The 47,952-nt window shown below is 64.4% G+C and carries 48 protein-coding genes and 1 tRNA gene (1 of these 49 cut by a window edge); 32 read left to right on the top strand and 17 right to left on the bottom strand.

The genetic code is table 11. The features are described 5' to 3' along the window. Positions 1-461 precede the first annotated feature (461 nt). The 20 genes from OIN59_RS21870 to OIN59_RS21775 all read left to right on the top strand — a co-directional run bounded on the left by OIN59_RS21870 (position 462) and on the right by OIN59_RS21775 (position 19,192). Entirely contained in the window at positions 462-929 is a 468-nt protein-coding gene (locus OIN59_RS21870; RefSeq protein ID WP_274113837.1) for a Spy/CpxP family protein refolding chaperone, read from the top strand. A gap of 17 nt (positions 930-946) precedes the next feature. Then, a complete protein-coding gene (locus OIN59_RS21865) occupies positions 947-1,273 on the top strand; it encodes a hypothetical protein (RefSeq protein WP_274113835.1) in 327 nt (108 codons plus the stop codon). A 17-nt stretch (positions 1,274-1,290) separates the two neighbouring features. Then, positions 1,291-1,977: a response regulator transcription factor gene (locus OIN59_RS21860; protein ID WP_274113833.1), complete on the top strand. Its 687-nt coding sequence runs from the start codon at positions 1,291-1,293 to the stop codon at positions 1,975-1,977. Beyond that, complete coding sequence (locus tag OIN59_RS21855) at positions 1,974-3,356, top strand: sensor histidine kinase (RefSeq protein ID WP_274113831.1); 1,383 nt, start codon at positions 1,974-1,976, stop codon at positions 3,354-3,356. Before OIN59_RS21860 ends, OIN59_RS21855 begins: the two co-directional genes overlap by 4 nt. A 405-nt stretch (positions 3,357-3,761) precedes the next feature. Then, complete coding sequence (locus OIN59_RS21850) at positions 3,762-4,727, top strand: ABC transporter substrate-binding protein (protein ID WP_274113829.1); 966 nt, start codon at positions 3,762-3,764, stop codon at positions 4,725-4,727. Between the two features lie 23 nt (positions 4,728-4,750). After that, positions 4,751-5,587 carry an ABC transporter permease gene (locus OIN59_RS21845; protein ID WP_274113827.1) on the top strand — a complete coding sequence of 279 codons (837 nt, stop codon included), beginning with the start codon at positions 4,751-4,753 and terminating at the stop codon, positions 5,585-5,587. Next, on the top strand, positions 5,584-6,363 hold the full coding sequence (locus OIN59_RS21840) for an ABC transporter ATP-binding protein (RefSeq protein WP_274113825.1): 780 nt from the start codon (positions 5,584-5,586) through the stop codon (positions 6,361-6,363). Before OIN59_RS21845 ends, OIN59_RS21840 begins: the two co-directional genes overlap by 4 nt. Before the next feature lie 22 nt (positions 6,364-6,385). Beyond that, entirely contained in the window at positions 6,386-7,201 is an 816-nt protein-coding gene (gene hutC / locus OIN59_RS21835; RefSeq protein ID WP_274113823.1) for a histidine utilization repressor, read from the top strand. 65 nt (positions 7,202-7,266) lie between these two features. Next, positions 7,267-8,808 (top strand): histidine ammonia-lyase, encoded by a 1,542-nt coding sequence (hutH, locus tag OIN59_RS21830; RefSeq protein WP_274113821.1) that lies wholly within the window; start codon positions 7,267-7,269, stop codon positions 8,806-8,808. Positions 8,809-8,848: 40 nt separating this feature from the next. After that, positions 8,849-10,579 carry a urocanate hydratase gene (gene hutU, locus OIN59_RS21825; RefSeq protein ID WP_274113819.1) on the top strand — a complete coding sequence of 577 codons (1,731 nt, stop codon included), beginning with the start codon at positions 8,849-8,851 and terminating at the stop codon, positions 10,577-10,579. Positions 10,580-10,688: 109 nt separating this feature from the next. Next, positions 10,689-11,435 carry an IclR family transcriptional regulator gene (locus tag OIN59_RS21820; protein WP_274113817.1) on the top strand — a complete coding sequence of 249 codons (747 nt, stop codon included), beginning with the start codon at positions 10,689-10,691 and terminating at the stop codon, positions 11,433-11,435. Positions 11,436-11,466: 31 nt separating this feature from the next. Next, the gene (locus OIN59_RS21815; RefSeq protein WP_274113815.1) at positions 11,467-12,216 is read left to right on the top strand and encodes a transporter substrate-binding domain-containing protein; all 750 of its coding nucleotides are present in this window, start codon (positions 11,467-11,469) and stop codon (positions 12,214-12,216) included. Between the two features lie 34 nt (positions 12,217-12,250). Beyond that, on the top strand, positions 12,251-12,919 hold the full coding sequence (locus OIN59_RS21810; RefSeq protein ID WP_010465675.1) for an amino acid ABC transporter permease: 669 nt from the start codon (positions 12,251-12,253) through the stop codon (positions 12,917-12,919). Then, complete coding sequence (locus OIN59_RS21805; RefSeq protein ID WP_274113810.1) at positions 12,916-13,710, top strand: amino acid ABC transporter ATP-binding protein; 795 nt, start codon at positions 12,916-12,918, stop codon at positions 13,708-13,710. Before OIN59_RS21810 ends, OIN59_RS21805 begins: the two co-directional genes overlap by 4 nt. A gap of 58 nt (positions 13,711-13,768) precedes the next feature. Then, positions 13,769-14,662 (top strand): phytanoyl-CoA dioxygenase family protein, encoded by an 894-nt coding sequence (locus OIN59_RS21800; RefSeq protein ID WP_274113808.1) that lies wholly within the window; start codon positions 13,769-13,771, stop codon positions 14,660-14,662. Then, complete coding sequence (locus tag OIN59_RS21795) at positions 14,662-15,288, top strand: HutD/Ves family protein (protein ID WP_274113806.1); 627 nt, start codon at positions 14,662-14,664, stop codon at positions 15,286-15,288. The genes OIN59_RS21800 and OIN59_RS21795 overlap by 1 nt, the downstream gene beginning before the upstream one ends. A gap of 72 nt (positions 15,289-15,360) precedes the next feature. After that, positions 15,361-16,647 (top strand): imidazolonepropionase, encoded by a 1,287-nt coding sequence (gene hutI, locus OIN59_RS21790; RefSeq protein ID WP_274113804.1) that lies wholly within the window; start codon positions 15,361-15,363, stop codon positions 16,645-16,647. Continuing rightward, positions 16,644-18,029: a formimidoylglutamate deiminase gene (locus tag OIN59_RS21785; protein WP_274113802.1), complete on the top strand. Its 1,386-nt coding sequence runs from the start codon at positions 16,644-16,646 to the stop codon at positions 18,027-18,029. Before hutI ends, OIN59_RS21785 begins: the two co-directional genes overlap by 4 nt. 21 nt (positions 18,030-18,050) lie before the next feature. Beyond that, positions 18,051-18,866 carry an N-formylglutamate deformylase gene (gene hutG / locus OIN59_RS21780; RefSeq protein ID WP_274113800.1) on the top strand — a complete coding sequence of 272 codons (816 nt, stop codon included), beginning with the start codon at positions 18,051-18,053 and terminating at the stop codon, positions 18,864-18,866. A gap of 116 nt (positions 18,867-18,982) precedes the next feature. Beyond that, the gene (locus OIN59_RS21775; RefSeq protein WP_274113798.1) at positions 18,983-19,192 is read left to right on the top strand and encodes a hypothetical protein; all 210 of its coding nucleotides are present in this window, start codon (positions 18,983-18,985) and stop codon (positions 19,190-19,192) included. Positions 19,193-19,237: 45 nt separating this feature from the next. On the opposite strand, the gene asd is transcribed toward OIN59_RS21775, so the two are convergent. The 6 genes from asd to OIN59_RS21745 form a co-directional block, all read right to left on the bottom strand. Then, positions 19,238-20,089 carry an archaetidylserine decarboxylase gene (gene asd / locus OIN59_RS21770; RefSeq protein ID WP_274113796.1) on the bottom strand — a complete coding sequence of 284 codons (852 nt, stop codon included), beginning with the start codon at positions 20,087-20,089 and terminating at the stop codon, positions 19,238-19,240. Positions 20,090-20,152: 63 nt separating this feature from the next. Further along, the gene (locus tag OIN59_RS21765) at positions 20,153-20,866 is read right to left on the bottom strand and encodes an ABC transporter ATP-binding protein (RefSeq protein WP_274113794.1); all 714 of its coding nucleotides are present in this window, start codon (positions 20,864-20,866) and stop codon (positions 20,153-20,155) included. 1 nt (position 20,867) lies between these two features. Beyond that, on the bottom strand, positions 20,868-21,641 hold the full coding sequence (locus tag OIN59_RS21760) for an ABC transporter ATP-binding protein (RefSeq protein WP_274113792.1): 774 nt from the start codon (positions 21,639-21,641) through the stop codon (positions 20,868-20,870). Continuing rightward, entirely contained in the window at positions 21,634-22,638 is a 1,005-nt protein-coding gene (locus OIN59_RS21755; RefSeq protein WP_274113790.1) for a branched-chain amino acid ABC transporter permease, read from the bottom strand. Before OIN59_RS21755 ends, OIN59_RS21760 begins: the two co-directional genes overlap by 8 nt. A gap of 85 nt (positions 22,639-22,723) precedes the next feature. Beyond that, a complete protein-coding gene (locus OIN59_RS21750) occupies positions 22,724-23,587 on the bottom strand; it encodes a branched-chain amino acid ABC transporter permease (protein WP_274113789.1) in 864 nt (287 codons plus the stop codon). A gap of 213 nt (positions 23,588-23,800) precedes the next feature. Continuing rightward, complete coding sequence (locus tag OIN59_RS21745) at positions 23,801-24,988, bottom strand: ABC transporter substrate-binding protein (RefSeq protein WP_274113787.1); 1,188 nt, start codon at positions 24,986-24,988, stop codon at positions 23,801-23,803. A gap of 539 nt (positions 24,989-25,527) precedes the next feature. On the opposite strand from OIN59_RS21745, the gene OIN59_RS21740 reads away from it, so the two are divergent. The 4 genes from OIN59_RS21740 to OIN59_RS21725 all read left to right on the top strand — a co-directional run bounded on the left by OIN59_RS21740 (position 25,528) and on the right by OIN59_RS21725 (position 28,524). After that, complete coding sequence (locus OIN59_RS21740) at positions 25,528-26,697, top strand: HPP family protein (protein WP_274113785.1); 1,170 nt, start codon at positions 25,528-25,530, stop codon at positions 26,695-26,697. A 304-nt stretch (positions 26,698-27,001) separates the two neighbouring features. Continuing rightward, complete coding sequence (gene infA / locus OIN59_RS21735) at positions 27,002-27,250, top strand: translation initiation factor IF-1 (RefSeq protein WP_063460522.1); 249 nt, start codon at positions 27,002-27,004, stop codon at positions 27,248-27,250. A gap of 190 nt (positions 27,251-27,440) precedes the next feature. Continuing rightward, positions 27,441-27,517: transfer RNA gene (locus OIN59_RS21730), tRNA-Pro, on the top strand. A gap of 191 nt (positions 27,518-27,708) precedes the next feature. Then, the gene (locus OIN59_RS21725) at positions 27,709-28,524 is read left to right on the top strand and encodes a DUF1624 domain-containing protein (protein WP_274113781.1); all 816 of its coding nucleotides are present in this window, start codon (positions 27,709-27,711) and stop codon (positions 28,522-28,524) included. Positions 28,525-28,634: 110 nt separating this feature from the next. Here OIN59_RS21725 and OIN59_RS21720 read toward each other — a convergent pair whose 3' ends face one another. From OIN59_RS21720 to OIN59_RS21695, 6 genes are all read right to left on the bottom strand, one after another. Continuing rightward, positions 28,635-29,420 carry a peptidylprolyl isomerase gene (locus OIN59_RS21720; protein ID WP_274113780.1) on the bottom strand — a complete coding sequence of 262 codons (786 nt, stop codon included), beginning with the start codon at positions 29,418-29,420 and terminating at the stop codon, positions 28,635-28,637. A 67-nt stretch (positions 29,421-29,487) separates the two neighbouring features. Further along, a complete protein-coding gene (locus tag OIN59_RS21715) occupies positions 29,488-29,748 on the bottom strand; it encodes a BolA family protein (RefSeq protein ID WP_274113848.1) in 261 nt (86 codons plus the stop codon). Between the two features lie 15 nt (positions 29,749-29,763). Then, positions 29,764-30,303, bottom strand: a complete 540-nt coding sequence (locus OIN59_RS21710) for a septation protein A (RefSeq protein ID WP_056645317.1) — start codon at positions 30,301-30,303, stop codon at positions 29,764-29,766. Positions 30,304-30,327: 24 nt separating this feature from the next. Beyond that, the gene (gene msrB / locus OIN59_RS21705) at positions 30,328-30,741 is read right to left on the bottom strand and encodes a peptide-methionine (R)-S-oxide reductase MsrB (RefSeq protein ID WP_274113776.1); all 414 of its coding nucleotides are present in this window, start codon (positions 30,739-30,741) and stop codon (positions 30,328-30,330) included. Beyond that, positions 30,738-32,219, bottom strand: coding sequence for a protein adenylyltransferase SelO (locus OIN59_RS21700; RefSeq protein ID WP_274113774.1), 1,482 nt, complete (start codon positions 32,217-32,219; stop codon positions 30,738-30,740). Before OIN59_RS21700 ends, msrB begins: the two co-directional genes overlap by 4 nt. A gap of 78 nt (positions 32,220-32,297) precedes the next feature. Continuing rightward, positions 32,298-33,356, bottom strand: coding sequence for an AraC family transcriptional regulator (locus OIN59_RS21695; RefSeq protein ID WP_274113771.1), 1,059 nt, complete (start codon positions 33,354-33,356; stop codon positions 32,298-32,300). A 185-nt stretch (positions 33,357-33,541) separates the two neighbouring features. Between OIN59_RS21695 and OIN59_RS21690 the strand changes: the two genes are divergently transcribed. Then, positions 33,542-35,266: a carboxylesterase/lipase family protein gene (locus OIN59_RS21690; protein ID WP_407655130.1), complete on the top strand. Its 1,725-nt coding sequence runs from the start codon at positions 33,542-33,544 to the stop codon at positions 35,264-35,266. Positions 35,267-35,312: 46 nt separating this feature from the next. On the opposite strand, the gene OIN59_RS21685 is transcribed toward OIN59_RS21690, so the two are convergent. After that, the gene (locus OIN59_RS21685; RefSeq protein ID WP_274113769.1) at positions 35,313-35,999 is read right to left on the bottom strand and encodes a Crp/Fnr family transcriptional regulator; all 687 of its coding nucleotides are present in this window, start codon (positions 35,997-35,999) and stop codon (positions 35,313-35,315) included. Between the two features lie 293 nt (positions 36,000-36,292). Here OIN59_RS21685 and OIN59_RS21680 point away from each other — a divergent pair, with 293 nt between their 5' ends. The 6 genes from OIN59_RS21680 (at position 36,293) to OIN59_RS21655 (ending at position 43,217) form a co-directional block, all read left to right on the top strand. Beyond that, positions 36,293-37,936, top strand: coding sequence for a 3-(methylthio)propionyl-CoA ligase (locus OIN59_RS21680; protein WP_274113767.1), 1,644 nt, complete (start codon positions 36,293-36,295; stop codon positions 37,934-37,936). 187 nt (positions 37,937-38,123) lie between these two features. Further along, positions 38,124-39,356, top strand: a complete 1,233-nt coding sequence (locus OIN59_RS21675; protein WP_274113765.1) for a branched-chain amino acid ABC transporter substrate-binding protein — start codon at positions 38,124-38,126, stop codon at positions 39,354-39,356. A 95-nt stretch (positions 39,357-39,451) separates the two neighbouring features. Beyond that, entirely contained in the window at positions 39,452-40,405 is a 954-nt protein-coding gene (locus OIN59_RS21670) for a branched-chain amino acid ABC transporter permease (RefSeq protein ID WP_274113763.1), read from the top strand. A gap of 4 nt (positions 40,406-40,409) precedes the next feature. Continuing rightward, entirely contained in the window at positions 40,410-41,732 is a 1,323-nt protein-coding gene (locus tag OIN59_RS21665) for a branched-chain amino acid ABC transporter permease (protein WP_274113761.1), read from the top strand. A gap of 2 nt (positions 41,733-41,734) precedes the next feature. Beyond that, complete coding sequence (locus OIN59_RS21660; RefSeq protein ID WP_274113759.1) at positions 41,735-42,520, top strand: ABC transporter ATP-binding protein; 786 nt, start codon at positions 41,735-41,737, stop codon at positions 42,518-42,520. 1 nt (position 42,521) lies between these two features. Continuing rightward, positions 42,522-43,217, top strand: coding sequence for an ABC transporter ATP-binding protein (locus OIN59_RS21655; protein ID WP_274113757.1), 696 nt, complete (start codon positions 42,522-42,524; stop codon positions 43,215-43,217). 61 nt (positions 43,218-43,278) lie between these two features. Here OIN59_RS21655 and OIN59_RS21650 read toward each other — a convergent pair whose 3' ends face one another. From OIN59_RS21650 to OIN59_RS21635, 4 genes are read right to left on the bottom strand one after another with little or no spacing between them, the layout of a single operon-like run. Beyond that, complete coding sequence (locus OIN59_RS21650) at positions 43,279-44,541, bottom strand: hypothetical protein (protein WP_274113755.1); 1,263 nt, start codon at positions 44,539-44,541, stop codon at positions 43,279-43,281. Next, a complete protein-coding gene (locus OIN59_RS21645; protein ID WP_274113753.1) occupies positions 44,541-45,320 on the bottom strand; it encodes an outer membrane lipoprotein-sorting protein in 780 nt (259 codons plus the stop codon). The genes OIN59_RS21650 and OIN59_RS21645 overlap by 1 nt, the downstream gene beginning before the upstream one ends. Positions 45,321-45,347: 27 nt before the next feature. Then, a complete protein-coding gene (locus OIN59_RS21640) occupies positions 45,348-46,745 on the bottom strand; it encodes an ABC transporter permease (RefSeq protein WP_274113752.1) in 1,398 nt (465 codons plus the stop codon). Beyond that, positions 46,742-47,449 carry an ABC transporter ATP-binding protein gene (locus OIN59_RS21635; RefSeq protein WP_274113750.1) on the bottom strand — a complete coding sequence of 236 codons (708 nt, stop codon included), beginning with the start codon at positions 47,447-47,449 and terminating at the stop codon, positions 46,742-46,744. Before OIN59_RS21635 ends, OIN59_RS21640 begins: the two co-directional genes overlap by 4 nt. Positions 47,450-47,591: 142 nt before the next feature. On the opposite strand from OIN59_RS21635, the gene OIN59_RS21630 reads away from it, so the two are divergent. Next, positions 47,592-47,952, top strand: partial view of a helix-turn-helix domain-containing protein gene (locus OIN59_RS21630; RefSeq protein ID WP_274113748.1) — the beginning only. 527 nt of this gene lie beyond the right edge of the window; 361 of the gene's 888 nt are visible here — the first part of the coding sequence; its start codon is at positions 47,592-47,594; the stop codon falls past the right edge of the window.

Raw genomic sequence — 47,952 nt, 5'->3', positions numbered from 1 at the left:
AAAAAAGGAGGACCTACCGAAGCATCCAACCTATAGTTATCCACAGCTGGCTTCTAATGGAACCAGCTCCAGCCCCTGGTCAATGTTCGACTGGCACTGCTGCTCACGTTTGCACTGGCACTAACAAGCCTTGGGCTTCTGATAGTCCTCGCGGATGAACCTGCCGCAGGTGCGCACACCATTTCGACATCCCCGTGCTCCAGCGGCTGGGCGACATGCCAATGGTTTTGGCCGACCGTGAGCAGGGTGGATGCGCAGGTGTGCCGGACCTGATATGGGTTGCGACATTCAGCATCACTACGCTCTCGCGCCAATATCTCATTCAAAGACGCGTCAGTCCATCCCGCCTGGATCACCAAGAAACAAAATGAAATAAACCGAAACTGGGTCGAGACGACGTCCTAGGCCCCAGCGGGCACCATCAGGTTCATGTTCCATACCGTCTTTGAAAGGACTGCATCATGAAACCCTGGATCAAGAAAACGCTGATGGGCATTTTTGGTGCGTCCATTGCGGTGGGGGGGCTGACGGCCTGCTCTAGCGGACACCACCAGCGTGGGCCGATGACCGCAGAAAAAATGGCTGAAGTGCGCGGCAAGGTGGTGGATCGGGTGAGTAGCAAGCTGAATCTGAACGAGGTTCAGAAGACCAAGCTCAATGCACTGGCTGATCAACTGGAAGCCCAGCGTGCGGCGTTCATCGGCAAGACCGCAGACCCCCGTGCCGAGGTGCAGGCCATTGTGGCTGGCGACAAGTTTGATCGCGAACGGGCGCAGTCCCTGCTTGAAGACAAGACCCGTGCGGTGCAGGCCCACAGCCCCGCGGTGGTCAATGCGATGGCCGACTTTTATGACAGCCTGAACCCGGAGCAGCAGCAAAAAGTGCGCGAGCTGATGCAGCGACGCAAGGGCTGGATGGCCCGTGGGTGATGGGCGAGGAGCATCGCATGTCACCCACGCTGGAACCTATTCACCGCCTGGCCCAAGGCGTGCGTGCGCACGGGCCTGCGCTGCTGTCGGGTATGCCGGAGCCCCACGATGAGCTGATGTCGCTCGTGTGGGGGCCACGCTTTGACCGCGAGCACGCAATGGGCCTGGTGGCCCGCCAGCCCTCTGTGGCGGCCCACACCTTGCCCGCTTTGCTGGCGGCGGCCGATCATTTTGATGCGCTCCATGCCGGTGCGCAGGGGCGTTTGCGCCGACTCATCGTGCGGCACCGTGCATTGTGTGCGGTGAGTGTTCCGGCCGAGGCGGCGCATGGAGAGCGCGCCTGACGGTGTGAGAATGGCTCATGCACCGCATATTGCTGATTGACGACGACGCGCAGCTGGGCGCACCCCTGGCTACATATTTCCAGCGCTTTGAGCTGGAGCTGGTCCACGCCCTTCGACCCAGCGACGGCTTGGCCCAACTGACGGGGGGTGGTTTTGACGCTGCCATCCTCGACGTGATGCTGCCTGAAATGGATGGGTTCGAGTTGTGCCGCACCATTCGCAAGCAGGGCGACCTGCCCATCGTGATGCTGACCGCTCGTGGCGAGGTGATGGATCGGGTGGTGGGGCTGGAGCTGGGGGCTGATGACTATCTGCCCAAGCCATTTGAGCCGCGTGAGCTGGTGGCACGCCTGCAGACAGTGCTGCGGCGCCGCAGGGCGCCAGGGCAGGGCGCTGTCGGGGGGGCGCTGGAGTTTGAGGGCCTCTCCATCGACGCAGCCCGCCGCAGTGTGCAGCGCCATGGCGTGGTGGTGGAGCTGACCGGTACCGAGTTCGACCTGTTGCACCTTTTGGCGCGCGAGCCCGGCAAAGTCTTCAGCCGCGATGACATCCTGAACCAGCTGCGCGGCCATGAGGCCGAGCTGTACACCCGCGCGGTGGACATCGTGGTAAGTCGATTGCGCAAGAAGCTGGAGCCGCTGGACTGCATCAAGACGCTGCGCAATGTTGGTTACTCCCTGGCCTTGCGCCGTGCTGCCCCATGAGGAAGATTTTTTCGCCTGCCCACGATCCGAACTGCCCCTGGCATCGCCGTGCGCGGCACGCGGTCGGGCATTCGCTGCGCATTCGGCTGGTGCTGGTGTTCATGGCGTTGGCGGTGGCTGTGGCGGTCACCTTCATGGGGGGCGTGCAAAAGGCCGTGTCCGTGGGCTGGCGCGAGGCGGCGCGGCCGCTGCTGATGGACTATGTGGATCGCCTGGCGGCCGAGATTGGCAGCCCGCCCAGCATTGAGCGCGCGCAGGCGATTGCCAACCGCCTGCCGCTGACCTTGCGCATCGACGGCCCGCAGATCCACTGGGCGTCGCACCCCGACCAGCAAAACCCCCACTGGATGAGCGACAAGGTCCGGCAGGAAGACCGCTGGACCGGGGACGAGAACGGGCACAGCCTGCTGCACCGCGCGACGGCAGATGGACACCACATCGAGTTCGGCCTGAACGCGTTGTCGTGGGACAAGCGCCCGCGCATTGCGTGGGGCACGCTCACGGTGCTGCTGCTGCTCACGGCGCTGGCCTATGTGTATGTGCGCCATCTGCTGCGGCCACTGGACGACATTCGCCAGGGGGCACAGCGTTTTGGCAACGGCAACTTTGCCCAGCCGATCCCCGTGCGGCATGCCCATCGGCCGGATGAGTTGGGCCAGTTGGCCGACACCATCAACACCATGGGGGACGACATCCACCAGATGCTGGAGGCCAAGCGCGCACTGTTGCTGGCGATGAGCCATGAGTTGCGCAGCCCGCTTACGCGGGCCCGCCTGAACACCGAGCTACTGCCCGAGACGGCTGATGTGCAGCCCCAACGCCTGGCGCTGATGCGCGACCTGGGCGAAATGGCGGGCCTCATCACCGACCTGTTGGAGAGCGAGCGCCTGGCGGGCCGCCATGCAGCGCTGCACCGTGAGCCCACTGATGTCGCAGAGTTGGCCCGCGAGGTGGTGTCCGATCTGTGCCCGCGCCATGCGGGGGCTGCCGACATTGCCCTGCATGTGGCTCCGGGCCTGCCTGCGGTGCGGCTCGACCGGTCCCGCCTGCGGCTGCTGCTGCGCAACTTGCTGGACAACAGTCTGCGCCACAGTGAGTCTGGTGCCACCCCGCCGGAGCTGCACCTGCGGCTGGTGGACGACGGGAGGGTGCTGGAGCTGGAGGTGCGTGACCATGGGCGCGGCGTGCCCCCTGAGCATCTGCCGCACTTGGCCCAGGCGTTCTACCGCCCCGACACCGCACGCCAGCGCGCCACCGGTGGTGTGGGACTGGGCTTGTACCTGTGCCGCCTGGTGGCGCAGGCGCATGATGGGCAGTTGCACATGCGCAATGCAGAGCCCGGCCTGTCGGTCACCGTGCGTTTGCCCGTGGTGGAATAGGTCGTCGGCCTGTGGCATAGACAGGTTCGCCCCTTTCGCGCCGGGTTGTGTTGCACCGACGGTGGTCGCCAGGCGCACAGCCCTGGTGCAGGGAGCGGGTAGTGCCCAAGGAGCCGCTGTGGGCCTCTGAGGGGAAACATAGTGCTATTTTGCCTCGTGGCGCTTATTGATATTGCCTTGGCAGCTATCAAAATAGGAGTGATTCGCGGGGGGCACAGGCTGTTGGTACAGTCACCGTCTCCCCTGGCCCTGTTCTTGCTGAAGATTGGCACCCCTCGCATGAGTCGGTTTATTCAGTGTTTACCCTGTATATACAGGTATGCTGAAACTGTCATCATGGCCGCCGGTACGCAGGCGCGTTCCGGTGGGCTGGGCCAAGGTACTTTCTTCAAATAGGAGCAGATGATGACTCGATCGGTTGTGAAATGGACGTCGCTGGCAGCGGCAACGGCATGCATGATGGCCCTGGCCGCACCGGCCCAGGCGCAGGACACCAAAATCGTGCTGGGCATGTCCGGCTGGACGGGCTTTGCGCCGCTCACCCTGGCCGACAAGGCAGGCATCTTCAAGAAGAATGGCTTGGATGTGGAGATCAAGATGATTCCGCAGAAGGACCGCCACCTGGCCCTGGCCTCCAAGTCCATCCAGTGCGCCGCCACCACGGTCGAGACGCATGTGGCCTGGAACGCCAACGGCGTGCCCATCGTGCAGATCTTCCAGATGGACAAGTCCTACGGCGCCGACGGCATCGCGGTGCGTGGCGACATCAAGGGCTTTGCCGACCTCAAGGGCAAGACCATTGGCGTGGATGCGCCCGGCACTGCCCCATATTTTGGCCTGGCCTGGATGCTCAGCAAGAACGGCATGAGCCTCAAGGACGTGAAGACCACCACGCTGTCGCCCCAGGCGGCTGCGCAGGCCTTCGTGGCAGGGCAGAACGACGCTGCCATGACGTACGAGCCTTACCTCTCCACCGTGCGCGACAACCCTGCTGCGGGCAAGATTTTGGCCACCACGCTCGACTATCCCATGGTGATGGACACCGTGGGCTGCGACCCCACCTGGCTCAAGGCCAACGGCAAGGCGGCTCAGGCACTGGCCAATTCGTACTTCCAAGCGCTGGACATGATCAAGGCCGACCCGACCAAGTCCAACGAAATTATGGGTGCGGCCGTCAAGCAGACGGGTGAGCAGTTCGCCAAGTCGTCGTCCTTCCTGCGCTGGCAGGACAAGGCCGCCAACCAGAAGTTCTTTGCGGGCGAGCTGTCCACCTTTATGAAGGATGCCACGGCCATCCTGCTGGAGGCCGGCATCATTCGCAAGGCGAATGAAGACCTGGCGGTGACGTTCGACGCGAGCTTCATCAAGTAAAAAAACTGGAAGAAGAACGCGCCATGTCTGCCGTGCAACCCCTGTCCGTTACCGAGCCAAAAGCCCCTGTGCGGCGGCGTTCACTGGCTCCGCTGGAGCCTGTGACCGCCCGCGCCCGTTGGCTGCTGGGCTTCGGTTTTTTTGTGTTGTTCGTGCTGGTATGGGCGTTCTTCACGCTGGGCGGCTTCGTGTCGCCCACCTTCCTGGCCAGCCCTGTCACCATGGCCAAGGAAGGCTGGCTGCTGTTCAGCGAATACGGCTTTCACAAGGACATCGGCATGACGGTGTGGCGCGTGTTCGGCGGCTTCATCCTGGCCGCCGTCATCGCCGTGCCGCTGGGTATTGCGATGGGTGCCTACAAGGGCATTGAGGCCTTCTTTGAGCCCTTCGTCTCGTTCTGCCGCTACCTGCCCGCGTCGGCCTTCATTCCGCTGCTCATCCTGTGGGCGGGCATTGGCGAGGCGCAGAAGATCCTTGTCATCTTCATCGGCTCGGTCTTCCAGATCACGCTGATGGTCGCCGTGACGGTGGGCGGCGCGCGGCGCGATCTGGTCGAGGCTGCCTACACGCTGGGCGCGGGCCACAAGGGCATCGTCACCCGCGTGCTCATCCCGGGCGCCGCCCCTGAGATTGCTGAGACCCTGCGCCTGGTGCTGGGCTGGGCCTGGACCTATGTCATCGTGGCCGAGCTGATCGGCTCGTCCAGTGGTATCGGTCACATGATCACCGACAGCCAGTCGTTGCTCAACACCGGCCAGATCATCTTCGGCATCATCATCATCGGCCTCATCGGGCTGGTGTCCGATTTCGCCTTCAAGGCGCTCAACCACCGTCTGTTTGCCTGGAGTTTTGTGCGATGAGCCGCGTATCCATTCAAGCCGTCTCGCGCGTGTTCGAGACCGCTAAAGGCCAGCGCACGCAGGCGCTGCAGCCGGTCGATTTTGAAGTGCGTGACAACGACTTCGTCACCATCCTGGGCCCTTCGGGTTGCGGCAAATCCACGCTGCTGCGCATCGTGGCGGGTCTGGACCACGCCACCAGTGGCCGTGTGTTGCTCGACGGCGCACCCGTCGAAGGCCCCGGCGCCGAGCGTGGCATGGTGTTCCAGAGCTACACGCTGTTCCCCTGGCTCACCATCGAGCAGAACATCCGCTTTGGCTTGCGCGAGCGCGGCATGCCCGAGGCGCAGCAAAAAGAGCGCGCCGCGTACTTCATCGCCAAGGTGGGCTTGCGCGGCTTCGAGCAGCACTTTCCCAAGCAGCTGTCGGGCGGCATGCAGCAGCGCACCGCCATTGCGCGCGCCCTGGCCAACGACCCCAAGATCTTGCTGATGGACGAGCCCTTCGGCGCGCTCGACAACCAGACCCGCGTGCTCATGCAAGAGCTGCTGCTCGGCATCTGGGAGGCCGAGCGCAAGACCGTGCTCTTCGTCACCCACGACATCGACGAAGCCATCTTCATGGCCAACCGCGTGGCTGTGTTCAGCGCCCGGCCCGGCCGCATCAAGACCGAGCTGGCTGTGGACTTGCCGCATCCGCGCCATTACACGATCAAGACCAGCCCCGAGTTCATGGACCTCAAGGCGCGTTTGACGGAAGAAATCCGCGCCGAATCCATGGCGGCTGACTTGCATTGAGCCTGACTGACTGCTTCCCCTTATGAGCGCCCGTCCTTCCCGCCGCACCATAGCCACTGCGCCCCGCAGTGCTCAGCCCACCAAGGCCGTGGCAGCGGTGGTGGCTGCGCCCGCACAAGCCATGGCGCTGTACGAGCAGATCAAGGACCATATCTCGCGCAAGATCCAGGAGGGCATCTGGCGCGCGGGCGACCGCCTGCCGTCCGAGAACGAGCTGGTCACCCAGTTCGGCATCTCGCGCATGACGGTGAACCGTGCACTGCGCGAGCTGGTGGAGCAGGGCCGCATCGTGCGGGTGGCCGGTGTGGGCAGCTTTGTGGCCGAAGACAAACCCCAGTCCACGCTGCTGCAGATCGCCAACCTGGCCAGCGAGATCCGCCAGCGCGGGCACGACTACCGCTGCGATGTGCTCACTGTGGAACGCACCTCCGCCACGCTGGAGGTGGCGGCCGCGCTGGACCTGCGCACGGGGGAGTCGGTGTTCCATTCGCTGTGTATCCACCGCGAAGACGGCCTGCCCGTGCAACTGGAAGACCGCCATGTGAACCCGCGCCAGGTGCCCCAGTTTGCTGTGCAGGACTTCACGCTGCTGCAGCCTTCCGAGTACCTGGTGCGCAACGTGCCGTTCGACCAGATCGAGCATGTAGTTGACGCCGTCATGCCCACCGCCGAGCAAGCTACGCTGCTGGAGATGTCTCCGCAAGAGCCGTGCTTGCTGCTCACCCGCCGCACCTGGTCGCGCGGGGTGCCGATTACCGTGGTGCGCTGTTTGCACCCCGCGACCCGATACCGTTTGGGCAGCCGCTTCCGAGCCGACGGCAACCCCGTCGCCGGTTGAAAGATTTTCGCCAAAAGCCCTGAATTTTTTCGCTTGTACCTACTTGTATATACAGGATCAACGCCATGACAAAAACCACCGCATCCTCCCTGACCTTGCACCCCGGCCGCGTCGCGCTGGCTGAACTGCGCAGCATCCACGCCGCGCCCGTGCAGCTGTCGCTGGACCCGTCGGCACGCGCCCTCATGCAGGCGTCGCTGGCCACGGTGCAGCGTATCGTCGATGAAGACCAGGTGGTCTATGGCATCAACACCGGCTTTGGCAAGCTGGCCAGCACCAAGATAGCCCACGAGCGCCTGGCCGAGCTGCAGCGCAACCTGGTGCTGTCGCACAGCGTGGGCACGGGCGATCCATTGCCGGACGACGTGGTGCGCCTCATCCTGGCCACCAAGGCCATCAGCCTCGCGCGTGGCCATTCGGGCATCCGTCCCGAGATCGTGGATGCGCTGTTGGCCATGGCCAATGCCAATGTGCTGCCCGTGATCCCGGCCAAGGGCTCGGTGGGGGCCTCCGGCGATCTGGCGCCGCTGGCGCACCTGGCCTGCGTGCTGATTGGTGAAGGGCAGGCCAAGGTGGATGGCACGGTGGTGTCGGGCGCCGAGGCCATGCGTTCCATCGGTTTGCAGCCGTTTGTGCTGGGCCCTAAGGAAGGGCTGGCGCTGCTCAACGGCACACAGGTGTCCACCTCGCTCGCGCTGGCCGGTTTGTTCGGGGCAGAGAGCGTGTTTGCTGCCGCACTGGTCGCAGGTTGTCTGTCGCTCGAAGCCATCAAGGGATCGGTCAAGCCGTTTGATGCGCGCATCCATGAGGCACGCGGCCAGGCCGGGCAGATCGCCGTGGCCGCCGCCGTGCGCGCGCTGCTGGACGGTAGCGCCATCGACCCCTCGCACCCGAACTGCGGCCGAGTGCAGGACCCATACTCCATCCGCTGCGTGCCGCAGGTGATGGGCGCGTGCCTCGATAACCTGCACCATGCCGCGCGCGTGCTGACCATCGAGGCGAATGCGGCGTCCGATAACCCCCTGGTCTTTGACAACGGCGACGTGATCTCTGGCGGCAACTTCCACGCCGAGCCCGTGGCCTTTGTGGCCGACATCATCGCGTTGGCCGTGGCCGAGATCGGGGCCATCTCCGAGCGCCGCCTGTCGTTGCTGCTCGACCCCGGCCTGTCGGGCCTACCTGCGTTCCTGATCCGCGACAGCGGCGTGAACTCCGGCTTCATGATCGCGCAGGTCACCGCCGCCGCGCTGGCTGCCGAGAACCAGTGCCTGGCCAACCCCAGCAGCGTGACCAGCCTGCCCACATCGGCCAACCAGGAAGACCATGTCTCCATGGCCACTTACGGTGCGCGGCGCCTGGGCGACATGGTGCGCAATGCAGCCGTGATGGTCGGCATTGAGGCCATGGCCGCAGCGCAGGGCATGGAGTTCGACCGTCACCTGAAATCCTCGCCACTCATCGAGAACCAGTTCGCCGCCATCCGCCAGCGCGTGGCCTATCTGGAGCAAGACCGCTTCCTCGCCACCGACATCGAAGCCATGCGCGAATGGGCCCAGCAGTCCGCATGGCCTGTAGCGCTCACGCAATGTCTGCCCAGCCACGCCTGATCCATCTAACTTCCCACCCATCGATTACCAGGAGCCCACCATGAACGCCAACGACGCCATCATCGCTGCCGCAGCTTCCTCCAACACCGACCCGCGCCACGACGCCAGCCGCGTGGTCCGCGCACCGCGCGGCAGCCAGCTCACCTGCAAAAACTGGCTCATCGAGGCCGCCTACCGCATGATCCAGAACAACCTGGACCCCGAGGTGGCCGAGCGCCCGCAGGACCTTGTGGTGTACGGCGGCATTGGCCGTGCCGCGCGCAACTGGGCGTGTTATGACCAGATCCTCGCCTCACTCAAAGACTTGAACGAGGACGAATCTCTGCTCATCCAGTCTGGCAAGCCCGTGGGCGTGTTCAAGACCCACGCCAACGCACCGCGCGTGCTGCTGGCCAACTCCAACCTGGTGCCCAAGTGGGCCAACTGGGAGCACTTCAGCGAGCTGGACCAGAAGGGCTTGTTCATGTACGGCCAGATGACTGCGGGCAGCTGGATCTACATCGGCACGCAGGGCATCGTGCAAGGCACCTACGAGACCTTTGCCGAAGCCGGGCGTCAGCACTACGGCGGCTCGCTGGCGGGCAAGTGGATTCTCACAGCCGGGCTGGGCGGCATGGGCGGTGCACAACCGCTGGCCGCCACGTTTGCGGGCGCGGTGTCGCTCAACATCGAGTGCCAGCAAAGCAGCATCGACTTTCGCCTGCGCACGCGCTATGTGGACAAGCAGGCGCGTGACATTGACCATGCGATCGAACTCATTCAGCAACACACGGCGGCCAAGGAGGCCATTTCCATCGCGCTGCTGGGCAACGCGGCCGATGTGCTGCCCGAACTGGTGAAGCGCGCCCAGGCGGGTGGGTTGAAGCCCGACCTGGTCACCGACCAGACCTCGGCCCACGATCTGGTCAACGGCTACTTGCCCAGCGGCTGGACGGTGGAGCAATGGCGCGCGGCGCAGCAGGATGTGGCGCAACACGAAGTCCTGAAGAAGGCCGCAGCCCGTTCCTGCGCCGTGCACGTGCAGGCCATGCTCGACTTCCAGGCCATGGGCATCCCCACAGTGGACTATGGCAACAACATCCGCCAAGTGGCGTTCGACGAAGGCGTGGCAAACGCGTTCGACTTCCCCGGCTTCGTGCCCGCCTACATCCGCCCGCTGTTCTGCGAAGGCAAGGGCCCGTTCCGCTGGGTGGCGCTCTCGGGCGATCCCGAGGACATCCGCAAGACCGACGCCAAGATCAAGGAGCTGTTCCCTGATAACCAGCACGTGCACCGCTGGCTCGACATGGCGGGCGAGCGCATCGCCTTCCAGGGCCTGCCCGCGCGCATCTGCTGGCTGGGCCTGGGCGAGCGCCACATCGCGGGCCTGGCCTTCAACGAGATGGTCAAGAGCGGCGAGCTGAAGGCACCCATCGTCATCGGCCGCGACCACCTGGACACCGGCAGCGTGGCCAGCCCCAATCGTGAGACCGAAGCCATGAAGGACGGCACCGACGCCGTCAGCGACTGGCCGCTGCTCAATGCGCTGCTCAACACCGCAGGCGGCGCAACCTGGGTCAGCGTGCACCACGGCGGCGGCGTGGGCATGGGCTACTCGCAGCACTCGGGCATGGTCATCGTGGCCGATGGCACTGATGCGGCGGCCGAGCGCCTGGCGCGCGTGCTGGTCAATGACTGCGGCAGCGGCGTGATGCGCCATGCCGATGCGGGGTATGAATTGGCCGTGGAAACGGCGAAGAAGCAGGGCCTGAAGCTGCCCATGGTGAAGTGAAACAGCGTCAGCAAGGAGGTGTGACAGGGATGTGAAAAAAGGGAACGGCATTCCCATTCGGTGGGAATGTTGGGTTTGAATGCAGCTGCAATCCTTTGATACTGAGTCCATGCCCACCCGTGGACCGACCTCCGTTGCCGCCGCCGACCGTGTTCTGCACGTGCTGGCGGTGCTGGCGCAGCATGGCCAGCCCATGTCGGCCGCCGAGCTGGTGGAGGCCACGGGCCTGGCGCGCAGCACGCTGTACCGGCAGCTCGCACGGCTCAAGCTGTGGGGCTTTGTGCTGGAGAGCAGCGGGCACTACGCGCCCGGGCCGCTGAGCCTGCAACTGGCCCTGGGCTTTGACATGGCGTCGCACCTGGTGCACCACGCGCGGCCGGACATGCAGGCCCTGGCCCGGCAGTCCCATGAAAGCGTGGGGCTGGTGGTGGCCGTGAACGACAGCGTGGTGTGCCTGGACATGGTGGACAGCACGCAGGCCCTGCGCTGCTCGTTTGAAAAAGGGCGCAGCGTGCCGCTGCGCGCTGGTGCTTCTGCCAAGTGCCTGCTCGCCCATGTGGCCCCGGTCACGCGCAATGCCATTCTGGACCTGCACTACGGCGCAGGCACCACCGAGCGCCAGGCGGCGCTGACCGAGCTGGAAGGCATTGCCAAGGCTGGCTACGCCGTCAGCACTGGTGAGGTGGATGCCGGTGTCTGGGGCGTCAGCGTGCCCGTGTTCGGCTCTCCCCGGCAGGCCGCCGGAGCCATCACCCTGATGGCCCCGATCTTGCGAGCCCAGGGGCAGGAGGCCGCGCTCACCGGCATGGCTGTCGTTGCCGCGGCGCGCATCTCCCGCCAGCTCACTTCTCCCTGATTTCCCTCACCCCTCCCCAGGAGCTTTCACCATGAACCTTCGTCGCAACCTTCTTCTGGCCAGCCTGGCCGCCGCAGCTTTTTGCACCGCGGGTGCACAGGCCCAAGACAACGTCTTGCGTGTGGGCACCGATGCCACGTTTCCGCCCATGGAGTTTGTCGAGAACGGCAAACGCACGGGCTTTGACGTCGAGCTGGTGGAAGCGATTGCCAAGACCATGGGCAAGCAGGTCGAATGGGTGGACATCGACTTCAAGGGCCTGATTCCCGGTCTGATCTCCAAGCGTTTTGACATGGCGGTATCGGCCATCTACATCACCGACGAGCGCAAGAAGGTGGTGGACTTCACCGACTCTTACTACGCCGGTGGCCTGGTGGTGATGGTGAAGGCCGACAACAAGGCCATCAACAAGCTGGCCGACCTGGATGGCAAGAAAGTCAGCGTGCAGGTGGGCACCAAGTCGGTGGCGTACCTGACCGAAAAATTCCCCAAGGTGCAGCGCGTCGAGGTCGAGAAGAACCAGGAAATGTTCAACCTGGTGGACATTGGCCGCGCCGATGCCGCCGTGACCGGTAAGCCAGCCGCGTTCCAGTACGTGCGTACCCGCCCCGGCCTGCGTGTGCTCGATGAGCAGCTCACCACCGAAGAGTACGGCATGGCACTGCGCAAAGACACGCCCGAGCTGACGAAGGCCGTCAACGGCGCCATCACCAAGCTCAAGGCCGACGGCACCTATGCGGCCATCGTCAAGAAGTGGTTTAGCAACAGCGCTGCCAAGTAAGCCCCTGACCCACTGACCGTTGCCGAACTGAGCCATGGAACTCGATTTTTCTCCTGTCTGGGCCGGGTTGCCCCAGTTGCTGGCGGGCGCGCTGGTCACTGTGGAAATCACGGCTGCCTCGCTGCTGCTGGGCTGTGTCATGGGCCTGCTGGTGGGCATTGGCCGCCTGAACCCCAAGCGCCGGGTGGTCTACGCCCTGTGCACCGCCTATGTGGCCGCGATTCGTGGCACGCCGCTGCTGGTGCAGCTGTTCATCCTGTTCTTTGGCCTGCCGCAGTTCGGCATTCTGTTGCCCGCCTTTGTGTGCGGCGTGATCGGCCTGGGCATCTACTCGGGCGCCTATGTGTCCGAGGTGGTGCGCGGCGCCATCCAGTCCATCGACAAGGGGCAGATGGAGGCAGCGCGCTCCATCGGCATGTCGTCGGGCCTGGCCATGCGCACCGTGGTGCTGCCGCAGGCCGTGGTGCGCATGATTCCGCCGCTGGGCAATGAATTCATCGCACTCATAAAAAACTCGGCACTGGTGTCGCTGCTCACCATCCATGACCTGATGCATGAGGGGCAGAAGATCATCAGTGTGTCGTACCGTTCGCTGGAGGTGTACCTGGCGATTGCGGTGGTGTATTTCATCCTCACGGGTGTCACTTCGTTGGTGCTGCGTCGCATGGAGTTGCGCCTTCGTGCCGGGGGGATGGTGCAATGAAGAAGTCGTCTGTCGTGAACGGAGCGGGCCCGGCCGCAGAGCCCATCGTGCGCATTCGCGGACTGCGCAAGTCGTTCGGCAACCATGTGGTGCTGAACGGCATCGACTTTGATGTGTTGCCGTCGCAAGTGGTGGTGGTCATCGGGCCCAGTGGCTCGGGCAAGAGCACCTTTTTGCGCTGCTGCAACGGCCTGGAGCAGCCCGAGGGCGGTTCGGTGGAGATCTGCGGCCGCACGCTGGTGCAGGACGGCCGCATGCTGCCGGACCATGACCTCAACGCCCTGCGCGAAGAAGTGGGCATGGTGTTCCAGTCGTTCAATCTGTTCCCACACCTGTCGGTGCTCGACAACGTCACGCTGGGCCCGCGCAAGCTGCGCGGCCTCTCGCGCAAGGAGGCCGAGGAGCGTGCCCAGGCCCTGCTGACCAAGGTGGGCCTGGCGCACAAGGCTGGGGCCATGCCCGCCAGCCTGTCGGGTGGGCAAAAGCAGCGTGTAGCCATTGCCCGCGCGCTGGCCATGGAACCGCGCGTGATGCTGTTCGACGAGCCCACGTCGGCGCTCGACCCCGAGCTGGTGGGCGAGGTGCTGCAGGTCATGAAGCTGCTGGCCAGCGAAGGCATGACCATGATGGTCGTGACGCACGAGATGGACTTTGCACGCGAGGTGGGCGACGTGGTGGTGGTGATGGACGGCGGCGGCATCATCGAGGCAGGCTTGCCCGCCACCATCTTCACCAACCCCACGCAGGAGCGCACGCGCTCCTTCCTGCAGGCCGTGCTGACCCGCGCCTGAGGCCGGGTGTGGCGTGGTGCACGACGAAGGTCAACAACACAACAGGAGACAAGCCCGCATGCCCTCGCTATCACCCGCCATGGACCCGCGCCTGCAAGAGCGCTTTCACCAGCGTTTGCAGGCACGCCTGACCGAAGACGACATTGCCCGCTTTGACCGTGACGGCGCCCTGTGCATCAAACAGCTGCTCACGCCCGAAGAGGTAGCGCTGCTGCGCGAAGGCATCGACGCCAACCTGGCCGCGCCCAGCCCGCGTGCCAAGGTGGCCAGCCGGCCCGACGACCCGGGCCGGTTCTTCGAGGACTTTTGCAACTGGCAGGACATCCCGCAGTTTGGCCGCTTCGTGCACGAAACCCCGCTGGCCCTGGCTGCCCAGCGGCTCATGCAGTCGCGCACCGTGCGGCTGTACCACGACCATGTGCTGGTGAAAGAGCCGGGCACGCGCCAGCGCACGCCGTGGCACCAGGACCAGCCGTACTACAACATCGACGGCCTGCAGAACATCAGCATGTGGATTCCGGTGGACCCGGTATCCCGTGCCGCCACGCTCGAATTCGTGGCCGGTTCGCACAAGGGGCCGTGGCTCATGCCGCGCACCTTCATGGACAACCAGGCGAAGTGGTTCCCTGAAGGCAGCCTGCAAGACCTGCCCGATGTCGAGGCCCGCCGCGACGCCTTTCCCATCGTGGGTTGGGAGATCGAGCCCGGCGACGTGGTGTGTTTTCACATGCTCACGCTGCATGCGTCAGGCGGGGTGGAGGGCACCAACCGGCGCCGCGTGTTCTCGGTGCGGTTTTTGGGCGACGACACACGCCACGCGCCCCGGCCTTGGAAGACCTCGCCCGAGTTTCCGGGCCTGGCCGATGAGCTGCCCGCAGGGGCCGCCATGGACCACCCGCTGTTCCCGCTGCTGGTGGACGGCAATGACAGGCTGAGGGGTGAACTGGCGTGATGCAGTTTCTGGACTTGGCCACCACGCCCCCAGTGCCGTGGAAGAACGGTGGCGGCAGCACGCGTGAGCTGGTGTGCTGGCCGCTGGGCGCGGGCATGGATCGTTTTGAATGGCGCGTGAGTGTGGCGACCATTGCGCGCTCTGGGCCGTTCTCGGCTTTTCCGGGGGTGGACCGGCAGATCATGCTGCTGGAGGGGGATGGTGTGCACCTGCAGGGCGCAGTCGGGCAGTGGCAGCATGCGCTGGCCCAGCGCTGGCAACCCTTGGCGTTCTCTGGCGAAGAGCCGGTGGACTGCCACATGCTGGGCGGTGTCTCCACCGACTTCAACCTCATGCTGCGTCGGGGTGCATGGCAAGGTGCGTTGCAGGTGGTGCGCGATGCGCTGCCGCCCGCAGCGGGTGCTGCTGCAGGCCTGTGCATGGTGCTGCAAGGCGCCTGGCGGTGGGAGGAGCCCGACGGCAAGGTACCGCAGGTGCTGACGGCGGGGCAGGGCGTGTGGTGGGTGGATGGGGGGGGCGAGGTGGCTCGGTCCATCACCCCTGTGCGCGGCGCAACCGGGGCCGCGTCCGCCGACGATGCGCCGGTGCTGGCCTGGGTGGCCCTGCACACGGCCACTGCAACATAATTTGAAAAAAATTGGCTGCTTGCGCTTGTGGAATATGCGCTTGTAGCTATATAAAAGATAGCAAATCAATCCATGAATACAGCAGCAAACGGCAACAGGCAGGGAGTGATCTCGACGCTCTCGTCAGCGCCCAGCGCCGACGGCGTGTGGCTGGGCCTGCGGCCCGTGGCCACGTTGTGGGTGGCGGATGTGCCGGTGCCCGAGGGCGCGCTGGCGTGTGTGGTGGTGCAGGGGGGCGTGGTGCAGTGGGTGGGGCCCCAAGCCCAGGTGCCAACGGCCTTTGCCGCTTTGCCCCGCTTTGACGGCCAGGGCGCTATCGCCACCCCCGGCCTGGTCGATTGCCACACCCATCTGGTGTACGGCGGGCAACGCGCCAACGAGTTTGCCATGCGACTGGCAGGCGCTACGTATGAAGAGGTGGCGAAGGCAGGCGGGGGCATCGTGTCGTCCGTCCGCGCCACGCGCGAGGCCACCGAGGACGAACTGTTCGCCCTGGCCGTGCCGCGCCTGCAGGCCTTGTTGGACGAAGGCGTGTGCGCCATCGAGATCAAGTCCGGCTACGGCTTGGCGCTGGAGCACGAACGCAAGCAGTTGCGTGTGGCCCGCCGTTTGGGCGAGGCGTTGGGGGTGACGGTGCGCACCACCTTCCTCGGCGCGCATGCGCTGCCGCCCGAGTATGCGGGGCGTAGCCAGGACTACATCGATCTGGTCTGCCACGAAATGCTGCCCGCGCTGGCGGCCGAGGGCTTGGTGGATGCGGTCGATGTGTTCTGCGAACGCATCGCCTTCACATTGGCCGAAACCGAGCAGGTGTTCCAGGCCGCGCAAAAGCTGGGCATCCCCGTCAAGCTGCATGCCGAGCAACTGTCAGACATGGGCGGCGCAGCGCTGGCAGCGCGCTACGGTGCGCTGTCGTGTGACCACATCGAACACCTGTCGGCCGACGGCATTGCTGCGATGAAAGCCGCAGGCACCGTGGCCGTTCTGCTGCCCGGCGCCTACTACACGCTGCGCGATACGCACTTGCCGCCCATCGCGCAGTTGCGCGATGCGGGCGTGCCCATGGCCGTCTCCACCGACCACAACCCCGGCACATCGCCAGCGCTTAGCCTGCTGCTCATGGCCAACATGGCCTGCACGTTGTTCCGCCTGACGGTGCCCGAGGCGCTGGCGGGCATCACCACCCATGCCGCACGTGCGCTGGGTTTGCAGCACACCCACGGCCTTATCGCCTCCGGCAGGCCCGCCAATTTTGTGCTGTGGCCTGTGGGCGAGGCGGCCGAACTGGCGTACTGGCTGGGGCACAAGCCCGCCTGCACCATCGTGCGGCAAGGGCGCATTCACGGAGTCTTGCCATGACGCACCAACTGTTTGCCACTGACGCACTGCTGCCCACCGGCTGGGCGCGCAATGTGTTGATCGAGTGGGATGGGGCAGGGCGTATCACCCAGGTCACCCCTGGCAGCATCGCCCCTGCGGGAGTGGCTCGGGCGCCTGGCCCGCTGCTGCCCGGCATGCCCAACCTGCACTCGCACGCCTTCCAGCGCGCGTTTGTGGGGCTCACCGAATACCGGGGCCAGGCAGAAGACAGCTTCTGGAGCTGGCGCAACCTGATGTACCGCTTTGCCGCGCGCATCACGCCGCAGGCGCTGGAGGCCATTGCCACCTGGCTGTACGTGGAGATGCTGGAGGCTGGCTACACCAGTGTGTGCGAGTTCCACTACGTGCACCACGACCAAGGCGGCACGCCCTATGCCGACGATGCCACGCTGTCGTTGGCACTGCTGCGCGCTGCGCAGAACGCAGGCATGGGCATCACGCTGCTGCCGGTGCTGTACCAGACCAGCGGTTTTGGCGCCAAGCCACCGCGTGCGGACCAGGCCCGATTCATCCGCAGCACGGACAACATGCTCTCATTATTGGAGCGCCTTGCGCCCGTGGCACAAGCGCAAAGGGCTGGTCTGGGCCTGGCTCCGCACTCGTTGCGTGCTGTGCCGCCCGACAGCCTGATGGCAGCGGCGCAGGGCCTCGCGGCGCTCAACCCCCAGGCCCCGATCCACATCCACATTGCCGAGCAGACGCAAGAGGTTCAGGACTGCGTCGCCTGGAGCGGCCAGCGCCCCGTGCAGTGGCTGCTCGACCACGCTCCGGTGGACGAGCGCTGGTGCCTGGTGCACGCCACACACATGACCCCGCAGGAATACGCCGACGCTGCCCGCACGGGCGCCGTGGCGGGCATCTGCCCCACGACGGAAGCCAACCTGGGCGATGGCATTTTTGACATGCCGCTGTGGCTGCAGCACGGCGGGTGCTGGGGCGTGGGCTCGGACAGCCATGCCTGCGTGAACGCAGCCGAGGAGCTGCTGATGCTCGAATACGGCCAGCGTCTGACGCTGCGCCAGCGCAATGTGCTGGCCACCCCGGCCCAACCCGAGGTGGCCACCGCCATGACGCTGCAGGCCTTGCAGGGTGGGGCTCAGGCCGCAGGCCGGGCCATTGCCGGGCTGGCCGTGGGCCAGCAGGCCGACCTGGTGGCGCTGGACGCGCAGCATGTGGCGCTGCGCGATCTGCCCGCACACAGCATGTTGTCGGCCCACGTGTTCGGCAGCCACCGCACGTCTGCCATCGACAGCGTGTGGGTGGCGGGCCAGCGGCGCATCGCCAGCGGCCGACATGCGCTGCATGATGCGGCGGCCGATGCGTTCGTGGCCGCGCGTTCGGCCACCGTAGCGCCAGATTGAATCCATACCCTTGAACCTGTGATGATCGATACCTCTCCACCACCTTTTGTCTTCTACCCCGGCACCGCGCCGCTGCTGGTGTCCATGCCCCATGCAGGCACCCATGTGCCTGCGGCGCTCGCGGCACGTTTTACGGACGAGGCCCGCCAGGTGCCCGATACCGACTGGCACATGGAACGGCTGTACGCGTTTGCCAAAGACATGGGGGCTTCCATCCTCGTGGCCACGCACTCGCGTTATGTGGTCGATCTGAACCGCCCGCCCGATGGCGCCAGCCTGTACCCGGGCCAGAGCGTCACCGGCCTGTGCCCGGTCGATACCTTTGATGACACGCCCATCTACGCCCATGGTGACGTGCCCGATGACGCCGAGGTGGCTGCGCGGCGCGATGCGGTTTGGGCGCCGTACCACGCGCAACTGCGCGCCGAACTCGACCGCATCCGTGCCCAGCATGGCGTGGCCGTGCTGTGGGATGCCCACTCGATCCGCTCGGTGCTGCCGCGCTTTTTTGAAGGCAAGCTGCCCGACCTGAACCTGGGCACGGCCAATGGCGAAAGCTGCGACCCGGCGCTGGCGCATGAACTGCTGTCCATTGCCAAAGAGGCCAAGGGTTACACCGCCGTGCTCAACGGTCGCTTCAAGGGCGGGCACATCACGCGCCACTATGGCCAGCCAGAGCAGAACATTCACGCGGTGCAGCTGGAGATGACGCAGTGCAGCTACATGCAGGAGGCCTTGCCGTTTGACTACCTGCCCGACGTGGCGGCAGGCGTGCAGCCGCACCTGCGCCGCATGCTGCAGGCCACGCTGGCCTTTGCGGCAGCGCAATCGGCTTGAAGGGTGCGTCCCTCCAGGGGTTATCGGTGCTAGTATGGGCCGGTCGGTCCGCCATGGACCGCCGTTCGGGCACGCGCTTACGCACCGGCCCGTTGTAGCGGGAGGAGCCGCACGCCATGGACCCCACCGCCTACTACTACATGCCCCTGTTCAAGCCCGGTGCCTTTGTGCAATGGAACCATCAGCGCGAAACCGTGAGCCACGTGGTGGTGCGCCGCAATGCGCTGATGATCTACCTGGTGGGCCACGAGGAGCCCGTGCACCCGGATTCCCTTGAGGTGACGCCTACGGCCTTTCATCTCACGCGCGTTCCAGACAGGTTCTAAGTCACTCCCCGCCGCGCAGCGGAGGGGTAAAAAAGAGTCAGCCGGTCAGCCCGCCGCGCGCGTCGCCATGGCCTCGCCCAGTTGGATGGGCCGTGTGGGGGCCCACTGTGGGTTGAATGGCAGCGGCCCTGCCGGGAACAGCATCACCACGGTGGATCCCAGCAAGAAGCGGCCCATCTCCTCACCCTGCTGCAGGCTGACCTGCCCCTTGGTGTAATCCCACTGCCGCAGCGTGCCCGTGCGTGGCGGGTTGACCTGGCCATGCCACACGGTGGCCATGCTGCCCACAATGGTGGCACCCACCAGCACCAGCACAAACGGCCCCTGGGCCGATTCAAAAAAGCACACCACACGCTCGTTGCGTGCAAACAGGCCCGGCACGCCGCGTGCCGTGGTGGGGTTCACTGAAAACAGATCACCCGGCACATGCACCATGCGCGTGAGCTCGCCTGCGCAGGGCATATGGATGCGGTGGTAGTCGCGCGGGCTCAGGTACAGCGTGGCGAAGTGGCCGTTGTCAAAGCGGGCTGCTGCGGCTGCATCGCCACCCACCAGTGCGGTGGTGGAGTAGGTGTGCCCCTTCGCCTGGAAGATCTGGTCTTTGGCGATGGGGCCAAACTGGCTGATGGCACCGTCCACGGGGCAGATCAGGTCGGCCTGGGCCAGCGGGCGGGCGCCGGGCTTCAACGCACGCGTGAAGAAGTCGTTGAACGATGCGTAGCTGGCAATGTCGGGGTTGGCCGCCTCGGCCATGTTGACGTTGTAGCGGGCGACAAAGCGACGGATCACCGCCGTGGTCAGGCCGCCCAGCCGGGCCGATGCAAACTTGCCAGCCAGTGTGGTCAGTGCCTGTTTGGGCAGGAGGTATTGCGGCAGAACTGCCAGGCGATCAGACACGGGCGAACCCCTCGAAGACGAAAGCGGACGATTCTATCGGCGGGGCAGCGCTGCCCGCACAGGTCATACCCCGAGGTACTGCTCCAGCAACAGCGGCTCCGCGTGCAGCGCGTCTGAGCTCCCGTCAAACACCACCTGGCCCTTGACGAGGATGACGTTGCGGTCGGTGATCTGCGTGACGTGTTTCCAGTTCTTGTCCACGATCACGCTGCTGATGCCGCTGTCTTTGATGAGGCTGCAGATGCGCCAGATTTCGCGGGCAATGAGTGGCGCCAGGCCCTCCGTGGCTTCGTCGAGGATGAGCACATCGGGGTTGGTCATCAGCGCGCGGCCGATGGTCAGCATCTGCTGCTCGCCGCCGCTGAGCTGCTGCCCGCCATGGCCCAGGCGCTCTTTCAAGCGCGGGAAGGTCTCCAGCACACGTTCGTAGGTCCAGTCGCGCTGGCCGCGTGTGCCTGCGCGGGCGGCCATCTGCAGGTTCTCGACCACGCTCAGGTTGCCGAAGATGCCTCGGCCTTCGGGCACGTAGGCAATGCCCAGGCGCGCGACCTCGTAGGGCGGTTTGCCCGTCATGTCGCGGCCCGCTACGGCCACGCTGCCTGCGCGGGGTTTGACCAGGCCCATCAGCGACTTGAGCAGGGTGCTCTTGCCCATGCCGTTGCGCCCCATCAGGCCGATGGTCTCGCCCTGGCCCACGGTGAAATCAATGCCGTGCAGGATGTGGCTGCTGCCGTAGAAGGTGTGGATGCCACAGGCGTCGATCCAGGGCGTGCTCATCTCAGTGGTCCTCCCCCAGGTAGGCGGCTTGTACTGTGGCATCGGCGCGCACCTCGGGCGGAGTGCCGTGCGCAATTACCTCGCCGTTGACCATGACCGTGAGACGGTCGGCCAGTGCGAACACGGCATCCATGTCGTGCTCCACCAGCATGATCGCGTGGGCGGGCTTGAGGCGCTGAAGCAGCTCGACCATGCGCTCGGCCTCTGCCACTCCCATGCCGGCCAGGGGTTCATCGAGCAGCAGCACCTGCGGCTCGGTGGCCAGGGTCATCGCAATTTCCAGCTGGCGTTGCTCGCCGTGGCTCATGGCTCCCGCAATCGCCGTACGCCGGTCTTTGAGGCCAGACAGCTCGATAGCGCTTTCCAGTCGTGCGCTGGTTGCTCTGTTTTTGATAGTGTCTGAGCGCGTGTCCGGCCACCAGCGCAGCGGGTTCCAGGGCTGCTGCGCATCGCGCGACTGGGCCGCCAGGCGCACGTTCTCGTGCACCGTGAGCGGTAAAAAGATGTTGGTCTTCTGGTAGCTGCGCCCCAGGCCCTGGCGCGAGATGCGCTCGGGCGCCCAGCCGGTCACATCGGTGGCGCCCAGCAGCACCTGGCCCGAGGTGGGGGGCAGGTCGCCCGAGAGCAGGTTGGTCAGCGTGGACTTGCCTGCACCATTCGGTCCGATCACCGCGTGGATCTTGCCCCGCCACAGGTCCACCGAGACACCGTTGACGGCAGCCAGGCCGCCAAAGCGCTTGGTCACCTTCTGTGCGGACAACAGGACTTCAGCCATGGAGCGAACCCTCCGGCGCGGCGGACTTGGCCGCACTGCGCTGCGCAAACATGCCCAGCAGCCCGCGCGGCGCGGCCACCACCACCAGCACGATGAAGCTGCCCATCAACAGTTGCCAGTGTTTGCTGATGTCCTTGAATACGTGCAGCAGGTACTCGAAGGCAAATGCACCCACGATGGCCCCCGCAAAGTTACCCATGCCGCCCAGGATGACCATCATGATCGCGTGTGCGCTCATGTGAAATCCCATCAGTTCGGGGTTCACATACCCGGTTTGCGCTCCCCACAGGTAACCTGCCAAGCCCGCCAGCGCACCTGCGATGGTGAAGGCCGTGAGTTTGTAGCCCCGGGTACCAAAGCCCATGGCGCGCATGCGGTGCTCGTTGATGCGGATGCCTGCCAGCGCACGGCCCAGCGGGCTCCACAGCAGGCGGCGCAGCAGCACGTAGACCAGCACCACCAGCGCCAGCGTGAAGTAGTAGAAGGTCTTGCGGCCTTCCAGGTCGAACGGCAGCCAGCCGAAAACGGAAGCATCAGGCCGGAAGTTGATGTACAGCCCGTCCGAGCCACCCAGCACCTTGTTGTCGAAGAAAAGGTAGAACACCATCTGCGCAAACGCCATCGTGACCATGATGAAGTAGATGCCGTGGGTGCGCACCACAAAGAAGCCGATCACCAGTGCCACGAGCCCGGATGCGGCAACTGCCAGCGGCAGCGACCACCACAGGCTGACCGGCATGTCGGCGGGGGTGAGGAAGGCGAGGGCGTAACCTGCCACGCCAAAGTAGGCGGCATGGCCCAGCGACACCAGTCCGGTCACGCCCTGCAGCAGATCCAGGCTCATCGCAAAGATGGCCATGATCATCATGCGGGTGACCATCTGCACATAAAAGTCGCTGCCCACCACCGGGAACAGCAGCAACGCAGCCAGCCCCAGCGCCAGGGCGAACTGCACGCTGCGCGGCAGCACTTCGATATTGGCGCGCGGGGTGCTCATGAGCCGCCGCCGGGCCGCCCCAAGGCGGCGAAGGCCCCCTTGGGGGGCAGCGAAATACACGAAGTGATGAGCTTGGGGGGCATTGTCATTGCTTAAAGAGGCCTTCGGGTTTCCACAGCAGCACGGCCGCCATCAGCATATAGACCAGCATGCCCGCCACTTGAGGCAGCAGCACCTTGCCAAACGTATCGACAAGGCCCACCAGCAGCGCCGCAATGAGTGCGCCGCGCACCGAGCCGATGCCGCCAATCACCACCACCACAAAACACATGATGAGCACCGACGAACCCATGTTGGGATACACGCTGGACACGGGCGCAGCCACCATTCCAGCGACGGCTGCCAGACCCACGCCCAAGGCGAAGACGATGGCATGGATGAGCTTGATGTTCACGCCCAGCGACTCGGCCATGTCGCGGTTGAAGGCCCCCGCGCGGATCTTCATGCCCAGACGGGTTTTGGAGATCAGCAGGTACAGGGCCACGGCCAGTGCGATGCACACGGCTGACATGAACAGTCGATAGACCGGGTAGGAGAGGGTGTCGGTCAGCGGAATCGACCAGTCCAGCATCTTGGGGATGGGCACGCCGTGCACATCGTCGCCCCACAGGATAGAGCGCAGTTCTTCAAAGATGTAGATGAGGCCAAAGGTCAGCAGCACCTGGTCCAGGTGGTCACGGTGGTAGAAGTGGCGAAACAGCAGCCATTCCAGCGCCAGGCCAAACATCACGGCCAGCGCGGCGCCACCCAGGATGGCCAGCGTCAGGCTGCCAAAGTGGCCCGACAGCGAATAGCCCAGATAGGCCCCCAGCATGTAGAAGCTGCCGTGCGCCAGGTTCACCACGCCCATGATCCCGAAGATCAGCGTGAGCCCGGCCGCCAGCATGAACAGCAGCAGGCCGTACTGCACGCTGTTGAGCAGCTGGATCAAGAAGGTGGCGAAGTCCATGAATGTGGTGATGTTGGCGGCCTGCCGATATGGCTGGTAGCCACTGGTGAAAGGGGCATTGTGCGGGGGATGTACCCGTGGAGCTGGTAACTGGCGCGGCCCCATTGAGGGCAGCCGAGCAAGGGCCGCCCCGCAGCGAGGGCTGCGTCCCCCTGCCCGCTGCGCGCAGCGCTGCGAGAGCGGGGGGAAGGCGCGCAGCGCCTCAGGGGGGTGTTATCCCATCCTGCAACCCGCGCCGCTGTCGGCCAGCGCCTTGGCCGCGACCCCGATCACCTTGTTTTCCTTGTTCTCAACCCGGCGCAGATAGATGTCTTGAACAGGGTTGTGGGCCTTGCTCATCGTCCACTTGCCACGCGGGCTGTCGATGGTGGCGCTTTCCATGGCCTTGATGACGGCAGTCTTGGCAGACAGATCTCCCTTGACGGCATTGGCCCCTTGCACCAGCAGCAGGCCGGTGTCGTAGCCTTGCACCGCATACACGTCGGGCTGGCTGCGGAAGGCCTTGGCGTACTCCAGGCGGAATTGCTTGTTGCGCGGCGTGTCCAGCGAGTCGCTGTAGTGCATGGTGGTGATGATGCCGTCGGCGGCAGGGCCCGCGGCGTCGAGCACGCCTTCGGTCAGGAAGCCCGAGCCATACAGCGGAATCTTGTCCTTGAGACCGGCGGCTGCGTAATCCTTGATGAACTTGGCCGCGCCACCACCAGCAAAGAAGCACGCTACGGCATCGGGCTTGAGCGCGGCAATCTCGGTCAGCAGCGCCTGGAATTCGACGTTGGGGAAGGGAAGGCCCAGCTCTTTGATGATGGTGCCACCCGCCTTGGTGTAGCTGTCCTTGAAACCTTCAAATGCCTCATCACCAGCGGCGTACTTCCAGGTGATCCAGACCGCCTTTTTGTGGCCCTTCTCGACCATGGCCTTGCCCAAGGCGAGGGTGGGTTGGGAGTTGCTGAAGGAGGTGCGGAACACGTTCGGGGCGCACAGCGCGCGGGTGGCAGCATGCACGCCCGCGTTGGGGATGAGGTTGAGCACGCCGGTGTCGCGCGCCACTTTCTGAATGCCCATCTGCACGCCCGAGTGCACGGTGCCGATCAGTACATCCACCTTGTCGCGTTGTACCAATTTGCTGGCGTTTTCGACGCCCTTGCTGGGCTCGGACTCATCGTCCACCTTGAACCACTCGATCTCGCGGCCGCCGAGTTTGCCGCCCTGCTGGTCAATGGCCAGTCGTACACCGTTCTCGATGGCAACGCCCAGCTGGGCGAAGGTGCCGGTGTAGGGCAGCATGAAACCCACCCGCACCTTGCCGCTTTGAGCGCGCACGATGGAGGGCAGCAGCAGCCCCGTGGATGCGGCGCCAACGAGGGCTGCACTGCGGCTGATGACGAGGCGGCGAGTGGTCATGGGGGTTGTCTCCTTTGTTTAGGCTTAAAGTAATTTACTGCAAGCGTTCGGTGGTGAATACCTATGGGTTACCCGTACCGGCGGTGGGATTGGGGCTGAGAGCGCGGACCACTGCGACCATGGGGGCTATGCCGTTGACATCCGGCCTACCTGCTGTGGCATAACAATAAGGTGCCATGGCGGCTGATACTGGAGGGAGAAATTGACGCATGAATTAAAATGCATGTTTGCAATTTTTGTGCAGTATAGAGCGTGTTTTCGGGTTGGAGGTGCCGATTCGGGCTTGAGCTCTAGGTAGTTTCCAGAAGCGAGTCGCTTCGCCAGTCCCGACCAGACTCGGATGTGCTCGATGGTGTCGATGGCCTTCCGTGCTCCTGCACCATGGCGGTGCCTGCACAATGGCGCAAGATCATCCAATCAGTCGCTCATTGCAAAGGCGGTCCAGCAGGCCTTTTGCCTTGGGCGTTGTATGGCGGTCCGCATCGTTGCCGTCAGCCCTTTCTGGTGTCGTTTGCGGCCGCATCGCGCTTTTGTTCTGTATGTCTTCTTCTCCTTCCGACTTTTCCCCTTCGACACCGTCCCGCCAGCCATTGGCTGTGCGCCTGGCCGAGTGGCTGCGGCATTTCTGGCCCGCCCCGCTGGGCATCGATGGCCGAGAGCGCCTGCGCTTTGTGGTGGGGGCGGTGGTTGGTGTGCTGCTCACGGCATGGCTTAGCCGCTGGTGGGCACAGGGCACTGGTACTGGCCCGTGGATGGTGGCGTCGTTGGGGGCCAGTGCTGTGCTGGTGTTTGGCATGCCCTCCAGCCCGCTGGCCCAGCCCTGGCCCGTTTTGGGTGGCAGCACCTTGTCGGCGCTGGTGGGGGCGGTCTGTTCTGCGTTGATTTCGGACAAGGCCCTGGCGGGGGCGGTGGCTGTGGGGCTGGCCATCGCGCTCATGGTGCCGCTGCGTTGTCTGCATCCTCCCGGTGGGGCCATGGCGTTGTACGTGGTGTTGACCTCGGGCGATGGGTGGCACCTCGCGGCATTCCCGGTGCTGTTCAACGTGGTGCTACTGCTAGTCGCCGCAGTGGTCTACAACGGTCTGACGGGGCGCCGCTACCCACATCCTCAGCGCGTTGCGGCGCGGGAGGCGGCAAGCCAGGGCGCTTTCACCGCGTCGGACGTGGATGCCGCACTGGCCCACTACAACCAGGTGCTCGACGTGAGCCGGGCGGATCTGGAAGGGCTATTGCACCTGGCGGGCCGTGCGGCATTCCAGCGGACTCTGGGCGAGTTGCGGTGTGCGGACATCATGTCGAGTCCCCCCTACGCTGTGGAGGTGGGAGTGTCGCTCAAGGAGGCTTGGGCGTTGATGCGGTTGCAGCAAATCAAGGCGCTGCCGGTGGTGGATGTCCAGCGCCAGGTCATCGGGATCGTGACAGTGGCCGACTTCATGCGGTTGGCCAACCTGGACACCCATGAGGGGCTGGGGCAGCGGTTGCGCACGCTGGTCATGGGGCGTGGCGGGCAACCCCAGGCAGTGGGCGAGATCATGTCCCACCCCGTTCAGGTGGCGCGCTCGGTGCAGCATGCGATGGATCTGGTGCCGCTCTTTTCGCAGGGCGGGCACCATCACATTCCTATCGTGGATGACGTGGATCACTTGGTCGGCATCATCACCCAGACCGATCTGGTGCGTACCCTGGCCTCTGCGGTACAAGGCCGATAAAAACCGGCGTGTCCGAGGTCTCAAGTAGAGACGCTGCTCCTGCGCCACAGGGTGCACCGGGCGTCTCATAGGCAAAACATAGCTTGTCGCGGTACAATTGACAGGCTTTGCACAGCGCTGACGCCTGTTCATTGAAACCGTCTCCCCGGCCCTCTGCCTGATCTGCGCCCAGGGTGCAGCGACTCCCACCGCCCGCCATGCACCGTGTGTCGAGTTTCGACAACGTTGCAGTTGCCGTGGTGAATGCAAAAAACCGCTCAGGCGCCGACCACAGAACATTTGCTTTGAAGAGATAGAGAAACACATGGCCAAAGAAGAACTCATTGAAATGCAGGGCTCCGTCACGGAAGTCTTGCCGGACTCGCGCTTTCGCGTCACGCTGGACAACGGTCACCAACTGATCGCCTACACCGGCGGCAAGATGCGCAAGCACCACATCCGCATCCTGGCGGGTGACAAGGTGTCGCTCGAGATGTCGCCCTATGACCTGACCAAGGGCCGCATCACTTTCCGTCACCTCGCCGGTCGCGGCCCTGGCCCTTCCAGCCGCTGATCCTGCTGCTCTCGGTCCATGGCAGGCCGAGGGCGGGTTTATAGTTTTTCGGGTTCGTCTCTTGCCACGGTGTGTTCACGCACTGTTGTCCCATTCCGCGATCTCCTCGCCCTGCCACTTTCTAAAAAAAGTAAAAAAAGCAGGCGGTGAGCCAAAAACAGGGGAATTGGCGGGTTAGAATACGAGCTGTCGGAGCGTAGCGCAGCCTGGTAGCGCATCTGCTTTGGGAGCAGAGGGTCGCGAGTTCGAATCCCGCCGCTCCGACCAATGTTTGAAGGCCTTGCAGCAAATGCTGCAAGGCCTTTTTTCTTGCCCGCCTGCCACCGTTCGGTGCCGGGGCAACCGGTTCATCAGTCCCAGCAGGCTCGCCGAATCTACGTACCATTGCGCCTATCGCCGATGGGCCCCCATCCGTACCGATCCTGCCGTGTGCGCGCACGGTGCTTGCTGGTATCTCCATGACCTTCTCCGTGCCTTCTGTCGCCACTGCTGCACTGTCATCACGTCCCCAAGCGCCTGAATCGCCTGCAGTGCAGCGTTACGACGCGGTTGATGCCCTGCGCGGGCTGGCCATGGTGTGGATGACTGTGTTCCACTTTTGTTTTGATCTGAGCCACTTTGGCCTGTGGCCGCAGAACTTTCGTGTGGATCCGTTCTGGACCACGCAGCGCACGCTGATCGTGAGCCTGTTCCTGTTCTGCGCGGGGTTGGGCCAGGCCATCGCGCTGCACCAGGGGCAGGGCTGGGCCAGATTTGGGCGACGCTGGGGTCAGATTGCGGTTTGTGCGCTGCTGGTGTCTGCGGGGTCGTTCGTGATGTTCCCGGCCAGCTTCATCTATTTTGGCGTGCTGCATGGCATGGCGGTGATGTTGCTCATAGCGCGCTGCACGGCGGGCTGGGGGCGCTGGCTGTGGCTCGCCGGACTGCTGGCTGTGGCCTTGCCGTGGGTCGCGCAGCAGCTTTTGACGGGGGTATGGCCCGATGTTGCGCCCTGGTTCAACGGGCGAGCCTTGAATTGGCTGGGGCTGGTGTCCCGCAAACCTTTCACAGAAGACTATGTGCCGGTGCTGCCATGGTTGGGCGTGCTCTGGTGGGGGCTCGCCGCTGGTCAATGGGCCATGCGCGCGCGCACGGGCTGGCTGCAATGGCGATTGCCCGGCGTGCTGAGGCCTCTGGCGACGTTGGGTCGGTGGAGCCTGAGCTATTACATGGTCCACCAGCCGGTGATGATCGGACTGCTGACGGCCCTGGTGTGGGTGATGGGGCGGGCCTGAGCTTCAACCTGCGGAGCTGCAAGACGCATGGTGTTGCGCCCATAAAAAAACGCGACCGAAGTCGCGTTTTTTTGTTGCTAGATCGCTAGATCGGCAGGGGGCCGGTTGACTTATTCCACCTTGGCCTTGGCGCGCAGGTCTTCCTGGAACTTGGCCAGCTTTTGCTGTTGCAGTTGCTGCGCCACTTGAGGCTTGACCTCTTCGAGCTTGGGCAGCTCTGCCTGGCGCACGTCATCCAGGCGGATGATGTGCCAGCCAAACTGGCTCTTCACGGGCGTTTCGGTCATCTTGCCTTTTTCGAGCTTGACCAGCGCTTCGGTGAACTCGCTCACGTAGCTCGATGGGTTGGCCCAGTCGAGGTCGCCGCCCTTGGCGCCGGAGCCTGAGTCCTTCGACTGCTTCTTGGCGATGTCTTCAAACTTGGCACCCTTTTTGATGGAAGCGATGATGGCCTTGGCGTCGGCTTCCTTTTCCACCAGGATGTGGCGGGCCTTGTATTCCTTGCCGCTGTTGGCTGCCACGAACTTGTCGTATTCGGCCTGGACTTCAGCGTCCGTCACAGGGTTGGTCTTCTGGAAGTCGGCGAACAGTTCGCGGATCAGGATGGCCTGGCGGGCCAGGTCCAGTTGGGCCTTGTAGTCGGCCGAGGTTTCCAGACCGCGCTTTTGGGCTTCCTGCATGAAGATTTCACGGGCGATGACTTCTTCCTTGATCTGGCCTTCGATGTCGGGCGTCACTGGGCGGCCCGAGCGTTCGACCTGCTGCTTAAGCGCTTCGACTCGCTCCTTGGGAACCGCCTTGCCGTTCACGATGGCGACATTCTGGGCGGAAACGGGCAGGGCCAACGTGCCCAGCACGGCAGCGGCGACGAGGCCGGACAGGAGCTGTTTCTTCATGCGGAATCCAAAAAAATGAGGGGTTGTTTGCCAGCTGAAATCCGGCAGCTGTTGACTTGGGGCCGGCTCAGAGAACTTCAATGGCGAGGGCGTGAACGCCTTGGTCAATAAATTCTTGCAGCGCATCATACACAAGGCGGTGTTGGGCCACGCGGGAGCGTCCTGTAAAGAAAGGTGACGAAATTCGCACCCGAAAATGGGTGCCGAATCCCGTGCCGTTGGCACCGGCATGGCCTGCGTGGGCGGCGCTTTCGTCCAGCACCTCCAGGTGGCTGGGGGTGAGACGGTCGGCCAGTGTCTGGTGCATCTGATCTGCGAGGCTGGTCATGGGTTTCACGCTCGTTCAGGTGGTGGGCTCGTCGCCCTTGAGGTGGGGCGCAATGTAGATGCCCTGGGCCACCAGGAAGACCAGCGGAAACGCATAGCCCCAGAGCTTGAAGTCCACCCAGGCCTCGGTGCTGAAGTTCATCACCACGTAGGCGTTGATGGCTGACATGAAGGCGCAGTAGATGATCCAGGCCACGTTCAGCCGCTGCCATACGGTGTCGGGCAGATCCAGCTGGCTGCCCAGCAGCATCTTGAGGAAGTTCTTCTTGAGCGCCCACAGTGCCACTGCCAGGGCGATGGACATCGCTCCGTACAGCACGGTGGGTTTCCACTTGATGAAGCGGTCGTCCTGCAGCACCAGCGTGAGGGTGCCAAACAGAAGGATCAGCACCAGCGTGACCTTGTGCATGGTCTGCAGGCGCCGGTCGATGGCGTAGATGATGGCCATCTGCAAGGCAGTGGCCGCCATGAGCACCGCAGTGCCCACATAGATGCCGTAGAACTTGTAGGCCCCGAAGAACAGCAGAATGGGAAAGAAATCGATCAGAATTTTCATGGGGTCAGCAAAGAATCCGAGGCTTTAGCGGTCGCCTGACTCAAAGTCCAGCGATGCCGAGTTCATGCAATACCGCAGCCCGGTGGGTGCTGGGCCGTCTTCAAACACGTGGCCCAGGTGCGCCCCGCATTGTGCACACACCGTTTCGGTGCGGACCATGCCGTGGCTGCGGTCCACAATTTCGGTGATGGTGCCTGGGATGGCTTCGGAGAAGCTGGGCCAGCCGCAGCCCGCATCGAATTTGGTGGCCGAGTCGAACAGTTTGGCGCCGCAGCAGATGCAGTGGTAGCTGCCGTCGGCCCAATGGGCCTCGTATTTGCCGGTGAAAGGGCGCTCGGTGGCCGCGTGGCGCGTGACCTGGAAGGCCACAGGTTCGGCGCCTTTCTCACGCAGCACGGCTTGCCATTCGGCGTCAGTCTTCTGGATGGGATGGGTCATGATGAACAGCTGATCTCGATGGAAGACGCCCAGTCGGGCGGGAAGGCGGCGTAGGCGTCATGCCCCGGGTGCTCGTCAAACGGGCGCTCCAGCAGCCGCTGCAGGGTTTGGAGTTCACCGAAGTCGCCAAGTTTCGCAGCACGGATCGCCTGTTCGCCCAGGTGGTTGCGCAGCACGAACTTGGGATTGGTTTTGAGCATCAAATCGACCTGATGCGCCCGATTCATATGCCTGAAATGCTCTGAATATGATAGCAACCACTGGTCAAAGCCAGCGCGGTCGGCAAACAGGTCGCGCACGGGCTCCCAGTCGCCTGCACCGACGGCATGCGACAGGCGCCGCCAGAAAATGGAGTAGTCCACCCCGTTCTGGGCCAGCAGCAGCAAGATGCCGTCGATGAGTGCGCCATCGCCGTCGCTTGCTTCCAGCAGCCCCAGCTTGGCGCGCATGCGGGCCATGAAGGCATCGGGGAACACGGTTTTGTAAGACTCCAGCGCCTGCTTGGCCAGCTCCTGGTCGCCGATCAGGGGCAGCAGCGCCTGCGCCAGGCAAAACAGGTTCCAGTACGCCACATTGGGCTGGCGGTTGTAGGCGTAGCGGCCTTGGGAGTCGCTGTGGTTGCCCACATGGCCGGGCACAAACGCGTCGAGGAACTGGAAGGGCCCGTAGTCAATGGTCAGGCCCAGGATGCTCATGTTGTCCGTGTTCATCACGCCATGGCAAAACCCCACGGCCTGCCATTGCGCCATGAGACGGGCAGTGCGCTCGCTAACGGCCTGCAGCAGGGCTGCGTAGGGGTTGCCCGCCAGGCCGGTGCTGTCGCGGCATTCGGGGTAGTAGCGGTCGATGGTGTAGTCGGCCAGCGTTTGCAGCGCGGCCTCTTGGCCGTTGGCTGCAAAGTGCTCAAAGTGGCCAAAACGCACAAAGCTGGGTGCCGCGCGGGTGACTACGGCGGCGGTCTCGATCTCTTCGCGCCGCACGGAGGCTGGTGAGCCCGTGATGCACAGGGCGCGCGATGTTGGCACGCCCAGGCCATGCATGGCTTCGCTGCACAAAAACTCGCGGATGCTGGAGCGCAGTACCGCGCGGCCGTCGCCCATGCGTGAGTAGGGCGTGCGGCCCGCGCCCTTGAGCTGGACCTCCCACCCTGTGGCTGTCTCGCCGAGCAGGATGGCGCGGCCATCGCCCAGCTGGCCCGCCCAGACGCCAAACTGGTGCCCGCTGTACACGCTGGCCAGGGGGCGAGAGCCTGCCAGCAGGCGGTTGCCGGTGAAGGCCTGCAGGGCCTCGTCGCTGCGCAGGTGGGCTTCATCCAGGCCCAGCAGTTGCGCCACAGCCGGGCTGGTGCCCACCCAGTGGGGTGTGGCCAGGGGAGTAAGGCGCAGTTCGGTGAAAAAGTCGGGGCCCAGCGCGGCAAAGCGGTGGTTCCAGGCCAGGCCGAGGTCAGTGCGGGTGTCGCTGTCGGCAGTCAGGGTCATGGGCCCGATTGTCTCGCAGGCGGGATGCCCCGGCGCCCACAGGGCCATGGTCGGGCGCCGGGGGCAGCACCCTGGCTGCTACAACGACGCCATGGCTCCCTGTGCAGCCAGGCCTGCCGCTGGCTGCAGCAGTTGCTGGCGGTACTGGCCCGGTGGCATGCCAAACCAGCGCTTGCAGGCCCGAAACAGGTTGCTCTGGTCGCTAAACCCCAGCTGGTCGGCCACCTCGGCCAGGCTGCGGCGCGGGTCGGCCAGGTATTGGCGGGCCAGCTCGCTGCGGGTGTCGTCCAGCAGTTGCTGAAAACTCACCGACTCGGCCTGCAGCCGGCGCTGCAAAGTGCGATCGGTGAGGTGCAGGCGCGCGGCCACATCCTCGCGGCGGGGTTCACCGAGGTGCAGCATGCGCGATATCTCGGTGCGCACCTTGGCGCTGACCAGTGACTGGCCCAGCTGCCCCAACTCGGCTTCCACCAGTTGTTCGTGCAGCGCCCATAGGCCGGGGTTGTGGGTAGGAATGGGCTGCAGCAGGTCGGCTTCGGCCATCAGGAAACGGTTGATGGGCTGGCCAAAGCGGGGCAGCACACCAAACGCAGTGCGGTGCCGCGCGTCGTCGGTCGGCGCTGGGGTGATCAGCTCAACGGCCAAGGGCGTGAGGTCGCGCCGTGTGAGCCAGTCGCACAGCGTCAGCAGAGTCAGCACCGCAAACTCCACCCGCTGCCGCGGAATGGGGCGTGACGCGCCAATGTGGTTGAGCACCATCCAGTACCCACGCGGGTCACGCTCCATCGAAAACGTGGTGGCGTCCGAGATCAGCGCCATGTGCCGGTCCAGGTGCTTGAAGCCTTCGAGCAGGTTGGGCCCCGAGGCCAGCGCGTGTCCCACCAGGTCCAGTTTGCCGTAGCGCGCGGCGAGTTGGCGGTCCAGGCCCAGCCCTGGCCGGTCATGGTGCCGCGCTGCTGCCTCCCACAAACGGCTGACCCGATCCACGTCCACGCGGGTGTGGGGGTGCTGCAGGCTGCCCAAGTCGATATCGGCCTGCGTGCACAGCGCCTGCACCGGCAGTCCTTCGGACGCAAACAGTTCTGCAATGCCGCGCACCCAGGCGGCCGAGCTGGTGCGCTGCGGCAGCGGGTTCATGGGCAAGCCCCCGTCTCAGGGTTAACGCGCAGGTGGTGTTCTGAAGTCACTGTTTTGGTGTGGTTGCGATAGTGGGCTGTGGGCCAGGCGTTCCCACAATCGGCGCCGAGGTTGGGCCCAGGCGCGAGTGTGATGCGTTCCGGCGGCACGACCCATTCCTGAAAACCCCGAAGGAGACAAACAACATGGCCCATTTTGCAAAATGCCTGCGCTGGAGCGCGGCGTGGCTTGCTGCCGTGATGACCACGGCGTGTGGCGGCTCTGGCGGCACGCCGCCCGAGTTGCGTGAAACCCGTTACGGCACGGTGCGTGGCACGGACGACAGTGCCACCAGTGGTACCTACGCCTGGAAGGGTGTGCCCTATGCCCAACCCCCGGTAGGCGCCCTGCGCTGGCAGCCGCCTGCAGAGCCCGCCGTCTGGACGGGCGAACGCAACGCCACCCAGTTTGGCAGTGCCTGCCTGCAGATGGGCCGCATTTACGGCCCGGGTGCCAACAACCGCTTTGACGACACCATCGGCCAGACGCTCAACACGCCGCTGGGCAGCGAAGACTGCCTGACCCTCAACATTTGGCGCCCGGCCTCCCAGCAGGACAACCTTCCGGTGCTGGTCTTCATCCACGGTGGCAGTGCCATCTCGGGCTACACCGCCGACCCGGTGTACGACGGTGCGGCGCTGGCCAAGTCGGCCAACGCCATCGTGGTCACGGCCAACTACCGGCTGGACGTGCTGGGCTATTTGCAGCTGCCCGCCCTGCACGCGGGCAACAGTGGCGGTAGTGCCGGCAGCGCCTACACCGGCAACTATGCGTTGCTGGACATCGTGCAGGCACTACGGTTCGTCCAGGGCAACATCACCCGTTTTGGCGGCAATGCGGGCAACGTCACGTTGATGGGGCAGTCGGCTGGAGCCATCAATGCATTGGCGCTGCTGACGGCGCCACAGGCCAGCGGGCTGTTCCACAAATTGGTGCCAATCAGTGGCGGAATCTCCCTGGCATCCAATCTGCCTGCCGGCTCCATTCCCACACTCAACCCAGCCGCCCGCTACGCCACACAGGCCAGCCAACTGCTGGCGCACCTGGCCGTGGCCGACGGCCTGGCACCTGCGTTGCCTGAGGCGCAGACCCTGGTGGCAGGCTGGACTCCGGCGCAGGTGGCGGGCTATTTGCGCGGCAAGGATGCTCGGGTGATTTTGCAGACGGTGCTGGCGAAGGGGCTGACTGGCTCCGGCCCGATCCCGGATGGGGTGGTGGTTCCGTCCGATCCGATCACGGAGATTGCGGCAGGGCGTTATCAGAAGGTGCCGGTCCTGTCCGGCTACACGGCCGAGGAGGGCAAGCTGTTTGCACCCTTCCTCGTGCTGCTCGGCGGCAAGCCAGGCATGAAGATCAACGATGCCGATCGCTTTGCGATGATGCAGCGCTTTGACCCCAACGCGCCTCCCACGCTCACCGTTGCGGACATCCTGGATGCGTCCTACCTGCCCGTGACAGCCCCCAGCACCGGCTACAACGCACGCACCCAGCTGCTGGGCAATGTGTTCATTGGCGCCAGCCGCGACAACTTGCTGAACGCCCTGCGCAGCCAGCAGAGCAACGTGTGGAACTACCAGTTCAACTGGGCCCAGCAGCCTGTGCCCTGGAACGATGTGTATGGTGCGGCCCACGCGTTTGACCTGCCGTTTGTGTTCGGCAACTTCGGCCCCTCGGTGTTTGCCAAGGCGACCAACAGCATGGCCAACCAGCCGGGGCGCCTGGCGCTGTCGCGGGCCATGATGGACAGCCTGCGCGCCTTTGTGCACACCGGCGATCCCAACAACGCCACGTTGGGTCAGACCTGGCAGCCATGGCCCCGCAAGATCATCTTTGACGCGGACCAGAAGGCGGCGCGGCTGAGCGTTCAATGAGGCCCTGGCTGCTTGTGCTGCGTGGGTCTTGGCTGAGTGCGGGCGGTCAGTGCGCCGCCGTGGCGGCGAGGTACGCGTTCAGCGCTTCGTCGTCCACGATGGCCACGCGCCCGAAGTCCAGCGACACGATGCCCATGCCTTCCAGCGAGCGCAGCACCTTGTTCACGGTCTGCCGCGACAGGCCCACCAGCTGGCCCAGCTCTTCCTGCGTGAGGTTGAGCCGCCGGGTGCTGCGCCAGAACAGGCGGCTGAGGTACAGCGCCACGCGGTGCTCAGTGGACTGGGTGCGCCCGGCTTCGATGATGGTCATGGCCTGGCCCAGCCGCATGTTCAGATGCAGCACCAAAAACTGGTTGAACGCCAGGCTGGTTTCGCGCAGCGTGGCAAACAGCGGCAGGGGCAGGCACAGCAGGGTGGTGGGGCGCAGCGCCACCACGTGGTACCGGCGGGGCTCCGGCTTCATGGCCGAGCCCTCGCCAAACCATTCGCCGTCAGGCACGCCGATGAAGGCGGACGACCGGCCCTTGCTGGCAGGGCTTTGCAGCATCACCAGGCCCGACAGCACGGCATGCCAGCCCTGCACGGCGCTGCCAGCGGGCATCATCACTGCACCCTTGTCCGCCTGCTCGACAAACACCTCTTCGCGCAGCCGCTCCTGCATGGTGGCGGGCAGGCCTGCGAACCAAGGCTGGGCGGCAATGAATCGCTGGGCAGAGGGAGCGGCGCTGAGCATGGACCTGATTGTCGCTGCAGCGGTGCTGGTGGTTCAGGGTATTCCCTTGCCCTTTGTCAGTGGGACGACAAGTGTTGGCAGCCATGCCAGTCGGGCGCACACTCCGCTGCTGCTATCGGGGTTGGCAGGCTGTACGGCCATGCTGCCGTCGAGGCGCAGCCAGTGCGGTGGCGCGGCTTGCATAGGTTCACCGCAGTGGCGTGGCATGCGGAAGCACGACGCGAGTGACACCCCGAAGCCAGTACGCGCGCTACGATGACCATTTCATTCACTACAACATCCAAGGAGTATTCATGCTGGGCTTGATGCAGAGTCAACCGTTGCTGATTTCGTCGCTGATCGAATTCGCCGAACGCCACCACGGCGATGCCGAAATTGTGTCCCGGCGGGTGGAGGGTGACATCCATCGCTACACGTACCGGGACCTTGCCGCACGTGCCCGCCGCCTGGCCAATGCGCTCGACGAACTGAAGCTCCAGTTCAGCGACCGGGTGGCCACACTGGCCTGGAATGGCTACCGCCACATGGAGATGTATTTCGGCGTCTCGGGCTCGGGTCGCGTGCTCCACACCGTCAACCCGCGCTTGCACCCCGACCAGATCGCCTGGATCATCAACCACGCAGAAGACCAGGTGCTTTGTTTTGACACCACCTTCCTGCCCCTGGTGCAGGCGGTGCATGCCAGGTGCCCCACCGTCAAGAAATGGGTGGCCCTGTGCGATGCTGACAAATTGCCAGCCGACACCGGCATCCCAGGCCTGACCAGCTACGAGTCCTGGATTGGTGCGCAGTCTTCCGACTACGCCTGGCCTGAGTTTGATGAGAACTCCGCATCGAGCATGTGCTACACCAGCGGCACCACGGGCAACCCCAAGGCAGCGCTGTACAGCCACCGCTCCACCACGCTGCATGCGTACGCCGCTGCGCTGCCCGATGTGATGTGCCTCTCGGCCCGCGACTCGGTGCTGCCCGTGGTGCCCATGTTCCACGTCAACGCTTGGGGCATTCCGTACTCGGCCGCGCTCACAGGCTGCAAGCTGGTGTTCCCCGGCCCGGCGATGGACGGTAAGTCGATCTACGAACTCATCGAAGCAGAGAAGGTCAGCTATGCGGCGGGCGTGCCCACCGTGTGGCAGATGATGCTGGGCCACATGAAGCCGGCGGGCCTCAAGTTCTCCACGCTGCGCCGCACGGTGATCGGCGGCTCGGCCTGCCCGCCCGCGATGATCCATGCGTTCAAGGAAGACTACGGCGTGGAGGTGCTGCACGCGTGGGGCATGACCGAGATGAGCCCGCTGGGCACGCTGTGCACTTTGAAGAACAAACACCTGCTCATGTCCAAGGATGAGCAGATGAAGATCTTGCAAAAACAAGGCCGCGCGATCTATGGCGTGGACATGAAAATCGTGGGTGGCGACGGCAACGAGCTGCCCTGGGACGGCAAGACCTATGGCGATCTGCTGGTCAAGGGCCCATGGATCGTGGGCAGCTACTTTAAGGGCGAGGGCGGCGATCCGCTGGTGCGCGACACACAGGGGCGCGGCTGGTTTCCCACCGGTGACGTGGCCACGATCGATGCTGACGGCTTCATGCAGATCACGGACCGCAGCAAGGACGTGATCAAGTCCGGTGGCGAGTGGATCAGCTCCATCGACATCGAGAACATTGCGATGTCCCACCCCGCGATTGCCATGGCCGCCTGTGTGGGCATGCCGCACCCCAAGTGGGACGAACGCCCCATCGTGGCTGTGGTCAAGCGGCCAGGGACAGAGGTGACGCGCGAGGAGCTGTTGGCCTTCTACGAAGGCAAGACGGCCAAGTGGCAGATCCCGGATGACGTGGTGTTCGTCGATGCCATTCCGCTGGGCGCCACCGGCAAGATGCTCAAGACCAAACTGCGCGAGCAGCTCAAGGATTACAAGCTTCCAAGCCTGTGATCAGAGCGGGGCAATGCACATGCGCGCATCGCTTGCGAGCGCCATTTTCTGCACTGCCCCAGGCTGGTGCGCGCTCGGGGGAGCGCTGCGCCAGTCACGTGTGCGACGCTGGTAGGGGCAATCCCTGAGCATCGCTTTGTTGCAACGCGGTACGCTGCGTTGTGTCGATTTACAAGGAGACAAAACCATGAAGTTCGCTATTAAGGCTGTAGCAGCCTCGGTAATATTGGCAAGCGCTGGCGGGGCCTTCGCTCAAAAGGGCGAGACAGTGAAGATCGCCTGGCTCGACCCCCTGTCTGGCCTGATGGCAGCCGTGGGAACGAACCAGCTCAAGAGCTTCCAGTTCATCGCTGAAGAGTTCAACAAGAAGAACTCTGCAGGTGTCAAATTTGAAATCATCGGCATCGACAACAAACTCAGCCCCCAGGAAACCACCAGTGCCCTGCGTTCGGCCATGGACCAGGGTGCGCGCTACGTGGTGCAGGGCAACGGCTCGGGTCCAGCGCTTGCCATCATGGATGCGCTCGAAAAGCACAACGCACGCAATCCCGGCAAGGAAGTTGTGTACCTGAACTATGCAGCCGTAGACCCAGACCTCACCAACAGCAAGTGCAGCTATTGGCACTTCCGTCTGGATGCCGATACCTCCATGAAGATGGAAGCCCTGACGACCTACATGAAGGACCTGCCCGAGGTCAAGAAGGTCTACCTGATCAACCAGAACTACTCGCACGGCCACCAGGTCTCCAAGTTCGCCAAGGAGATGATGCAGCGCAAGCGCCCCGACGTGCAGTTTGTGGGCGACGACCTGCACCCGCTGGCCCAGGTGCGCGACTTCTCGCCCTACATCGCCAAGATCAAGGCGTCGGGTGCCGACAGCGTGATCACCGGCAACTGGGGTTCTGACCTGGCGCTGCTGATAAAGGCCGCCAACGACGCGGGCCTGAACAACGTCAACTTCTACACCTACTACGGCTCCGTCACCGGCAGCCCCACCGCCATGGGCGCCGCTGCTGCAGGCCGCGTGTACATGGTGGCCTACGCCCACATGAACCTGCCGGGCGAGCTCAACAAGATCGTGGTGGACTACAAGAAGAAGTTCAACGACGACATGTACACCGGCGCCGTGTACCACGCCTTCTCCATGCTGTCCGAGGGTTTCGTGAAGGCTAAGTCCACCGATCCCGTCAAGGTGGCTGCAGCGCTTGAAGGCATGAAGTTCAAGAGCTTCAACGGTGAAGTCGAGATGCGCAAGACCGACCACCAATTGCAGCAGGGCCTGTTCATCTCCAAGTGGGAAAAGGCGGGCGGCAAGAACCCCATCGACTCGGAGAACACCGGCTACACCTTTGTGCCGCTGAAGTACTACGAGCCCTATGTGGCCAGCACGCCCACGTCGTGCCAGATGAAGCGCCCCTGATCCGGCGCTGGCGCAGAGAACTCGTTCTTGGTCGCCAGAACTTCGAGGCCCGACCTACTCGGGCCTTTTTTTTCCCTCCGTGATGAAAAATTCCAATGAATCCTGAGTTTTTCGTGATCTCTTTGCTGAACGGTGTGAGCTACGGGCTCCTGCTGTTCATGCTGAGTTCCGGCCTCACGCTGATCTTCAGCATGATGGGCGTGCTCAACTTCGCGCACACCAGCTTCTACATGCTGGGTGCCTATTTCGCGTTCACCATCTCCGGGGTGATGGGCTTTTGGCCCGCGCTGGTGCTGGCACCGCTCGTGGTGTTTGTGCTGGGGGCCGCGTTCGAGCGCTACGCCCTGCGCCGGGTGCACAAGTTCGGCCATGTGCCTGAGCTGCTGGTCACGTTCGGGTTGTCGTACCTGATCCTGGAAGTGGTGCAGCTGGTCTGGGGGCGCTCCACCGTGCCTTACGGCCTGCCCGAGCAATTGCAGGGCCCGCTGTTCTCTCTGTACGGCACTCAGTTTCCCAAGTCGCGTTCGTTTGTGATGCTCCTGGCGCTGCTGATGCTGTTGTCGGTGTGGCTGTTGCTTACCCGCACCCGCATTGGCCTGGTGATCCAGGCGGCCCTCAAGTACCCAGAAATGGTGGAAGCGCTAGGCCACAACGTGCCGCGCGTCTTCATGCTGGTGTTTGGTGGCGGCGCCGCGCTGGCGGGCCTTGCAGGCGTGATCGGTGGCAACACCTATGTGACCGAACCTGCCATGGCAGCGTCGGTGGGTTCCATCATCTTCGTGGTGGTGGTGGTGGGCGGCATGGGCTCGCTGGCGGGGGCTTTCATCGCCTCGCTGCTGATCGGCGTGGTGCAGACGTTTGCGGTGGCGCTTGACTACTCGCTGATCCACGTCTTCAAGGCCGTGGGCGTGGCAGTGACCGACCAGACCTTCGGCTATCCCTTGCTCAAGCTCACGATTTCCCAGGTCGCACCCATCCTGCCGTACCTGTTCCTCGTGCTGATCCTGATCTTCCGCCCCAAGGGCCTGTTGGGCACGCGGGAGGACTGATGCCATGAATTCAACCACTCATCCTGTTTCTGGTGCCACGTCGCACTACCGGTTCAAGCCCTGGAATGTCGGGCGCTTCGTCATCTGGACGCTGTTTGCTGCCGTACTGATCGTGGCGCCCATGCTGTTTCGCAGCAGCCTGGCGCTGACCATGCTCTCGCAGATTGGCTACCTCATCATCATCTGCCTGTCCTACAACATGTTGTTGGGGCAGGGCGGCATGTTGAGTTTTGGCCATGCGGTGTACACCGGCCTGGGCTCGTTCATCGCCATCCACGCCATGAACATGGCCGGCAAAGGCAGCTTCAGCATTCCGCTGGTGCTGATCCCCATCGTGGGCGGGCTGGCGGGGGCGTTCTTTGCCATCCTGCTGGGCTTTGTCACGACCAAGAAGTCGGGCACCACGTTTGCCATGATCACGTTGGGCATTGGCGAGTTGGTGGCTTCGATGGCGTTGATGTTTCCCGAGTTCTTCGGCGGCGAAGGCGGCATCACCACCGATCGTGTGTACGGCCAGTCGTTCTTCGGCATCACCTTCGGGCCAGCCATTCAGGTGTACTACCTGATTGCCGTGTACTGCTTCGTGTGTACGGCCGCGATGTTTGCCTTCACCGGCACGCCACTGGGCCGCATCCTGAACGCGGTGCGCGACAACCCCGAGCGTGTGGAGTTCATCGGCTACAACACGCAGCGGGTGCGCTACTTCGCCTTCATCATCGCGGGCTTCTTTGCCGGCATTGGTGGTGGCCTGGCCACGATCAACTTCGAGATCGTGACGGGGGCTGACAGTCTGAACGTTGTGCGCTCGGGCGGCTACCTGCTGTTCACGTTTCTGGGCGGCGCCACGTTCTTCTTCGGCCCCATCATCGGTGCGGTGCTGTTGGTGCTGGCATCGGTGCTGCTGTCCGAGCTGTCCAAGGCCTGGCTGCTGTACCTGGGTCTGGTGTTCCTGTTCATGGTGATGTACGCGCCCGGTGGCGTGGCCAGCCTGATCATGATGAACCTGCGCCTGGCCAAGTTCGGCAAGCTGCGCCAGTTGTGGACCTCGTACCTGGCGCTGGGCGGTACCGCTCTGGTGGGGGTGATGGGGGCGGCCTGCATGATCGAGATGACCTACCACCTGCAGCTCAATGCGGCGCTGGGGTCAGAGCTCACCTTCCTGGGGGCCACGCTCAATGCCAAGGGCTTTACCAGCTGGTTTGGCGCGGTGTTTGTGATGGTGACGGGCTTTGCCCTGTTTGAACTCTGCCGCCGCCAGTTTTTGCGCCAGTGGAGCAGGATTCAGGAAGAAATAGAACATGAAATCAAGCGCGGGGAGGCTTTGTAACCATGGCGGCTGACAACGCAACCTATGCGCTTGAACTGCGCGACTTGCGCAAGAGTTTTGGCAAGACCGAGATCATCCGTGGCGCCAACCTGGCGGTGGCGCCGGGCGAACGGGTGGCCATCATCGGCCCCAACGGCGCGGGCAAATCCACGCTGTTCAACCTGATCAGTGGGCGCTTTGCACCCACCAGCGGGGATGTGATCCTGAACGGCCAGCGCATCAATGGCATGGCGCCGTACGAGATCAACCGGCGCGGCCTGTCACGCAGCTTCCAGATCACGAACATCTTCCCCAAACTGAGCGTGTTTGAAAACCTGCGCTGCGGCGTGCTGTGGAGCATGGGCTACAAGTACACGTTCCTGCGTTTCCTGTCGAGTCTGCATGACGCCAACGAGCGTGCCAAGCAGCTCATGGAGATGATCAAGCTCGACAAGAAGCGCGACACGCTGGCCATGAACCTCACCTATGCCGAGCAGCGCGCGCTGGAGATTGGCATCACCATCGCCGGTGGTGCCAATGTGATCCTGCTGGATGAGCCCACGGCCGGCATGAGCAAGACCGAGACCTCGCGCTTCATCCACCTCATCAAGGAAGTGACCGAAGGCCGCACGCTGCTGACGGTGGAGCACGACATGGGCGTGGTGTTTGGCCTGGCCGACAAGATCGCCGTGGTGGTCTATGGCGAGGTGATTGCCTTTGACACCCCCGACAAGGTGCGCGCCAACCAGCGCGTGCAAGAGGCCTATCTGGGCTCGGTGGTTGCGGACGAGCAAGGGGCAGGACACTGACATGCTGAAAATCGAAAATCTCCACGCCTACTACGGCAAAAGCCATGTGCTGCATGGTGTGACCTTTGACGTGCAACCCGGTGAAATCGTGGCCCTGCTGGGGCGCAACGGTTCGGGCCGCTCCACCACCGCCAAGGCCATCATGGGCCTGGTGGACTGGGAGGGCACCCTGAACTGGAAGGGCCAGGACCTCAATGGCAAGAAGGCCTATGAGATCGCCCACCTGGGAGTGGGATACGTGCCCGAAAGCCGCGATGTGTTCCCCAACCTCACCGTGCACCAGAACCTGATGCTGGGCCAAAAGGGCAATGGCAAGAACAGCCGCTGGTCGTTTGACGACATGTACGAGATGTTCCCGCGCCTCAAGGAGCGCCAGCACACCGAGGCGGGCGTGATGTCGGGCGGCGAGCAGCAGATGCTGACCCTGTGCCGCACGCTCATGGGCGACCCCGACCTCATCATCATCGACGAGCCCACCGAGGGCCTGGCGCCCAAGATCGTCGAGCTGGTGGGGCAGTATCTGCAGACCATCAAGTCACGCGGTGTCTCTGTGCTACTGATCGAACAGAAACTCACCATCGCGATGAAGATCTCGGACCGCGCACTGGTGATGGGCCACGGCTCCATCGTGTTCCAGGGCACGCCGGACAGCCTGCGGGCCGACAACTACATCCGCAAAGAATGGCTTGAGGTGTGAGGCACTCCCGCGCCCAGCAGACGCCCTGCCGCCATGCGCGCGCGGGGCGTTTTTCTTGGCCTCAGAAATAGCGCCGCAGTGTCAACTCCCAGCGCCCGGATTCGGGCCAGGCGCCGAACTGGCTCAGCGGTGTGCCCTGGCTGCGCTGCCACTGTAAGGCGAGGTCAAACGTGTCGGCGCGGTAGCGGGCTTCGATCCAGAAGCGGCGGCTGGTGTCGATGCGGTCCAGGTGGAGCAGGGCGCCTAGGTCCAGGCGCTGCACGAAGGCGTCCTTCCACGCCGCATGGAAGAACAGCGCATGCCGCGTGGGCGGCTCCTGCGCCTTGAGAGCCCACAGGCGATACTGCGCATACTGCAGAGGCGGCCCCGCGCGCAGGGCCTGCCAGGCGGCCCGCCCGGGCGCGGCGCCGTTGTAGTGCGCCTCGCCCGTGAATGAGAGCCGCGACGCCGTGGTGTAGGTGGCTCCCACGGCCAAGCGGTTGCGCCAGGGCGTGGGTGCGGCACGCTCCAGCGCCTGGTCTGGCAGCGTGGACGAAGGCCCTCCGGACCATTCCAGATAGGCCACGGTGGCGTTGCTGATCAGGCCGGAGAGGTTCAGCCCTGCTTGTGTGGGCTGGCCCTGTTGGGCCAGGAGCAGCCATTGCGGGCTGAGCGTTTCGCTCCAGCGCTGGGTATAGCTCAGCAGCGCGCGGTGGCGGTGGTTGGTGGCGGCCCAGTCCAGGTTCCAGCCACCGCGCGGCGCGCTGCGCTCGGCCAGCCGGGGCGAAAGAGCCAGTGCGAACGCGCCGCCGTCCCAGAGGTGCTGCGCCCGCAGCATGGCGCTGCCTTGCCGGTTCTCGCGCAGGCTGGCCGGGTCCATCGACACGGCCGAGCGCACGGCGCCATCGCGGAACAGGTCCGTGGGGTTGTAGCCCAGGGCCACGCCCTGGCGGTCGTTGATGCGTCCGATGTCCAGCACAGTGTCTTGCGCGGCGGTGTGGCTCAGGTAGGCCTCCTTCAGCGTGTGTACGGCATGGTCTTCGAAGACGCCGGGCCGCGAGCGCAGGTCGAGCCGGCTGGCCGCCACGGCGCGCCAGGGGCCGTCGCCCGCATGCTCCAGGCGCAGGTCCAGCGACAACCGGCCCTCGTGCCGGGCCGGGCCGCCGCCCCGGGGCCGGGCCGATGTGCCCGCCGCCTCGGTAAAAGCGCGCCAGGCGCGGGTGCGGACAGGCGTGGGGGCCGTGACAGGGGCTTCGTCGGCCAGCGTCAGCGCGTCCAGGTCGCTGTCATTGGCCACGGCGGCGCGGCAGGCGCAGAGCAGCAGGGCGGTGCACAGCGCGCGCATCATTCGGGCCTAAAGCGCGGCAGGTAATCGCGCTGCAGCCAGGCCTCCGGAACCTCGCGCCGCACCCAGGCGCCATAGCGCATCACCGTCACCCAGCCCGGGTCCAGGCCGTCGATGATCACGGTCTCGGTGGGCCGCTCGGCGCCGAACACCGTCTGGTAGCGGCGGTAGTAGGCGGTCTTGAGCAGCGCGCCACTCTGCGCGTAGAAGCGCGCCTTCACCGGTTGGTGGCTGGTGGCGTCCACCCACATCTCGATGCGCTGGTAGCTTGCATCGGGCATGGCGGCCTCCAGCAGCAGCTTCAGGCCGTGCCGAGGCTGGCGGTCGCCGTCCTGCACTGGCTCCTCCTCGGCGCTGGTGGCGCGGTAGTCGCGCGCGAAATTAACGGTGACCACGTCGCCATTGGACGCCTGCCCCAGCAGGCGCTGTTGCGGCGAAAGGCGGATGCTGGCCTGGCTGGCCGGGTCGTAGAACCACAGGTCCTTGCCGTTGTAGAGGATGAGTTTCCCCACATCGCGCGCGGGGGCCAGGTAGCGCACCAAGCTGCGGAACTGCCCACCCACGGTATCTGGCCGGGAGTACACGGCGAGCTGGCTGCTGTCGGTCTGCCGCCCCTGTCGGTATTCGACCAGGGTGTTGACCAGCCGGAAAGAAAAATCCGGGTTGCGGATGGCATCGCTGGCAGCCAGAACGGCTTGAGGGTCGGGTGCGGCAAAGGACGTGCCGCACCACGGGGCCAGCGCTGCCAGGGGGAGGGCCAGGAGAGGGCGTCTTTGCATGACGGGCTGCCTTGAATTGAATCGCTATTACGCGTGGCGCAGTGCGTCCACGATGTCCATGCGTGCTGCGCGCCGCGCGGGCCACCAGGCCGAGGCCACGGTGACCACCAGCATGCCCACGATGCTGCCCGCCAGCAAGGGCAGGTCTTGCCACACCCGCACCAGCACCAGGTAGGCATAGGAATAGCCCGGCGGCGTCCAGGTCCAACCGCTGTGGTTGATGGCCCAGGCCACCACTGCGGTTGCCAGCAGGCCCAGTGCTGTGCCTGCGGCGCCCAGCAGCAGGGCTTCGCACAGGAACAGGCGGCGGATGCCGCTGCAGCGCTGGCCCATGGCGCGCAGGGTGCCGATTTCCACCGTGCGCTCCACCACGGCAGTGCCCATGGTGTTGGCAATGGTGAACAACACGATCACCGCGATCAGCAGCGCGATGAAGCCGAACATGGAGGCCATGAATTCATCGGTCTGCCCGAACATCGGGTTCAGCGTGCGAAAGTCCAGCACGTCCAGATCCTGCGCCGCAAACTGCTGGCCCAGCAGCGCTTGCAGCCGTGCGCGTGCCGCAGGCAACTGGGCGGTATGGTGCAGTTGCACCACGATGGAGGTGACCTCGGGCTGTTGCGCGCCGTAAAGCAGGCGCTGGGCCTGTGGCAGATGCATGGCAAGGTACATGTCGTCAATCGCCTTGACTCCCAGATTGACGGCTTTGACGGCTTGCAGGCTGGCCACGTTGGGCGCGCCCCGGGCCGTGGCCACCAGCATCTCGATGCGGGTGGGGGCTCGTTGGTCATTCGAGGTTCTCTCAAGGGCCGAGAGCGCCGCCACATCTTCGGGCACGACAGGGGTGTCGGCGCCCTGCTTGGCAGCGGGTGCGCGGGCATTGGTGCAATCGGGTACATGCAAGGCAGCGCACAGTTGCAGCTTGCGCGCCACGCCAGTCCCGATGACGGCGGTATCCGGTGCCGTGCCCTCCAAAGCCAGGGGCTGGGCGTAGCTGACCATACCGTAGTCGTTCCATTGCATCAGCCGGTTGTATTCTTGCGGAACCAGGCCGTTGGCCAGCACTGAGCGTGTGTTTCCCGATTCCATGTGTCCCGCAATGCCGCCCAGTTGCAGCGTGGGCGTCACCACACGCAGCATCGGCGCCAACTCCGGATCGCTGCCAATGGTGTCGATGATGTGCTGGTAGCCCGCGATCCCGTAGGCCGTGGGGTTGTCACCACCATCCACAAAATAGCCGCGCTGCTGCACCTGCAGATGGCCGCTGAACTGCACAAAGCCGGTTTCCATGCCATACAAAATGTTGGAACGGTAGCCGCCAAACAACAAGATGGCGGTCAGCCCCACCACCATGGCCAGCAGGGTAGCAAGTGATCTGCGGCGGTTGCGCAGCAGGTTGCGCAGTGCGAGGTGCCAGAGGTTCATGCTGCCACCTCTGTGCTGGTGTCGCGTTGCTCGATGGACTCGATGCGGCCATCGCGGATGCGTACCACGTCGTCGGCCTGGGCCAGCACCATGGGGTCGTGCGACGAGAACACAAAGCTCGCCCCGCGCGCCCGCTGCAGGTTGCGCATCAGGGCAATGATCTCGGCGCCGGTCTGGCTATCGAGGTTGGCGGTGGGCTCGTCGGCCAGCACCAGCGCGGGCTCGGTGGCCAGGGCACGGGCAATGGCCACACGCTGGCGCTGCCCGCCCGACAGTTGCCCTGGGCGGTTGCCAGCGCGATCTGCCAGGCCCACGGCGTGCAGCAGCGCGTGCACCCGCTCTTTGCGCTGGGCCAACGGCACGGCGGCCAGCACCAGCGGGTATTCCACATTCTCAAAGGCGGTCAGCACCGGCAAGAGATTGAAATTCTGAAACACAAACCCGATGCGCCGCGCCCGAAAGTCCGACAGCGCATCGTCCGCCATGGACTGCACCGCTTGCCCATCGACCAGGATTTCACCCGCATCGGGCCGGTCGATGCAGCCCATCATGTTGAGCAGCGTGGTCTTGCCACTGCCTGAAGGCCCGCACAGCACGGTGAAGCGGCCGGGCCGGATATCGATGCTCACCCCACTCAGGGCAGGCACGGTCACGGTGTCCAGCCGGTAGGTTTTGCCCACGTTGCGTAAACTCACTGGGTACATGCAGACTTCCTTCTTGGTGCATGGCGCCCATCGTAAGAATCCCACCCATAGGGTGTATTGAATGATTTCGACATCGCCGCCTGCAGCACCTCCGCTGTACCACCATTTGCGCAAAGTGCCAGCCTGGCCCAGGGAACTCGGCATGACCTACAGCGATGCGCGTTCCGAGCTGTGGCTTCCGGGCAGCGCCCTTGCATCCTGCGTTCGTGGGGTGGTAGCGCGGGACACTCTGTCCGTGGCGCTGGAGGAGTCACAGCGCTACAACCGTTTGCCGGCAGTTCCTACCTGTACCCTGCTGTGGTACCTGCAGGGCGAATGCCATCTGCTGGCGCCAGGTGCACCGGCGCAGCCCCACAGCCCGCGCACACCCATTGCCGCTGCCACCCTGTGCGGCCCCTTCACCCGGCCCACCATCAGCTGGAACCCCGGCCCCATGCACGCTTTCTCGGTACTGCTCATGCCCGATGCGCTGGCACACATGACAGGGCTGGGCACCGCAGCGC

The sequence above is a fragment of the Acidovorax benzenivorans genome (assembly GCF_028680575.1).
Taxonomy (GTDB): domain Bacteria; phylum Pseudomonadota; class Gammaproteobacteria; order Burkholderiales; family Burkholderiaceae_C; genus Acidovorax; species Acidovorax benzenivorans.
Note: the sequence above shows the minus strand (reverse complement) of the source record. Positions and strands in the feature narration are given on the sequence as shown.

Excerpts from the sequence above, each read along its gene's own strand:
- OIN59_RS21690 (WP_407655130.1), top strand. The coding sequence starts at position 33,542 with ATGGCCCATTTTGCAAAATGCCTGCGCTGGAGCGCGGCGTGGCTTGCT.
- OIN59_RS21645 (WP_274113753.1), bottom strand. The coding sequence starts at position 45,320 with ATGCAAAGACGCCCTCTCCTGGCCCTCCCCCTGGCAGCGCTGGCCCCG.
- OIN59_RS21685 (WP_274113769.1), bottom strand. The coding sequence starts at position 35,999 with ATGCTCAGCGCCGCTCCCTCTGCCCAGCGATTCATTGCCGCCCAGCCT.
- hutG (WP_274113800.1), top strand. The coding sequence starts at position 18,051 with ATGATCGATACCTCTCCACCACCTTTTGTCTTCTACCCCGGCACCGCG.
- OIN59_RS21865 (WP_274113835.1), top strand. The coding sequence starts at position 947 with ATGTCACCCACGCTGGAACCTATTCACCGCCTGGCCCAAGGCGTGCGT.
- OIN59_RS21715 (WP_274113848.1), bottom strand. The coding sequence starts at position 29,748 with ATGACCAGCCTCGCAGATCAGATGCACCAGACACTGGCCGACCGTCTC.
- hutH (WP_274113821.1), top strand. The coding sequence starts at position 7,267 with ATGACAAAAACCACCGCATCCTCCCTGACCTTGCACCCCGGCCGCGTC.
- OIN59_RS21725 (WP_274113781.1), top strand. The coding sequence starts at position 27,709 with ATGACCTTCTCCGTGCCTTCTGTCGCCACTGCTGCACTGTCATCACGT.
- OIN59_RS21775 (WP_274113798.1), top strand. The coding sequence starts at position 18,983 with ATGGACCCCACCGCCTACTACTACATGCCCCTGTTCAAGCCCGGTGCC.
- hutU (WP_274113819.1), top strand. The coding sequence starts at position 8,849 with ATGAACGCCAACGACGCCATCATCGCTGCCGCAGCTTCCTCCAACACC.
- OIN59_RS21635 (WP_274113750.1), bottom strand. The coding sequence starts at position 47,449 with ATGTACCCAGTGAGTTTACGCAACGTGGGCAAAACCTACCGGCTGGAC.
- OIN59_RS21805 (WP_274113810.1), top strand. The coding sequence starts at position 12,916 with ATGAAGAAGTCGTCTGTCGTGAACGGAGCGGGCCCGGCCGCAGAGCCC.
- OIN59_RS21710 (WP_056645317.1), bottom strand. The coding sequence starts at position 30,303 with ATGAAAATTCTGATCGATTTCTTTCCCATTCTGCTGTTCTTCGGGGCC.
- hutC (WP_274113823.1), top strand. The coding sequence starts at position 6,386 with ATGAGCGCCCGTCCTTCCCGCCGCACCATAGCCACTGCGCCCCGCAGT.
- hutI (WP_274113804.1), top strand. The coding sequence starts at position 15,361 with ATGAATACAGCAGCAAACGGCAACAGGCAGGGAGTGATCTCGACGCTC.
- OIN59_RS21745 (WP_274113787.1), bottom strand. The coding sequence starts at position 24,988 with ATGACCACTCGCCGCCTCGTCATCAGCCGCAGTGCAGCCCTCGTTGGC.
- OIN59_RS21670 (WP_274113763.1), top strand. The coding sequence starts at position 39,452 with ATGAATCCTGAGTTTTTCGTGATCTCTTTGCTGAACGGTGTGAGCTAC.
- OIN59_RS21850 (WP_274113829.1), top strand. The coding sequence starts at position 3,762 with ATGACTCGATCGGTTGTGAAATGGACGTCGCTGGCAGCGGCAACGGCA.
- OIN59_RS21740 (WP_274113785.1), top strand. The coding sequence starts at position 25,528 with ATGTCTTCTTCTCCTTCCGACTTTTCCCCTTCGACACCGTCCCGCCAG.
- OIN59_RS21870 (WP_274113837.1), top strand. The coding sequence starts at position 462 with ATGAAACCCTGGATCAAGAAAACGCTGATGGGCATTTTTGGTGCGTCC.
- OIN59_RS21785 (WP_274113802.1), top strand. The coding sequence starts at position 16,644 with ATGACGCACCAACTGTTTGCCACTGACGCACTGCTGCCCACCGGCTGG.
- OIN59_RS21820 (WP_274113817.1), top strand. The coding sequence starts at position 10,689 with ATGCCCACCCGTGGACCGACCTCCGTTGCCGCCGCCGACCGTGTTCTG.
- OIN59_RS21755 (WP_274113790.1), bottom strand. The coding sequence starts at position 22,638 with ATGAGCACCCCGCGCGCCAATATCGAAGTGCTGCCGCGCAGCGTGCAG.
- OIN59_RS21860 (WP_274113833.1), top strand. The coding sequence starts at position 1,291 with ATGCACCGCATATTGCTGATTGACGACGACGCGCAGCTGGGCGCACCC.
- OIN59_RS21655 (WP_274113757.1), top strand. The coding sequence starts at position 42,522 with ATGCTGAAAATCGAAAATCTCCACGCCTACTACGGCAAAAGCCATGTG.
- msrB (WP_274113776.1), bottom strand. The coding sequence starts at position 30,741 with ATGACCCATCCCATCCAGAAGACTGACGCCGAATGGCAAGCCGTGCTG.
- OIN59_RS21795 (WP_274113806.1), top strand. The coding sequence starts at position 14,662 with ATGCAGTTTCTGGACTTGGCCACCACGCCCCCAGTGCCGTGGAAGAAC.
- OIN59_RS21720 (WP_274113780.1), bottom strand. The coding sequence starts at position 29,420 with ATGAAGAAACAGCTCCTGTCCGGCCTCGTCGCCGCTGCCGTGCTGGGC.
- OIN59_RS21700 (WP_274113774.1), bottom strand. The coding sequence starts at position 32,219 with ATGACCCTGACTGCCGACAGCGACACCCGCACTGACCTCGGCCTGGCC.
- OIN59_RS21650 (WP_274113755.1), bottom strand. The coding sequence starts at position 44,541 with ATGCGCGCGCTGTGCACCGCCCTGCTGCTCTGCGCCTGCCGCGCCGCC.
- OIN59_RS21810 (WP_010465675.1), top strand. The coding sequence starts at position 12,251 with ATGGAACTCGATTTTTCTCCTGTCTGGGCCGGGTTGCCCCAGTTGCTG.
- OIN59_RS21640 (WP_274113752.1), bottom strand. The coding sequence starts at position 46,745 with ATGAACCTCTGGCACCTCGCACTGCGCAACCTGCTGCGCAACCGCCGC.
- OIN59_RS21815 (WP_274113815.1), top strand. The coding sequence starts at position 11,467 with ATGAACCTTCGTCGCAACCTTCTTCTGGCCAGCCTGGCCGCCGCAGCT.
- OIN59_RS21665 (WP_274113761.1), top strand. The coding sequence starts at position 40,410 with ATGAATTCAACCACTCATCCTGTTTCTGGTGCCACGTCGCACTACCGG.
- OIN59_RS21800 (WP_274113808.1), top strand. The coding sequence starts at position 13,769 with ATGCCCTCGCTATCACCCGCCATGGACCCGCGCCTGCAAGAGCGCTTT.
- OIN59_RS21845 (WP_274113827.1), top strand. The coding sequence starts at position 4,751 with ATGTCTGCCGTGCAACCCCTGTCCGTTACCGAGCCAAAAGCCCCTGTG.
- OIN59_RS21675 (WP_274113765.1), top strand. The coding sequence starts at position 38,124 with ATGAAGTTCGCTATTAAGGCTGTAGCAGCCTCGGTAATATTGGCAAGC.
- infA (WP_063460522.1), top strand. The coding sequence starts at position 27,002 with ATGGCCAAAGAAGAACTCATTGAAATGCAGGGCTCCGTCACGGAAGTC.
- OIN59_RS21680 (WP_274113767.1), top strand. The coding sequence starts at position 36,293 with ATGCTGGGCTTGATGCAGAGTCAACCGTTGCTGATTTCGTCGCTGATC.
- OIN59_RS21750 (WP_274113789.1), bottom strand. The coding sequence starts at position 23,587 with ATGGACTTCGCCACCTTCTTGATCCAGCTGCTCAACAGCGTGCAGTAC.
- OIN59_RS21695 (WP_274113771.1), bottom strand. The coding sequence starts at position 33,356 with ATGAACCCGCTGCCGCAGCGCACCAGCTCGGCCGCCTGGGTGCGCGGC.
- OIN59_RS21760 (WP_274113792.1), bottom strand. The coding sequence starts at position 21,641 with ATGGCTGAAGTCCTGTTGTCCGCACAGAAGGTGACCAAGCGCTTTGGC.
- OIN59_RS21660 (WP_274113759.1), top strand. The coding sequence starts at position 41,735 with ATGGCGGCTGACAACGCAACCTATGCGCTTGAACTGCGCGACTTGCGC.
- OIN59_RS21855 (WP_274113831.1), top strand. The coding sequence starts at position 1,974 with ATGAGGAAGATTTTTTCGCCTGCCCACGATCCGAACTGCCCCTGGCAT.
- OIN59_RS21840 (WP_274113825.1), top strand. The coding sequence starts at position 5,584 with ATGAGCCGCGTATCCATTCAAGCCGTCTCGCGCGTGTTCGAGACCGCT.
- OIN59_RS21765 (WP_274113794.1), bottom strand. The coding sequence starts at position 20,866 with ATGAGCACGCCCTGGATCGACGCCTGTGGCATCCACACCTTCTACGGC.